The sequence below is a fragment of the Micromonospora sp. NPDC050187 genome (assembly GCF_044459745.1).
GTDB lineage: Bacteria > Actinomycetota > Actinomycetes > Mycobacteriales > Micromonosporaceae > Micromonospora.
Window position 1 is genome coordinate 112,889 of sequence record NZ_JBITJH010000015.1, and the last position, 56,039, is coordinate 168,927.

Consider the following 56,039-nt stretch of genomic DNA (forward strand, 5'->3'; position numbering starts at 1 on the left):
AGCAGGGCCCGCCGCCCCGCACCCCGGACCCGGCCCCGCCCCGGTACGACCCGGAGGAGCTGCTCGGCATCGTCAGTGCCGACCTGAAGGTGCCGTTCGACCCGCGTGACGTGCTCGCCCGGGTCCTGGACGACAGCGAGTTCGACGAGTTCAAGCCGGCGTACGGCACCGCGCTGGTCACCGGCTGGGGCGAACTGCACGGGTACCCGGTCGGCGTCCTCGCCAACGCCCGGGGGGTGTTGTTCAGCGAGGAGGCGCAGAAGGCGGCCCAGTTCATCCAGCTCGCCAACGCCACCGACACCCCGTTGGTCTTCCTCCAGAACACCACCGGCTACATGGTCGGCACCGAGTACGAGCAGCGCGGCATCATCAAGCACGGCGCGTTGATGATCAACGCGGTGTCGAACTCGTCCGTGCCGCACCTGACGGTCAACCTCGGCGCGTCGTACGGGGCGGGGAACTACGGCATGTGCGGGCGGGCGTACGAGCCGAGGTTCCTGTTCACCTGGCCGAACGCCAGGTCGGCGGTGATGGGGCCGGCGCAGTTGGCCGGGGTGCTGTCTATCGTGGCCCGGCAGGCCGCCGCCGCCCGGGGTCGGGAGTACGACGAGGACTCCGACGTGGCGATGCGGGCCATGGTCGAGCAGCAGATCGAGTCGGAGTCCGGGGCGCTCTTCCTCTCCGGGCGGCTCTACGACGACGGGGTGATCGACCCCCGGGACACCCGTACCGTCCTCGGTCTCTGCCTATCGGCCGTCCACAGTGGTCCGGTCGCCGGGGCGGCCGGCTTCGGCGTCTTCCGGATGTGAGCACAATGATCACCAGACTGCTGGTCGCCAACCGGGGGGAGATCGCCCGCCGGGTCTTCGCCACCTGCCGGACGCTCGGCGTGGAGACCGTCGCCGTGCACTCCGACGCGGACGCCGACGCGCCCTTCGTCGCCGAGGCCGACCGGGCGGTACGCCTGCCGGGGGACACCCCGGCCGAGACGTACCTGCGGACCGACCTGATCCTCGACGCGGCCCGGCGCACCGGCGCGGACGCCGTCCACCCGGGCTACGGCTTCCTCGCCGAGAACGCCGGGTTCGCGGCGGCGATGGCCGACGCCGGGCTGATCTGGGTCGGGCCACCGGCCACGGCGATCGCCGCGATGGGCGACAAGATGGCGGCCAAGACGCTGCTCGCCGGGGCGGGCGTGCCGATGCTGCCGACCTGGACCGACCCCGACCGGATCACCGACTTCCCGGTGCTGGTCAAGGCGTCCGCCGGCGGCGGTGGGCGGGGCATGCGCGTCGTCCGGGACGCCGCCGACCTGGCCGGGGCACTCGCCTCCGCGCGCCGCGAGTCGGCGGCGGCGTTCGGCGACGGCACGGTCTTCGTCGAGCGGTACGTCGAGCGCGGCCGGCACGTCGAGGTGCAGATCGTCGGCGACACGCACGGAACGGTGGTCGCGCTCGGCGAGCGGGAGTGCTCGATCCAGCGCCGGCACCAGAAGCTCGTCGAGGAGGCCCCGGCGGTCGTCCCGCCCGAGCTGCGGGAGCGGCTGCACGCGGCGGCGGTGGCAGCCGGCCGGGCGGTCGGTTACGTCGGCGCGGGCACGGTGGAGTTCCTGCTCGCCCCGACCGGCGAGTTCTTCTTCCTGGAGATGAACACCCGGCTCCAGGTCGAGCACCCGGTCACCGAACTCACCACCGGCCTGGACCTGGTCCGGCTGCAACTGCTCGTCGCCGAGGGCGAGCCGCTGCCGTTCGCGCAGGCCCCACCGGTCGACGGCCACGCGATCGAGGTACGCCTCTGCGCCGAGGACCCGGCGCACGGCTGGCGTCCGGCGACCGGCACCCTGCACCGGTTCGCGGTGCCCGGGGTGGCCGTCGAGTTCGGCGGCCTCGCCCGCCCCGGTCTGCGCTTGGACTCCGGCGTGACGGACGGCTCCACGGTCGGTGTGCACTACGACTCGATGCTGGCGAAGCTGGTCGCCCGGGGGCCGACCCGGACCGAGGCGGCCCGGCTGCTGGCCGGCGCGCTGGCCCGGGCCGAACTGCACGGGGTGACCACCAACCGCGACCTGCTGGTCCGGGTGCTGCGCAGCCCGGACTTCCTGGCCGCCGAGGTCGACACCGGCTTCCTGGACCGGCATCCGGAGGTGTTCGCGCCGCTGCTGCCGGCCGCCGAGGTGCCGGTGACCGCCCTGGCCGCCGCGCTCGCCACGGCCGCCGGGCGGCGGGCGTCCGCGCGGGTGCTCGGCTCGCTCCCGTCGGGCTGGCGGAACGTGCCGGCGTTCCCGCAGGTCACCCGCTTCGTCGGGCCGGATGGCAAGATCGAGGTCCGGTACCGGCTGGACCGGTCCGGGAGGCTCGCCGAGTGGTCCACCGACCCGTCCGACGAGCGGACCGTCACCCTGGTCGAGGCGGTCGGCGAGCGGGTGGTGCTCGACGTCGACGGGGTCCGGCGGACGTGGCGCGTACACCGGGTGGGGTCGGAGGTCTTCGTGGACGGCCCGGACGGGGCGACGAGCCTCACCGAGCTGCCGCGCCTGCCGCTGCCCGCCGCCGAGGTGGCCGCCGGCTCGCTGCTGGCGCCGCTGCCGGGCACGGTCACCCGGCGGCACGTCGAGGTGGGTCGACGGGTCACCGCCGGGGACCTGCTGCTGACCCTGGAGGCGATGAAGCTCGAACATCCCGTGCTCGCCCCGGTCGACGGCGTCGTCACCGACCTGCCGGTGCCGGCTGGCGGGCAGGTCGAGACGGGCGCCGTGCTGGCCGTGGTCGACCCGATCCAGGAGGACGCCTGATGAACTTCGACCTGACCGACGAGCAGGAGCAGCTCCGCGACGCCGTCCGGGCCCTGGGCCGGCGGTACGGCCACCGGTACTTCGTGACGAAGGCGAAGGCCGGCGAGCACACCACCGAGCTGTGGGACGAGGCCGGCCGGCTCGGCTACCTGGGGGTCAACATCCCCACCGAGTACGGCGGCGGGGGCGGCGGCATCACCGAGCTGGCGATCGTCTGCGAGGAGCTGGCCGCCGCCGGCTGCCCGCTGCTGCTGCTGGTGGTCTCCCCCGCCATCGCCGCCACGGTGATCGCCCGGCACGGCACTGACGGGCAGCGCGAACGTTTCCTGCCCGGACTGGCCGACGGTTCCCTGAAGGTGGTCTTCGCGATCACCGAGCCGGAGGCCGGGTCGAACTTCCACCGGCTCGGTACGGTGGCCCGCTCCGACGGCGACGACTGGCTGCTCTCCGGTCGCAAGTGCTACATCTCGGGGGTCGACGAGGCGGGTTACGTGCTGGTGGTGGCGCGCACCGAGGACGCCGCCTCCGGGAAGCTCAAGCCGGCGCTCTTCGTCGTGCCGACGGACGCGGCCGGGCTGACCTGGTCGAAGCTGGACATGGAGATCGTCTCCCCGGAGAACCAGTTCCTGCTCTATCTCGATGACGTGCGGCTGCCCGCCGACGCGCTGGTCGGCGGGTCGCTCGACGCCGGCCTGCCGGCGCTCTTCGCCGGCCTGAACCCGGAGCGGATCACCGTCGCCGCGATGGGGGCCGGCACCGCCCGGTACGCGGTCGAGCGCGCCTCGGAGTACACCGCCACCCGTGCGGTCTGGGGTGGACGGAGCATCGGCTCGCACCAGGGGGTGTCCCACCCGCTCGCGCACGCGGCGATCCAGGTGGAGCTGGCCCGACTGATGATCTACAAGGCCGCCGCCCTGTACGACGCCGGCCGGGATCTGGAGGCCGGGATCTCCGCCAACATGGCCAAGTACGCGGCCGGGGAGGCCGCCGCGCTCGCCGTGGACACCGCCGTGCAGGTGCACGGCGGCGCGGGCATGACCACCGAGTACGGCGTCGCCACCCTGCTCGGGGCGGTCCGCGCCGGCCGGATCGCCCCGGTCAGCCGGGAGATGATCCTCAACTTCGTGGCGCAGCACGTGCTCGGCCAGGACCGGTCGTACTGAGCGGTGCGCCCGGTCAGCCCGGGGTACGGCAGGCGGCGTCGACGCGGTGCACCGGCCGCACCCGCCGGCCAAGTCCCTCCAACAGCGAGTCCTCGACGTGGAAGTCGTGGATCCGCAGTCGGTGCCGGGGAAGTGCGTCCTCGTTCGGGCAGAGCACCTGCGCCTCGACCCGGTCCACCGGGACGAACCGCACCCCGCCCCGGGCCTCCAGGATCGTCATGTTCACGTCGTCAACGGCCACCACGTGCCCCCGCACGTCCTCGTTCCCCCCGCTCGTCGCGGTCACCGTGACCACGGTCAGCGGCAGCACCGGAGTGGTGATCACCGGCACCGCGGCCCAGGCCAGGATGACCAGCACGGCGGTCTGGGTGACCGGGGCGAGCGGGCGGAGCACCGCCCGGGGCAGGGGCCCGGCGGCGGCGCAGGCGAGCAGCGGCGGCCCGCCGAGCAGCAACAGCGCCACCACGTCCCGCTGATCCCAGGCGTCGGCCATGGTGGGCAGGACCAGCCAGCCGTACCCCGCCAGGAGGCCGAGCAGGAGCAGCAGACGGGGCATCAGCCGCTCGTGCAGCCGTTCCGGGGAGAACTGGAACGCGGCGGCCGTCGCGGGCAGCAGCAGTGGCAGGTAGAGCAGCTCCCAGGTGACCAGTGCGAACAGGAAGCTCGCCAGCACCAGCCAGGCCGGGGTGATGTCGACCCACCGGGCGAGAATCGGCCGACGGGCCGGGGCCGAGGGGCCGTCGGCGTCGGCAGCCGGCCCGTCGGCGCTGACGGCGAAGACCGCGCCGAGGGCGAAGATGGCGACCAGGACGGTGGAGACCAGTTGGGCCGCGGTGGTGAGGAAGCCGGCGATCAGGTTCACCGGTCCGACGTTCGCCACCAGCAGCAGCGTGGTCTGGAGTTCGCCCCCGGCCTCCACCGCGAGGCGGAGCACCGAGAAGACCGCCGGTACGCCGACGACGAGCGTCCAGAAGGACTGGCTCGCCCGGTCCCGCCGCTCGGCCCGGCCGGCGTCGACAGGGGCGCTCATCGCGTCGGTGCCTTGTCGTCGAAGTCCACCAGGTCCGGCACGTCCAACGGCTGCGGCTGGGGCAGGTCCGCCTTCAGCCACGGGCCGAGCGTCTTGTTGTACGCCGTCAACCAGGGGCTGCTGCCGTCCCGGCGCCCCTGCTGGTAGCTCTTGTCCAGGAAGTAGGCGACCAGGTCGCGCAGCGCCGGGTCACCGATCGGCACCCCCACGCCGATCCGCTCGCTGGTGCCGAAGGGCATGTCGACGATCTGGAACTCGGTGGGGAACTGGGAGCGGAACCCGGCCAGGATGGCCTCGTCGGAGCTGACCAGGTCGTACCGGCCCTCGCGGATGCCCCGGACGCAGTCGCTGACGTTCTTGACCACCTGGGGCCGGATGCCGTGCTCCTCCAGTTCCGCCTCACTGGTCGATCCGCCGCTGGCGCAGACCCGCAGCTTGGGGTCGCGCAGGTCCTCGATGGTCCGGACCCGGTCCTTGAGCTGGATCGGGATCAGGACCTCCTGGGTGGTGACGAAGTACGGACCGGCGAAGAGGACCTGGCTCTCCCGATCCTTGGTCATCGAGAAGCTGCTGACGACCAGGTCGACCTCGCCGCTCTGGAGGGCGGGGATGCGGTCCTCGGTGGCCAGCGGCACCAGGTCGATCCGCTGGTCGTCCCCGTAGCCGAGCGATGCGGCGATGTACCGGGCGATCGCGGCCTCGAAGTTGACGAAGGCGTTCTTCTCCTCGTCCAGCAGCGGGTCCAGGATCGCCACGCCGATCCGCAGCTTCGGCTGGCCGTGGACCTGCGTCTCGCGCAGTTTCTCCTGCACGGAGGGGAACTCGGGCTTCTGGGTGCTGTCGCAGCCGGCGACCGCCGCGAGGGAGAGGGTCAGGGTGACCGCCAGCGCGGTGGCGATCGACCGGAGCTGCTGTCGGGACGGCATGGTCATAAGCGGCCTCCCGGAGATCGAGCGGGCCACTCAGGGTATGTGACCGATCCCACTCGGTGCCTCACCCGGCCGGGCGCGGCACACACCACGTCATGAATCAGACACACGGATTCGCTGTCTGGCGACCGGCGCGGACCGGGAGGCGTCCGGATCGGCGGAGGACGGCCCGACGGTTGACAGCGCGGGTAACCGGGTGATGCTGGACGGGTGACGCGTCTAACCCGATCCCGTGCCCGGATCCTGGCGGCGACCGCCGTGCTCGCGGCGGTCTCCCTCCTGGTCACCCTGGTCGTCCTGCGCCGGGACGACTTCCTGGGCGTGGTGCTGGCCATCCTCGTCGTCCTGCTCGCGATGACCGCGGGGGTCGCCGTCGACGCGGCGCGCCACCAGCCACCGGCCGCACCGGCGGCCACACCCCCGCAGCAGTCCACGGGTGGCCAACGTGGGATCGACGCGCCCACCCTGGAGACCCTCGACAATCCGATGATGGTGGCGGCGCTGCGCGCCCGGCTCCGCGACCGCTGACCGCACCGCCCGGCCGTCCGGGCCGAGCCCGGCCGGGGAACCGGCGCGGGCCGGCCGGTCAGCGCAGGCTGAGGGTCGGCGTCGCCAGGCCGTCGACCCCACGGCCGGCCAGACAGCGGTACGTCTGGTCGGGGTCGGCGTCGTCCGGCGGCAGCACCTCCAGCTTCCACCCGTCCTCGTGGGTCAGGCCGCTGGTGAGCCGGAACGTCGTGGGGTTGCAGACCTGCCGGATCGACGGGGCCGTCTTCACCGTGTCGTGGTCGGCGCCGACCAGTTCCGCGGGGAGGTCGCCCTCGGCGTAGCTCTCCCAGGTGTGCCGCCGGTCGCAGCGGACCCGGACGGCCTGGGCCCGGGTGCCCCGCACCCGGACCGGTCCGAAGCACTGCAACTCGTCGGCGCAGCGAACCCCGGCGGGCAGCTCGGTCGCACCGTTCACGCAGCCCGGCAGCGTCCCCGCGACGGCGGTGGTGGACGGCAATGGGTCCGGCGTCCGGGTGCTGTCCGCCACCCACGCGCCGGCGCTCGCCGACGCGACCAGGGCGAGCACGCCCGCCCCACCGAGGAACCAGCGCCGCCGGCGGCGCACCGGGGCCGGCACGGTCGGGTGGTCCTGCTCCACCGGAGCACGCGGCGCGGGCTGACCGGTGTGCCCGCGTGCCGGGTCGCCGCCGGTGCGCTCGGCGGGGCCGGGGGGCCGCCAGGGCCCGACGAAGGACGTTCCCCCTTGGTGCGGGGAGTCTGTCGGGTCGAGCGGCAGTCCGGCCAGCAGGCCACGCAGTTCGACTGCCGAGGGCCGGGCGGCCGGGTCGTTCGACATGCCGAGCCGGAGCACCTCGACCAGTTCGTCCGGCACCCCGGGCAGTGAGGGGATCGGACGGTTGAACATGTCCAGTACGGTGACCAGGCTCGGGTTGCGCTCCGACTGCCAGCGCGGGGGCCGACCGTGCATCACCGCGTACAGCGTGGCGCAGAGGGCGTAGACGTCGACGGCCGGCGAGGGCGGGGCGTGGTTGAACATCTCCGGCGGCGCGTACGCCGGGGTGAGCACCTCCATGGTGACCGTCGGGTCCCGCACCTCGGCCAGCACCGCCAGCCCGAAGTCGGCCAGTACCGCCGAGTTGAAGTGCGAGTGGAGGATGTTGGCCGGCTTCACGTCGCGGTGCAGCACCCCGGCCGCGTGCGAGTGCGCCAGCGCGTCCGCGATCTTGACGCCGAGATCGCGCGCCTCGACCGGGCCGAGTGGGGAGGTCCGCATCCGCTCGGCGTACGACCCGTCGCAGAGTTCCATGATGAGGTACGGATGCTGGTCGATGGTGACGCCGACGTCGAAGAGGTCCACCACGTGCGGGTGGGACGACATCCGACCGGCGGCCCGCGCCTCACGCAGGAAGCGGGCCTGGTCCCGTTCGCTGTCCAGGGTGCGGTTCTCCACCTTGACCGCGACCTCACGCCCGACGGAGATCTGGACGGCCCGGTAGACGGTGGCGTAGCCACCCCGGGCAAATACCTGCAAATCCGTCAGACCGGGCACGATGGGCTTCGGCAGGGCGCCGGGCGGGGTGGCGGTCACAGCTCGAAAATACCCAACTCGTCCGGCGACTCAGAGCCCCGCACCGGCGACCAGCGCGGATGACGGTCCGGCACGGCCCTGGCCGCCCGCATGCCGGCGGGCGTCCACGCGGAGGCCCAGCGCGGTCGCCAACGCTCCCATGCCCTCCCACGCGGCCACCCCGAGGAACCCGGCCGGAGCGACGTCCGCCGCCACCACGAGGATGAACACACTGACGGTGACCAGCCGGAACACCACGGTGAAACGGAAGAACGGGCGCCACTCGCTGACTGCGGCGAGGAGGTAGTAGACCCCCATGTTGAACGCCGCCATGGAGGACGCGACCAGGAAGGTGCCGGTGTAATCGCCGGAGGCCCGGGTCGGCGGCACGGCGAGACCCATCAGGCCGAGCAGGGCCCCCGGCCAGAGCAGCCCGAGCACACCACTCAGCAGCGCCATCCCACCGAAGACCGCGACGGTCCAGCCGGCGGCGGAGCGCGGCAGTCTCATGACGGTCCTTTCGTGGGTACGGCCGTCACTGTGGACCACCGCTGTGGCCCCTTACGCTAATCGCCACGACGCGTCCCGGCATCAGCGGAACCGGCAGATCCCGCCGAACCGACCGAGCCCGACCTGCCCGGCGTCGCCGTCCCGCCCGGTGTCGCCGTCGCCGCGTCCGCCGTAGCCGGCGTGGCGGTGACCAGGCCGGCCGTACCCGGGACGAGCAGCCGGGCCTTCAACGCCTCCGCGCCGGCCCGCTCGCTGCGCTGCTCCGTCGCGTACGCCAGCCGGACCGCCTCCTCGGCGGCGGCCAGCGCCTCGACCGGACGGCCGCACGCGCTGGACGCCTCGGCCAGCACCGTCGCCGCGATTACCTGGCTGCGGACGTCCTCGGCCGGTGCGGCGACCGCCCGACGGGCCCAGTCCAGCGCCTGCTCGTGCTGCCCCAGGGCGAGCAGCGCCGAAGCGTACCGGGCCAGGGTCTGTCGTCGGGAGATGAGCAGCGCCGGGGTCTTGCCGGCGGTCGCCACCGGGGCGAGCAGCCCCACCGCGGTGGTCGGGTCACCCGCCGCCAGCCGGGCCATCGCCAGCAGCACCCGGGGAGCCACCTGGGCCGGGGCCTGCGGGTTGTGCGGCTCCACGGCGGCGAGCACCTCGCGGGCGTACCGCTCGGCCGCCGCCCCGTCGCCCAGGTCCAGGGCGACGAAGCCGCGCAGCGTGCCGGCCATGCCGGTGAGCAGCGGGTGGGTGGTCCGACCGGCGTGGTCGAGGGCGTCGGAGAGCAGGTCCGCCGCATGCTCCGGCTCGCCCAGCCCCCGGGCGACCGCACCCCGCACCACCAGGGCGAAGCCTCGGCCCCAGTCGTCCGAGGCGGCGACGAAGTCCCGGTACGCGCGCCGGGCCGACCGGTCCGCCTCGGCCAGCTCGCCCATCTCGGCGGCGGCGTACGCCTCGACGGCGCGCAGCGTGCCGACCACCCACGCCTCGCCGATCCGCTCGCCGAACGGCAGGAAGATCCGCGCCAGCCGGTACGCCTCGCGCAGCCGGCCGGCGAGCAGCCGGGCGAACGCGGTCGTCCCGCGCAGCCAGGCCCGCCCGTACGGGTCCTTGAGTTCGGCGAAGAGCCGGGCGGCCCGGCCGAGCACCGCGTCGGTGCCGGCGAAGTCGCCCCGGGTGGTGGTCACCCAGGCCAGGTTCTGCAACGACCACGCCTGCCCACGCGGATCCTGGGCGGCCAGGCTGACCTGGTACGCGGCGGCGAACCGGCTGCTGGCCTGACCCAGCCGCCCGGTGACGAAGTCGGCCATGCCGAGCCGGCGCATCGCCGAGGCACGCAGCGTGGGCAGCTCGGCGGCGGCGGCCACCTGCAACGCCTCCTGCCAGCTCGCCACCGCCCGCCCCAGGTCACCGAGGTTCTGGTACGCCTGCCCGGCCAGCAGCAGGGCGTTGGCCCGGGTCGCGCCGTCGTCGGCGGCGTTGGCCGCGATCTTCTCGGCGAAGGCGAGCGCGTCGGCGGCCCGCCCCACCTGGAGCAACGCCCGGGCGTGCACCACCCGGGCCGTGACCGGCAGCCCGTCCCGGGCCAGCTCGGCGGCGCGTTCGGCGTACTCGACGGCGAGGGCCGGCTCACCGGCGGCGAGCGAGCGGCGGGCGGCCCGGTCCAGTGCGGCCACGCCCAGCGGGGCGACCGTGCGGGCCGGCGCGTCCGGACGGAGCCCGACCGCGTCGGCCAACGCGGTGGCCCGCTCGGCGTGCTCGGCGACGAACTCGTCCCGGGCGGCGTCGGTGAACCCACCCGGCACGGGCGCGCCACCGGAGTCGGTCGGCGCGGCCCAGCGGGCCAGGGCGGCGTGCCGGTCGGCCAGGTCGGCCTTGCTGACCCCGGCGTAGGCGGCCTCCCGCATCAGCGGGGTGGCGAAGGAGTAACCCGTCCGGGTGCGGTGCAGCATCCGGCGTTGCAGCAGTTCCTCCACGGCCCGGTCCAGCTCCACCGCCACCACGGCCGCCGGTCGGCCGTCCCGTCCGGTACGCCGCTCGCGCAGCGCCTCCAGGGTGCCGGTGGGCACGGTGTCGCCGACCACGGCGGCGTCCCGGAGCACCGAACGGGCCTCGGCCGGGAGCGCGTCGATCCGGGCCGCCAGGACGGCGGCGAGGTCACGGGAGAGCAGCCGGCTGCCGAGGGAGCCCGGGGCCAGCCGCCAGGTCGCCGCGCCGCTGCCGTCCCGCTCGGCCCCGGCGGTCAACGCACCCCGCTCCATCAGCAGCGTCACCAGTTCGGCCAGGTAGAACGGGTTGCCCTGGGCGGTGGCGAGCAGCCGGTCGGCGTCGGCCGGGGGCAGCTTCCCGCCGCTGAGGTACGTCGTCAGCAGCCGGGAGGCGTCCGCGCCGCGCAGCGGCGGCAGCACGTGCACCTCGGCCTCGGAGAGCCGGGTCAGCGTGCCGGCGGTCCGGACCAGTTCGGGGCGGCCCAACAGCAGCACCAGCACCGGCCCGGCCAGCCGGGACAGGGTCACCCCGAGCGCCCGGATGGTCTCGGGCGTCGCGTCGTGCAGGTCGTCGACGACCACCACCAGCGGCGCCTCGGCGGCGAGCCCGCTGAGCAGGTCCGCCACCGCGGTCGGCACCGCCTCGGCGTCCGGCGGCGGGCTGTTCGCGTTCCACTCGGCGTCGTCGGCCGGGCCGCCGTGCGTGCCGGGCAGGTCGACGTAGCCGAGCAGGGCCAGCAACTGGTCGGTGGCGAGTGGCGGCGGCACCGGCTGCACCCGGGCGAGCCGCTGTTCGAGGCGGCGCAGCCGTTCCTCCACGGCCGCCCGGGTGACCGCGGTCGCGGCGTCGCCGGGCAGACCCACGGCGGCCCGGACCAGGTCGGCCAGGGGGGCGAGCCGGCGACGCTCACCGAAGGCCGCGCAGCGCACCGAGAGCACCCGCGCCCCGGTGTGCGCGGCGAACCGGCCGGCGCCGACGTCGTACCCGGCGGCGAGGCGTTCCACCTCGGCGGCGAACCGGGACTTGCCGATCCCCGCCTCGGCGGTCATCAGCAGCACCCTCGGCTCGGTGCGGTCGATCACCTCGGCGAGCCGGCCGGCGACCCGGCCGACCTCGGCCTCCCGGCCGACGAACGGGGCCTCGTCGCCGAGGCCGGACCGGGTGCCCGGCGCGTCCAGGAGCCCGAGCAGTTCGTACGCCTCGACCGGCTCCCGCTTGCCCTTGAGCCGCAGCGGGCGCAGCGCCCGCCAGGAGGCGACGTGCCGGGTGGCGGCGGCGGTCCGCGCGCCGGCGTACACCGCCCCGACGGCGGCGGCGTCGGCCAGCCGGGCGGCGGTGTTCACCGTGTCGCCGATGACCGTGTACTCGATGGCGGCCTGGATGCCGGCGATCACGTCCCCGGTGTTCAGCCCGACCCGCAGTCCGAGCGGGGCACCGCCGCCGCGTTCGTCGTCGAGCACCCGGCGGACCGCCCGTTGCATGGAGAGCGCGGCCCGCACGGCCCGCTCGGCGTCGTCCTCGTGGGCGACCGGCGCGCCGAAGACCGCCATGATGCCGTCGCCGGTCAGCTTGTCGACGTGCCCGCCGAACGTCTTCACCGCCCCGGCGAGCGCGGCGAGCACCCGGTCGGTGACCGCGCCGACCCGCTCCGGGTCGAGGTCCTCCGACCAGGAGGTGAAGTCGGACAGGTCACCGAAGAGCACGGTGACGACCCGGCGCTCGGCCGCCGGCAGGGTCGCAGCGGCCGGCAGCGCGGCCCCGCAGTTGTGGCAGAACCGGGCACCGGGTACGGCGACGGTTCCACACACCGGGCAGGTCACGGTTGGTCCAACCGCGCTTCTGCGCCACCGGATTCCCGGGGCGTCACCCCCAGGTACTCCAGTTGGGCGCGGACCGACCACTCGGCCGCCCACCACAGCGAGCGGTCCACGTCCGCGTACACCCGGGCGACCACCTCGGCGGCGGTGGTGTCACCGGCGGCGACCGCCGCCCGGACCTGGTCGAGCCGGGCCCGCCGGTGGGCGAGGTAGTAGTCGGCCGCCGCACCGCAGTCGGCCAGCGCCGGGCCGTGCCCCGGCAGGGCGACGACCCCCCGGTACGCCGACAGCCGTTCCAGGCTGGCGAGGTAGTCCCCGAGGTTGCCGTCGGGGTGGGCGACCACGGTGGTGCCCCGGCCGAGGATGGTGTCGCCGGTGAGGACCACCCGCTCGCCCTCATGGTCGACGAGGAAGCAGACCGAGTCGGCGGTGTGCCCGGGGGCGGGCACCAGGTCGATCAGGAAACCGGAGCCGCCGGAGGGCTCCCAGGGCTCGGTGAGGGGCTCGGCGTCGACGGTGTGCGCCGGGTCGACGGCGAGCACCGGGACCCCGCCGAGCAGCTCGGCCAGGCGACGGGAGCCGTCGGTGTGGTCCGGGTGCCCATGGGTGATCAGCACGAACGCGATCGGCGCGTGGGCGGCGATCCGGGCCAGGTGCTCCTCGTCGGCGGGGCCGGGGTCGACCACGACCGTCTCGTCCCGCCCCGGGGCGCGCAGCAGCCAGGTGTTGGTGCCGTCGAGGGTCATCGGACCGGGGTTCGGCGCGCGTAGCAGCGTCACCCAGTCCGGCAGCGCATCAGCCAGCGCGGCCGCCGGCGTCGTCATGTGCCCCGTCATGGCTGCGATCGTACGACCCGACCGGCCACTCTTCGCGATCTTGATAGCCGTACCGGCCACCGGCGGCCGGGAAACCGGTGGGACAGGCGACCCCACCCGGCCGGGCCGGGTGGGGTCGCCGCGAACGGAACCGGTCAGCCGACCTCGACGATCACCTCGACCTCGACCGGGGCGTCCAGCGGCAGCTCGGCCACGCCGACGGCGCTGCGGGCGTGCCGGCCGGCCTCACCGAAGACCGTGCCGAACAGGTCGGAGGCACCGTTGATCACGCCGGGCTGACCGGTGAAGCCGGGCGCCGAGGCGACGAAGCCGGTCAGCTTCACCACCTTGACCACGTTCTCCAGACCGACCAGCGCGTCGATCGCGGCGAGCGCGTTCAGCGCGCAACGCTGGGCGAGGTCCTTCGCCTGCTCGGCGGAGACGCCCGCGCCGACCTTGCCGGTGGCGAGGAGCTTCCCCTCGGCCATCGGCAGCTGCCCGGAGACGTAGACGGTCCGCCCGGACTGCACCGCCGGCACGTAACTGGCCACCGGGGGGACGACCTCGGGCAGCTCCAGCCCCAGCTCGGCGAGCTTGGCGTACGGGGTGGCGGTCATGCCTTGGGCCGCTTCAGGTAGGCGACGAGCTGCTCCGGGTTCGGTCCCGGGACCACCGAGACGAGTTCCCAACCGTCCTCGCCCCAGTTGTCGAGGATCTGCTTGGTCGCGTGGACCAGCAGCGGAACGGTGGCGTACTCCCACTTCTGCATCGTTGCCCGGCTCCCGTTGTCGTGGGGTGGATGTTCCGCCGACAGCCTACGGCCCGGTCGACGGCCGGGGCACGGGACGCGGCTCGGGGACCAGCGGCGCCTCCCCGCAGGGGCCCGCGTGCCCGTAGCGCTGGGGGCAGCGTGACCGGTCGGGCAGGAGCAGGTCGCAGAAGACCCGGGACCGGTTGTTCTGGTCGTCGGCGGTGGACACGGTGGTCTCCCCGGCGTCCAGCTCGGGCAGGAAGCCGAGGGAGTCGGCCACCTGGTTGGCCAACGCGGTGGCCGCCGCGAGGTCCACCACCCGGACCGGCAGGTGGATCACGTAGCCCGGCTCGTCGTCGTCTCGACCACGGTCCACCGGTCGGGCCCGCAGGCGCAGCGGTTCGACCTGGTCGGACGGCCGACGGTAGGGCCGTTCGTTGCACGGGGACGCCACCACCGGATCCCCGGGCTCCCCCCGACGTGCGGGCCTGGAGTCGCCGTCGGGAAACTGGGTGCGGGGAGTGTTCTCCGCATCGCGCATGCAACCGCCTCCGGGCGTCGTGCCTGTCCGATCTGCCGTCTGCGGGGCGGGCGTCACCGCCCGCCCGTTCCCCCGCGCCGGGGCCGAACGTAGGGTCGGCATTTGAAAACAGCAACTGGACGCGCTCAGATCATCACGGACAGTCATATATGCGACAGGCTGGTCGTCCGGTTGTGGATACCGCCGACCGCCCACCCAGCGGTAGCGACCACACCCGCCCCACCGTGGAGTGTGTCGACGGGCCGGTCGGCACCGGCGACATCCGCACCGGGACCCCGGTCGGCCCCGGCGACCGCTACCCTCACGGGCGGGTCGGCGCTCCCGACCCGCCCGCCAGAAGCGTCACCGCCGCCGGTGACCGCGTAGCGCACTCCCGGGGGAGACGATGACCCAACCGCCGCAGGGTGGCCAGTTCCCGCCGCCGAGCGGTCCGCCGTTCGGCGCCGGCCAGCCCCAGCCCCAGCCCGACGCCCCGTACGGCACACCCGGCCCGGCCCCGCAGTACGGTGGCGCGCCGGGATACCCGCCTGGCACGCCGGCCCCGCCGCCCGGGTACGGCGCACCCGTCCCCCCGCCGGTGTCCGGCGCCCCCGTTCCGCCGCCCGGGTCCGGCGCACCGGTCTCCCCGTCCATGCCCGGCGGGCCCTTCCCGCCCCCCGGATACCCGGCACCGGCCGGCGGCGCCTTCCCGCCCGGCGGGCCGTACCCGCCCGGCTACCCGGCCCCGGGGGCCGCGCCGCGGAAGAAGCGCGGGCTGCTGATCGCCTCGATCATCGTGGTGGTCGCGCTGCTGCTCTGCGCCGGTGGTGGCACCGCCGCCTTCTTCCTGCTGCGGGGGGCCGACTCCGGCGAGGGCGCGGACGAGCCGACGACCGCGGTCCAGGAGTTCCTCACCGCCGTCTACCAGGACCGCAACGCCGGTCGCGCGACCGACCTGGTCTGCTCCTCCTCCCGGGACCGGGAGAAGATCGCGGCCAAGGTGGCCGAGGTGGAGAAGTACGTCGCCGAGCACGACACGCCCCGGTTCCGGTGGACCGCGCCGGCCGTGTCCGACCGGACCGACGAGCGCGCCACCGTCACCACCAAGGTGACCGTGACCACCGCCGACGAGAAGATCGTCGACCAGGAACTGCGGTTCACCGTGATCCGGGAGACCGGCTGGTGGGTCTGCGAGGTCGGCTGATCCCGAGCGGTGGTTAGGCTCGACTGGTGCGAGCAGCTGAACAGCCGGTCGACCCGGCCGGCCACCCGTGGCCGGCCCGCCTCCACGTGGTGACCGGCAAGGGCGGCACCGGCAAGACCAGCGTGGCGGCGGCGCTGGCCCTGGGACTGGCCACCGGCGGGCGGCGCACGCTGCTGGTCGAGGTAGAGGGTCGGCAGGGCATCGCGCAGCTCTTCGGCACCGACCCGCTCCCGTACGAGGAGCGGCACCTGACCGACGCGCCGGGCGGCGGGGAGGTTCGGGCACTCGCGGTGGACGCCGAGGAGGCGCTGCTGGAGTACCTCGACATGTTCTACAAGCTCGGCGCCGCCGGTCGCGCCCTGCGCAAGCTCGGCGCGATCGACTTCGCCACCACGATCGCCCCCGGCCTGCGTGACGTCCTGCTCACCGGCAAGGTCAAGGAGGCGACCAGCCGGACCCGCGGGCAGCGCCGGGCGTACGACGCGGTGGTGCTGGACGCTCCGCCCACCGGCCGGATCGGCCGGTTCCTGAACGTCACCGCCGAGACCGCCCGGCTGGCCAAGGTCGGACCGATCAAGACCCAGAGCGAGGGGGTGGCCGCCCTGCTGCGCTCCCCGATGACCGCGGTGCACGTGGTCACGCTCCTGGAGGAGATGCCGGTCCAGGAGACGCTGGACGCGGTCGCCGAGCTGGCCTCGTTCGGTTTCCCGGTCGGGCGGATCATCGTCAACGCCGCCCGCCCTCCGCTGCCCACCGGCCGACGGGCCACCAGCCAGGCCGAACTCCGCCGGGGGCTGCTCGCCGCCGGGCTCCCGGCCGACCGGGCCACCGTGGCCGGGCTGCACACCGAGGCGGTCGACCAGGCCGTCCGGCGGGAGCTGGAGGAGACGCTCCGCACGGAGCTGTCCGAACTCGGCCGGCCGCTGGTCGAGCTTCCGCTGCTCCCGGCGGGGGTGGACCGGGACGGCCTGGAGACGCTCGCCGCCGCGCTCGTCCGGGCGGATTGACTCACACCTGAAGCCGGCACGGCGCGGGGAGCCGCACGAGCCCGATACGCTCGATTGGTGCCTTCCGAAGACGCGGCGCCGCTGCTGGACGTCGACCACATCCTCGCCGACCCCGGCGTGCGGATCGTCGTCTGCTGTGGTGCGGGCGGGGTGGGCAAGACGACCACCGCGGCGGCGCTCGCGCTGCGGGCGGCGGAACGGCACGGCCGGCGGACGGTGGTGCTCACCATCGACCCGGCCCGCCGGCTCGCGCAGTCCCTCGGCCTGACCGAGCTGGACAACACCCCCCGCCAGGTCAAGGGGCTCGACACCGACGGCGGCGGCGAGCTGCACGCCATGATGCTGGACATGAAGCGGACCTTCGACGACGTGGTGCTCCAGCACACCGACCCGGCGAAGGCGGCGGAGATCTTCGCCAACCCCTTCTACCAGGCGATGAGCTCGACGTTCGCCGGCACGCAGGAGTACATGGCGATGGAGAAGCTCGGGCAGCTCCACGCCCGGGGCGAGTGGGACCTGATCGTGGTGGACACCCCGCCGTCCCGCTCGGCGCTGGATTTCCTCGACGCGCCGGCCCGGCTCTCCCGCTTCCTCGACGGCCGGATGCTGCGGCTGCTGCTCGCCCCGGCGCGCAGCGGTGGGCGGAGCATGTTCAGCCTGGTCACCGCCTCGTTCGGGATGTTCTCGAAGGTGGTGCAGAAGGTGCTCGGGGCACAGCTGCTGACCGACCTCTCCGGTTTCGTCGCGGCCCTGGACTCGATGTTCGGGGGCTTCCGGCAGCGCGCGGAGCAGACGTACCGGATCCTCCAGGCCCGGGAGACGGCCTTCCTGCTGGTCGCGGCACCGGAGCCGGACGCGGTCCGGGAGGCCGCCTATTTCGCCGGCCGGCTGCGGGAGGAACGGATGCCCCTGGCCGGGCTGGTCCTCAACCGGGTGCACCGGCCGACGGTGACCACTCCGGACGCGGCGGAGAGCCTCGCCGCGGCGGAACGGCTGGCGGAGCTGGGGGGCCACGAGGCCACCGTGGACGTGCTGCGGGCCCACGCCGCCCTGCTCCAGCAGTCGGCCCGCGAGCAGCAGGTGGCGGCATCCTTCACCGAGGCCTTCCCGGCGGTGCCGACGGTGGCGGTGACGGCGCAGCCCGCCGACGTGCACGACGTCGACGGGCTGCGGACGATCGGGGCGGCGATCAGCCGGCCCTGACCGGTGACGGATGCCGCCAGGTGACGGCCGGTCAGCCGGCGTTGACCAGAATCTTGTCCTTGCCCGCCTTCTCCTTGGCGTTCTTCTGCATGGCGGCCTCGAACATCTTGCGCCAGCTCGCCACCTGGGGGTGCCGGCGCAGCAGCGCCCGGCGTTCCCGCTCGGTCATGCCGCCCCACACGCCGAACTCGATCCGGTTGTCGAGCGCGTCGGCCAGGCACTCGTACCGAACTGGGCAGCTCCGGCAGATCCGCTTCGCCACGTTCTGTTCAGCGCCCTGTACGAACAGTGCGTCCGGGTCTCCGTTCTGACACGCCGCCAACGACGGCCAGTCAGTGATCATGCCCATCTGTACTCGTCCCCCCTTGCAGTACCTACCGATCCCATGCGGGTCAGCCGGATTTCCCCCCGGTCATCCGCGCCCGGCCTTCCCCAAGGCGGCACGGACGACATCTGGCTCTGTCGCCGCCCTCATCATGCTCCGTAGTCACCTGATTACGCAACGTTGTCGGGCAAATCCATCATTTCGGACACATCGCGCGTCTCGGACTACGGCCCGCCGCATACCCCGGCCGACCGGGTGAAAACCCTGCGGCATGCCCACTTTCCGGGGACACTCGTCCGCCGGGCGCAACCCCGTACCGGGGGTCGTGCGTTTAGCACAACGAGGGCGGCGCACGCAGGAAATGGGGGAAACCTGCCCCGAGGCCGCCCAATCCCTACTCGCGTACGCTGTCGAGGTGACCTGGATGCGGAAACGTGACCACAATCTACTGACCAACGCCGCATCGCTACTGATATGCGGCCTGCTGGCCGGGGTGGTGGTGGCGGCCGCCGCGTTCCCGGCGGTGGCGATGTCCGGGCTGGCCGCCAAGGCGGGCGCCGAGACGCTCGGGAAGCTGCCGCCGGACCTGACCGTCAAGCGGGCCCCGCAGATCAGCTACCTGCTCGCCGCCGACGGCAAGACCCCGCTGGCGACCATGTACGACGAGAACCGCCGCGACGTCAAGCTCAAGGACATCGCCCCGGTCATGCGGCAGGCCATCGTCGCCGCCGAGGACCACGACTTCTACAAGCACAACGGTGTCGACTTCAAGGGTGTCGCCCGGGCGTTCGTCAACAACAGCTCCGGCGCGGCCTCCCAGCAGGGCGCCTCGACGCTGACCATGCAGTACGTCCGGCTGGCGATCGCGTACTCGGCGAGCCACCCGGCCGACGTGGTGGCCGCGACCGAGGACACCACCGCCCGCAAGGTCCGCGAGATGCAGTACGCCGTCCAGGTGGAGAAGCAGTTCTCCAAGGACGAGATCATGGAGCGGTACCTCAACATCGCGGCCTTCGGCAACGGCGCGTACGGCATCTTCGCCGCCAGCCAGGTCTACTTCAACAAGACGCCGGCCAAGCTCACCATCGACGAGGCCGCCATGCTGGCCGGCATGGTGAAGGCGCCGACCAGCTTCGACCCGACCACCAAGAGCGGCTACCCACTCGCCGTGGACCGCCGCAACTATGTGATCAACAACATGGTCGAGATCGGCGCCATCTCCAAGGAGGATGCCGAGAAGGCCAAGACGGTCAAGCTGACCGTCAAGGGCAAGCGGGCGCCGAACGGCTGCGTGCAGACCCGGGACGCGAAGTGGGGCTTCTTCTGCGACTACCTCTACCGCTGGTGGCTCCAGCAGGAGGAGTTCGGTTCCACCACGTACGACCGGGAGCGGCGGCTCAAGAGCGGCGGCTACAACATCGTCACCACCCTCGACGTGCAGGCGCAGAAGGGCGCGGACAAGGCGGTCCGCAAGGCCAAGTCGGTGAACAGCAAGGAAGCCGCGATGGTGGCCGTGGTCGAGCCGGGCAGCGGTCGGGTCCGGGCGCTGTCGGTCAACCGGAACTTCAAGCTGGACGACCCGAACAAGCCGCAGAACAAGCCGCACAGCGACCCGGTGCAGCGGAGCAAGAACAAGAAGCGGGGCAACTACCCGAACACGGTGAACCCGCTGCTCTCGGGTGGTGACGGCATCACCGGTTACCAGGCCGGCTCGACGTTCAAGATCTTCACCATCGTGGCCGCGCTGGAGAAGGGCATCCCGCTCCAGTACACGATCAACTCGCCGAAGCAGTTCAAGTCCGAGTACATCGTGGAACGGGGCTCGAAGGCCGCCTGCGCGGGGACCCACTTCTACTGCCCCACCAACGCCAGCGAGAGCATGGCCGGCCCGCACAACATGTGGAGCGCCTTCGGCAGCTCGGTGAACACCTTCTTCGTCCCGCTCCAGCAGCAGGTCGGCGCGAAGAACGTGGTCAAGGCGGCGCAGAAGCTCGGCATCACCTTCCGGGCCAGCAACGACGTCACGTTCGCCGCCACCGACCAGGCCGCCAACCAGTGGGGCGCGTTCACCCTGGGTGTCTCGCAGACCACCCCGCTGGACCTGGCGAACGCGTACGCCACCCTCGCCGCGGACGGCAAGTACTGCGAGCCGATCCCGGTGCAGAAGATCACCGGCCCGGACGGCAAGACCCTGGACGTCGCCAACCCGCGCTGTGAGCAGCGGATCAGCACCGAGGTGGCCCGCGCCGCCGTCGACGCCGCCCGCTGCCCGGTCGGCGACCGCTCCTCCACCTCGCGCTGCCAGGGTGCCACCGCCGCCGAGGTCAAGCGGGTGGTCGACGCCCCGGTGGCCGGCAAGTCCGGCACCACCGACTCCGAGAAGACCGCCTCGCTGGTCGCGATGACCAAGCAGTACGCGGTGGCCGGCATCATGGCCGACCCGGACTGGCCACAGACCAACGTCAAGATGAAGCACAAGGAGCGGGACGGCATCAACCCGCCGGTGCAGGAGACGCTGCGGGACGCGATGAAGGGCAAGGAGCGGATTAACTTCACCCCGCCGAGCGGCAAGATCGTCACGGGTGACCAGCGCTCCATCCCCCGGGTCCGGTGCGAGTCCGTGGACACCGCGCGCAACCGGTTGAAGGGTGCCGGCTTCGAGGTCGTGGTCAGCGACATCCGGATCTCGTCCAGCTGCCCGGCGGGCAGCGTCGCCGGCACCAGCCCCGATGGGCGCACCATCAAGGGCGGCGTGGTCACCATCCAGCTCAGCGACGGCAACGGCGGCGGCACGCCGGGTGACAACGGTGGCGGCACGCCGCCGGGCGGTCCGCCCCGAGGCGGCACGGACCGTCCCAACCGCTGACCCGGTCGGACACCACGAAAGGGCCCCTGCCGTCGCACACCAGCGACAGCAGGGGCCCTTCGTCAGTTTCCGGTCCGCCGGCTCCGGGAGCCGGTCACGGCCGACCGGCGTCGACCGACCGACCGCTCAGACGGCGAGCTGGCGACGTACCTCGGCAGCCACCCGGCCCCCCTCGGCCCGGCCGGCCACCGCCGCCTGGGCCGCCTTCATGGCCGGGCCCATCTGGGCCTTGCCGTCGAACCCGCCCGCCGCGAGCGCCCCCGCGACCAGCTCGGCCAGCTCCTCGTCGGAGAGCTGCTTCGGCAGGTAGCGCTCCAGCACCTCCCCCTCGGCGGTCTCCTTACCGGCCTGCTCGGTACGGCCGGCCTCGGCGAAGGCGGTGGCCGCCTCGCGGCGCTTCTTCGCCTCCTTGGTCAGCACGGCGAGCACCTCGTCGTCGGAGAGCTCCCGCTTGGCCTTACCCGCGACCTCGGCGTTGCCGACGGCCGCCAGGGCCATCCGCAGGGTGGAGGTGGTCAGCTCGTCCCGGGCCTTCAGGGCGGCCCGCATGTCGGCGGTCAGGCGGTCCTTAAGCGTGCTCATGGTCGGTCAAACTACCCTGAACGCCATGCGAAAGCGCACCTTATTCCGGCTCGCGACCGCCACCGCCGCCGTCGGCGCGGCCACCCTGGCGTACGCCTCGCTCGTCGAGCGCAACATGTTCACCCTCCGCCGGTACGACGTGCCGGTGCTGCCGGCCGACGCCGAACCGCTGCGCATCCTGCACGTCTCCGACCTGCACATGACTCCCGACCAGGAGCGCAAGCAGCGCTGGGTGGCGTCGCTGGCCGCCCTGGACCCGGACCTGGTGGTGGTGACCGGGGACAACATGGCCCACCCCGACGCGGTGCCCGGCGTGCTGCGTGCCCTCCAGCCGCTGCTCGACCACCCCGGCGCCTTCGTCTTCGGCTCCAACGACTACACCGGGCCGGTCTGGAAGAACCCGTTCACCTACTTCCTGCCCGACCGCGAGTACGTCGAGGGCGTCACGCTCCCCTACGAGGAGTTACGGTCGGTGTTCACCGGGGCCGGATGGGCCGACCTGAACAACGCCCGGACCACCCTCAAGGCCGGAGGCCGGGTCGTCGAACTGGTCGGGGTCGACGACCCGCACATCGAGCGGGACGACTACTCGCTGGTGGCCGGGGCGGTCTCCGAGGCCGCCGACATCTCCCTCGGCCTGACCCACTCCCCCGAGCCCCGGGTGCTGGACGAGATGGCCGCCGACGGCTTCGACCTGCTGTTGGCCGGGCACACCCACGGCGGTCAGGTCTGCGTACCGGGGGTGGGGGCGCTGGTGACCAACTGCGGGCTGCCCCGCACCATGGCGAAGGGTCTGCACCGCTGGCCCGGCTCCGACTCGTGGCTGCACGTCTCCGCCGGCCTGGGCACCCACCCGACCGCCCCGATCCGGTTCGCCTGCCGGCCGGAGGCGAGCATCCTCACCCTGATCCCGCGCTGATCCGGTCCCGCGCCGAAGCCCGGACGGCTGCGGGGTCGGACGCCGAGGCGGGCGCGGGGGTACCGAGTTTGATCCCCGGGGCGGGTGGGCTAGTATTTGTCCGCACGCCTCGGGGTGTGGCGCAGCTTGGTAGCGCGCTTCGTTCGGGACGAAGAGGTCGTCGGTTCGAATCCGGCCACCCCGACCAGGTAAGAGGGCACATCCGATCGATGGATGTGCCCTCTGTGCGTTGGTACAGCAATCGAGTACAGCAACGCGTCAGCGCAAGCTCTCCCCCAGGCGCTTGAGGGCGTCGCGGGTGGCGTCCGAGGACGCCTGCGAGTAGATCCCCATCGTCACCGACACCTCGGCGTGCCGGAGCACCTGCATGATGACGCGCGGGTGCACGTCCAGGTCGACGAGGAGCGTCGCGCAGGTACGCCGGGCGTCGTGCACGGTGATCTTCCGGACCCCGGCGCGGGCACAGCGGGCGTCCCAGGAACGGTTGAAGTTGCGCGGCTCCACGGGCGTTCCGTAGCGGGTGGTGAACAGCAGCCGTGAGCCCTGCCAGGCGATCCCCGCCTCATCGCGGTCGGCCTTCCTCGCCTGCTGGCGGAGGTCGAGCGCCGCCGCGCAGATGTCCGGCAACGGGAGCGTGGCGTCCGAGGTCTGCGTCTTGGTCTCCCGGTGCAGCAGTTCGCCGCCGACCCGCTGCAACTGCCAGCCGATCGACAACTCCCCCGCCGCCAGGTCCACGGCGTCCTCGGTGAGACCAAGCACCTCGCCCTTGCGCAGGCCGAGGACCAGGATCAGCACGTACGCGGCGTAGAGCGGATCGCGGTCGGCCCGCGCGGACTCCAGAAAGCGACGCGCCTCGTCACTGGTCCACGCCCTGCCCTTGCGGCGGCGGACCGGTGGGAGCTTGACCAGCGCGGCGGCGTTGCGGGTGACCAGTTCCTCGGTGGCGGCGTGGTTGAGCGCCGAGCGCAGTACGCCCCGGATGTCCTTGACGGTGCGGGCGGACGGCTTGTCACCGCAGCACCGGCCGAGCGCGCAGCAGCGCCGTCTCAGCTCAGGGCGGCGGGCGTCTTTGCCCTGTACGCAGCATTGGCAGGTGCGGGCCACCTCGTTGATCCAAGTCTGCACGTCGCGCACCTGGAGCCGGCCGAGCCGCTTCCCACCGAGGCCGGGGATCACGTACAACCGGAGGATCGTCTCGTACGTGGCGCAGGTCAGCGGCGCGAGATTGGGCCGCACCACCTCCCGATGCCAGTACGTCAGGTAGTCGCCGAGGGTGGGCACGCGGGTGGCGACCGGCCCGGCCTTGGCCTGCTGGTGCAGCTTGATCCACTTGTCGTGGACAGCTTCCCGGGTGGGGCCGTAGACGTACTTGCGGGTGCGTTTGCCATCCGGCTTGGTGACCCAGACGTACGCGGCGAAGCCGTTGCGGTACGGGAAGATCGAGCCTTCGGCGTTGGCACGGGTACGGCCGGGCATCAGGCGGCCTCCTGCCGTTCGACCTGCTCGCGGACGTACTCGTCGACCCATTCGGGGAGGATGCGGCGGTAATTGCCGTCCTTGATGGACCGCAGTTCGCCGGTGGCGATCTTCATCTTGACCTTGGACAGGCCGAAGCCGAGCAGGACGGCGACCTCGGCGGGCGAGTACCAGCGCGGGGTGAGGGGTCGGGTCACGCCGCCACCCCCGACCACGCTTCGTGGGCGAGTTCTTCCCGGCCGACGCGGCTGCGTGCCCGGTATTGGGCGGCGGCGGTGTTGGCGAGCAGGGCGTCCCCGTTGATCAGCCAGCCGGAGCCGGTGAAGGCCAGCGTGCCGACGGTGATCGTGCCGGCGGTGTCATCCTCGATGCGGCGGTAGGTGGCGCGGGTGTCGCGGAGCAGGCCGAAGGTGACCGAGTAGCGGCGGGCCTTGGTGAGGAAATGGCCGCCGTAGCCGAGCATGTGCGCCCAGCGGCGCAGCCCGGCGTAGGGGTTCGGTTTGCTGTCAAGGTCGCCTTGACGCTCGCCGGTGGGGGTGGCGGTGTTGCTGGTCCGGGTGTGGGTGGGGTGGCCGAGTCGCCAGCAGGCGTCGATGAGCCGGGCGAGGTGGTCGCCTTCCGGGTCGGCGTAGGCGTCGATGGTGTCGGGGGTGAGTCGGGTGGAGCAGTGGCCGGTGACCTCGGTGGACTTCGTGGCGTACTTCGCCAGGTAGGCGGCGACCTTCCCGTCGGTCACGTCCCCGTCGCCGGTGCCGACGCGGCGCACGTCGACCTGCTCACCCCACACGATCCGCCAGCCTTCTGGCCGGTCGGGGTGCGCGGGTGTGGTGACGGTGATCTGCCGGGCGGCGGCGTGGACGGCGGCGTCGAGGTCGTCGGCGGTGATGCCGGCTGGCGGCGGGACCAGGGCGTGCCGGTCGTGGGGGTCGACGCCGTCGAGGCGGAGCAGGACGTGGAAGTGCACCGCGCCCCGGCGCTGCATCTCGGCGACCTTCCCGTGTGACACCCGCACCGGTGGCACCCGGCGGACCTTGCCGGAGTCGGTGACGACCTGGACGTGACCGATGCCGCGTCGCCGACACAGGGCGGTGAGGTGGCGTTCGATGGCCTGCTTGGTCCGCCGCCACAGCTCGCCGGAGAAGGCGTTCCACACGACCTGGTGGTCGTGGTCGTAGCAGTCCAGGCACAGCGGCCGACCGAGCTGGGATCATCGGCGTCGTGACGGGCGAAGCAGGCCGCGGGCTGCCCATGCGGGCAGGTGCCGGCGGTACGGCGGGCGTGGCAGGGCGCCGGGCGGCAGTCGCAGCGCCGCCGGTTGGTGCAGGTGTGCCGCGGGATGTGCCGGTGATGGACGGCACCGAAGGACGGTGCGGTGAAGGTGGCGAAGACGACCGGATGCCGGGTGACGGTGGCCGGGACGGTCTTGCCGCCGGTCAGGCCGCAGCGGACGACCTGGAAGGCGTCAACGGCGTAGACCCAGGCGCAGTCGGGGCACTGGGCGGCACGCCGGTTGCCGCACGCCTTGTACAGCGTCCGGTCGGGAAACTCGTCGGTGTGCCGCTCCCCGAGCATCCGGCCGGTGCCGGGCTCGACGGCGGTGAGGGTGCCGGTCAGGCGGATCGGACGGGTGCAGCCGGCGGCGGCGCGGGTGTGCTCCAACCAGCCGAAGAAGTCCGGGGTGCTGGCGCGGTGCAGGGCTTGGGCGTCACGGCCGGCGGCGAGGCCGGGGCGGTGCAGGGTGAGCAGGGTGGACAAGGAATTTCTCCTCACGGGGTGGCAGGGGAGGGTACGAACTGCCACCGGTTGTCGGAGCGGTGTCCGTCGGTGGTGTTCGTGGTGTCTCCTGGCACCGCCGGAGAGGGCAGCTGAAGCCGGAGGGCGGAAGCGTGGCCGAGCCACTGACCGCCGATCGGGGAACGTCCTTCCGGTCCGGGGGATCGTGGGTGTGATGCCGGGACGGGTGGGGTGCCTGGTCATCGGCATCCGGTGGGTTGCCGCAGGCAGTCCCCACCCGTCGAGGTACGCGAATCCGGGCCACGTGGACGGCAGGAAAGCCCGTGCTGGGCCGCTCAGCGGACTTCGGGAACCGGCACAGTGGCCGGTGCGATCGAGAGCCGGCGGGACGTGACCCGCATCAGCGGCAGGAAGGCCGCTCGGCAACTCCAGAGTCGAGTCCAGCGATCCGGCGGGAAGGCCGCGCTGGGCGTGCTCGACGGGGACCACGGTAGCACCGGGTACTGACACGTCAACCGGCTGTGGCCTATCGACCGGCAGTGCCAATCCCGGTGGCGGTGCTGGGCCGCGACGCGAAGGATGGCGACGTGGTGACCGGAAAGCATCGACGAATCGTGCTGGTCGACGACCTGCGCTCGTTCACGGATGGCCGGGTGGCGCAGGTGGCGCGCACGAGCAAGGCGGGAATCGAGGCTATGGATCGGTATCGCGGCCAGCGGTTGGACGAACTGTGGCTCGACCACGACCTGGGCGAGGACGACACCATCTGGCCGGTCGTCGAGGTACTGGAACAAGCTGCGTTCGAGGACCAGCCGTTCGATATCGGCGTGGTGTACATCCACTCAGCGAATCCTGCTGGGGCGGCAAAGATGACGCAGGCCTTGCGACGCTGGGGTTACCACGTCCGCTCGGCGGCCGGGTCACCACACGTCGGCTATCAGGCCGAGGCCGAGTAGCAGCGGTCCCGCCAACCGCTCGTGACTCCGGCAGCCGGGAGTCCGGACAGCCTGCTGCCGGCCGGTGTGGGAGGACTTTCTGTACATCTATCAAGGCGGCCCTGAACGGGCCGCGCGCGCCGCCGCCAGGGCGCGTGCCCGTCGCTCCGCTGACGCTCCGACTCCGGTCACGCGACACGCCCGGCGGCTGGCGCGGAGAGCCGGAAGCCCGGAGGGGCCGCCGCAGACGGGTAGTCCAGAGGGGTGGTGGAGGCTCCTCGCCGGCAGCCGGCCGCGCCGCGCCCGAGCAGCGCGGCGCAGGACAGCCGCCCGCCGGGTCCGCGCGACAAGCCCCAAGCATGGGGGCGATGCCCGCGTGAGGCGTGCCGGTCGTCCAGGAGCCGGCTCAGTAGCCGCTCAAGGTCAGATCAACTGCTCACCTGGGAGGGGGAGGGGTGCCCGCCGGTGGCCAGCTCCGAGCCCGGGAGCCGGGTCCGTGCCGGGCGAGGTTGGGTCAACTGCGCCACTGTGGCGGTGTCCGCCGGGGGCGCGGTCCGCGACACGAAAACCGACTCCGTCTTTTCCGGCACCGTCCGTGCGTGCGTCAAGGCCCGCTTGACGTAGAGGCCGGGCGGCAACCCCGGAGGGAGCCAAGGGTGAACGACGTGGCAGGGGATTCCGAGCGGGTTTTTGCGACCCGCCCGGACAATGATCGGCATGGCCGAGATGAGCCCGCGCAAGGTTAGACGGCTGGGTCGACTACTCATGCTGGGACTCCCGCTGTTCGTGCTTGCACTCGACTTCGTCCTCCTCCTTGTCACGTATCTGGTGCTGGCCCCGATCGTTCCCAACGTGCTGGGTGAGGTTGCCGTGAGCCCTGCCAGGTTCGCTGGGTGGATCTCGCTGGTGAAGGTGCCAATGACCCTCGCCTACACGCTGGCCGTTGGGTGGCGCGGCTTGATGGCCTTGGTGACCACGGGCGAGGTTCCCGATCCTCCGGTACGGAAGGGTTGGCGTCGCACCCTGGTCAAGGTGCGCGACTGGGTGGCAGACGCCGTTTGGTCAGTGATGGCCGCGCTGATCGTCTTCGACCATGTAGCCGATCCGAGCAATGCGCACATCTGGCAGCTCGTCGCCGTGACTGCCGTCGGACCGTTCCTGCTGTCGAAGTCCGTGAAGGGATTGTTCTGGCCACTGCGCTGGTGGTGGCGACGGAGGCACACACACCACGCGCGGCACGCGAAGCCCGATGAGGAGCCCATCAATGTTTGACACTTGGGCTGAGTGACCAACTGGGTGACGACCGAGGCGGCCAACCCCGAACGCCTACGGACGATGGCGGACCGCTCCGGCAGCTCAGCTCAACTATGCGCCCAGGTCACCGACGGCTGATCGTTCCTTCACACCGAAGCAGTCCACCCCTGTTGGTGTCGACAGCAACGGTGACAGCAACGGGGCTGAACAGCGAGCGTCGAAGCCAGCCAGCGACGGACCAACGCCCGATGTCAGAGACGTACGCGGACAGAGCTAGACGGAGCGCCCAGAACTCACAAGCGAGGGGTCGTGAGCCCGAGGGAGCCCCAAGATCATGCCGTTTCCAGGCCGTCAGAGGTGGACCAGGAGCAACGAACGTTGACTACCGGCCACCATCGAACGGGCAGCTCAGGCGGCATCTTGTCCGTGTTGATCGACTACGCCCTCGCCCTCGATCAATACAACGCCAAGTGATTCCTTGGCGTGGGTGACGTGTGGCGTTACGTAGCGTAGGTCGCGGGTGTACCGTCCGATGTGGCGGCCCGTCGGGGTAGAGGCCGGCGGGACCGCCGCCCCAGCCCTCTACCTGGGAGTATGCCGTGTCGCCCATTGCTGACCCACGCTTCGGTGCGGAGCTTCGCCGGCTGCGTACCGAGGCCCGGATCTCGCTTCGCGCGCTCGCTCAAGTGGTGTACCAGAGCAAGAGCCAGCTTCACGACCTGGAGGCGGGGCGACGACAACCGAGCGAGGACGTGGCGAGACGCCTGGATGATGCTCTCGGCGCGGGCGGCCGGCTGGTGGCGTTGGCGCGTCCGCCGGAGTTGCCGGGGGACGGTGCCGACCGGATCGCCTTCGCCGCTCGTCATCCGACGCGGACTGATCCGGCTACGGTCGACGCCCTCGCGGAGCTTCTGGCCAGTCAACGCCGTCTTGACGATGTTCTTGGTGCTGCCGCTGTCATGCCGGCGGTCCGGGCGAACCTGGATCTCGTCAGCCACCTGGCTAGTGAGGCGCACGACGACCTACGGGGCCGGTTGATCGACCAGGCCGCACAGTGGGCGCAGTTTGCCGGTTGGCTGGGTATCGCCGCTGGTGATCACGGCTGGTCCCGGCGTTGGCTCAACCAGGCGCTGGAGTGGGCCGTCGAGAGCGGGAACGACGCGCTGCTCGGTACAGTGCTGTCCTTCCGTGCAGATCTGGCCGGGCAGACGGGCGACATCGGTGCCCTGCTCGGCGTGACCCGGGCGGCGCTGACCAGGCCGGGGATGTCGCCGGGGCAACTCGCGTACGACCATTACCAACTTGCCCGCGCGTACGTCCTCGCGGACGACCAGCAGGCCGCGATCAACACGGCGGTGGCGGCCGACGAGCGGGCGATAGCCGCGTTGGAGTACAAGGGCGAGATGCCGCCGTGGGACTACTACCGGGACAGGGCGTTCTTCGACCTGGAGGCCGGCACCACCCGGGCCGCGCTGGGTCAGCACGAGCAGGCGGTGGAGTTGTTGACCGCCGGACTCGACGGGTTGGACGCGGACTCGGCTTCAGCCGACTGGACCGGCACCTACGTGTACCACCTCGCCGGTGCGCAACTGGCTATCGGTGAGCGGGACGGAGCGGCTGAGTCGGTGGAGCGGGCGCGGTCGATTGCTACCCGGAACCGGTCCGGTCGGTTGTCCGCTCTTGTCCGCAACCTGTCCGCGTCCATGGACAAGTGACCGGACGCGTGCTACCTGGAACGTGACCGCCTGATCACCCGATGCTGTGACCAGCGCGGGTTCGCCATGGTCACCGGTACCGGTCAGGCATGACCCGCTTGGAGCCGGGTGCGGCGGTGTCGGTCCTTCCAGAGCACGCCGCCGCGCCCCTACCAGCGGAGGTAGGGATGAGCGAGGACGCTCCAGCCGTGGGCCGAGGCGAGCAGATCCAGGCAGCGGAACGCGAAGCCGCCCGGCAACGGATCCTCGCGCAGGCCGAAGCGGATCGAATACCAGCCGAGGAGGTTACTCGGGCCGTTCCGGATCGGCGGTGGCGTCGTGGACAGCACTGAGCTGTTGCCGGTCGGTCGGCGGGTGGCGTACTGGCGGGGGCGGCGGAAGCTCTCCCAGCAGGTATTGGCCGATCGGCTGGGTAAGTCGAAGAGTTGGGTGGACAAGGTTGAGCGGGGTGTCCGGTCGCTGGACAAGGTGTCGACGCTTCAGGACATCGCCGCCGTCCTGCGGATCGACACGGCGGTACTGCTCGGTCGGGACGCCCAGCCGGCGGGGTTGGTCGAACGCGTCGAGGGTGTGGAACGGATCCGCGTAGCTCTGTCGGCGTACGAGATCGCCTTGGAGCGCCCGGCCGCCCGCCGACCTGTACTGCCGGCCGAGAGGCTGACGCGGGAGGCCGCGCACGTGTGGACGACCTTCCAGCACGCCCGCTACCCGCAGGTGATCGACCTGGTGCCGGAGTTGGTGGCCGACGCGCAGCGCACCTACGCGCACGATCCCGGGGCGGGTCGGGTGCCGTTGGTGGAGGCGTACCGGGTGACGGCGTCGCTGCTGGTGAAGCTCGGTGCCCCTGACGTGGCGTGGTTGGCGGTCGACCGGGCGATGATCGCCGCTACGGGTGACCGGGTGCTGGTGGCTGCCGCTGCCGTGCAGCTCGGCCAGGTGCTGCGCGAGTCAGGGCGGGCCAGAATGGCGAAGTCGCTGATGCTGGCCGCTGCGTACCGGATCGCGCCACCCGTGATCGAGTACGGCATCCCACCCGAGCTGTCTCTCTGCGGAACGCTGCTGGTGCAGGCGGCCCTGGCCGCCGCCCGCATCGGAGACGACCGCACCGCCGCCGACCTGATCGACGAAGCCGCCGACATGGCCGCCCGGGTAGGTGACGGGCATGACCACCACCGCACCGCGTTCGGGCCAACGGCCGTGGAACTGGCCCGGGTCGCCACAGCGGTGGAGTTGGGCGAAGTCCGCGAGGCTGCGGCTCGGCACGAGAAGGCGACCACACGGGACGGCTGGCGGTGGCTACCCGCCGAACATCGGGCCGCCCACTTGATCGACGCCGCCCGCGCCTACCTGCACACCGACGACCCGGTCACCGCTGGCCGAGTCCTGATGGAGGCCGACCGGATCGCGCCGGCCGAGATCCGCCACCGACCAGCCGGCCGGGACATCCTCGCCCAGGTCGCCAGAGAGCCCACCGCCCCGACAACGCTCACCCACCTCGCCGCCACCCTTGGGGTGGGCTGAGGATGACCGCGCCGTTCCTGTCCCTGGCCCAGATCCGCAACCGGCTGATCCTCACCGCCCGAGCGATCCTCCGCCACCACCGACCCGGACCCGACGGACGCTGCCCGATCTGCCGGACCACAGGCTGCCCGGTGGCGACCGCCGCCCGCAACGTCCTCCGCACCGCCGAGGAAGTACAGCAGCGGAGTACAGCAACCGAGCCGACCACACCCGACCCGGACGAGCCTCAACAGGCCGGATGACCTCGGACGACACCCGAACCGACCGGCTCGCCGGCAGTTCGGGACGAAGAGGTCATCGGTTCGAATCCGGCCACCCGTCGGAGTTAGCACGGGCCTGGTGAGATGGCGTCCCACCAGGCCCGATACTGTAAGTGAAGCGTTCCGGCTAAGCGATCTACGCCGATCCTTGCTGGCCTTCCTCGCCCTCGCTCTGCTCGATCGTCAGCGGGAAGTCAGCGAAGGATTCTCGGACTCGGTTTGCACCCGCCTCGAACGCGTGCGTGTACCGATCCAGCGTGGTCGAGATCTGCTCGTGCCCCGTCACGCGGGCCACATCGTTGAGCGGTACGCCGACCGTGATCAGCCGAGTGACGTACGAGTGGCGCAGGTCGTGGAACCGGAACCCGCCCTGGGCCATGCGGGAGAGCGAGCACGTGCTACCCGGCGGTTGGGCAGTTCCTCGGTGACTTCGTTGCCGTCCCGGTCGCGCGCCAGGCGGCAGGGGCACCGTACGCCGACCGGCGCGCGACTTCGGGTAGGGCTTGAAGGTCACGGTGCCGGCCACCTCGACGCCGACCCGACTCACCTTCACTGTGGCCTTGTCCAGATCTACCGGCGTTCAGCCTGGCGTGGATATGAGGACGGTCACCGGACGGCTTCCCGCTCCTCGCGCACAACGACGGTGTCTCCGTCGCACCCGAGCGGCGGCCTTGGCCGAGGCGATCGGCGGTAGACGGCGAGCCAGGCGGGCCAATCGAAGGCTTGACTGGCCACTCAGTCAGTGGTGATGATCACATCACCGGTGCTCGCCTGATGCGCCGACCTTTGCGTCCCACTCGCTTCTCTCGATGGGCGGCCCGGCATGGATACCTACGCCGAACAAATCTCCCGCTGGACTCTCGATCATCTACCGGCGCGCATAACCGAAGCGTTCAACAGCCTCGCCGCGTTCGAGCGGCTCGCCGCCGACATGAGCCATCGTCTTGCTGCGCTGCCAGCCCGCCCGGACCACGTGCCCGCGCCGACATGTCGGCGACTACTCGTCGATCTCGGCTTCTGGGGCAGCGCCCTGGTGCGACTCGCACTAGTCCACAGCCGTACCGACGCTGTGCTCGATAGCACGACGGCTGGCGACCTTTCTTTCCGCCACTATTACGCCCGACTCGCCGTCCAATCTGCGTCTGGGCACCCACCGTGGCAGTCATTCACGTCGATCATAATTTGGAACGTTCCTACGGTCGAGGTCCGCCTCGATGGTGACGTGCACAGCCGGTCCGAGGGCATATTCGACGGCCCACGGGTGCGTACGTGGACCGGCACTGCCAGCGAAGTGATGCTGTGGGAACTATTCAAAGTCGGCGCGGCGCTCGGCTCCGCCGCCAACAGATCGCTGGACCCGATCGTTTCTGGCACGGTGTCAGCGCTTTCGGAAGAGTCACTGTCGCGTCTGCTCGCTAGTCACGCGTTCCTACGGAGCTTTCGTCAGCGGATGGTGAACTTTGCCCGCGGGAAAGATCCGCGGGGAGAATTCTCCATCGACGTTTTTATCAACCAGATCCGACAGTTCGGTGCGCCGTGGCAATCCAAGGCGGAGGCTCCAAGCGGCCCACATGAAGTGGAGTCGCTGGCACGGGACGCCATATTCGGTATGCCACAAATCCGACACGATCAATGGCGACGCGATCGGTCCGGGTCGATGATGTCCGCTGAAGGAAAGCGCTTGGAACAGGCGGCCGACGCGCCGACACTCGCCGAGGTGATTCAGCAGAGCGTGGCCAGGACGCGACCATTCGACGACCTGACCGTGTCCGTCCTGGTCGCGGCGCACGACGTTTACGAAGAACGGCGGAAGCTGTCCGCAGCTCACTACGGGATAGCTCGCAAGATGCTGTACCGCCCGCAACGTGCGCAATCGTCGGACCGCGCTGGCATGCCCACACTCGCGGTCGACAACTCTCAGGGCATCACAGGAATGTCGGAACATGACGTCCAGAGGTTCGACCACGCGCGCCGCGTGAATCCGCTGGAGAGCGTCTTGGCCGCGCTGCCCTCCGACGAGATCAGCCAGGCCCGCAGCCTTATTCAGGAGTCGTTGTCCACCCACTCTGTATCCGTTACCTTGCGACACCCCGGCACCGCGACATCCTGCGCCCAGGCTTAGTCTGGGCGCTCGCTCCCGGGCGACCGCCTACACCTGGTCGTGGCCGACTGGCGTGCCACTCGATGATCCTCGCCGGTCGCCACATGTGCGTGCGCCCGACCGTCATGTCAGGCGCGGGCATCTGCTCTCGCTTCCGGTACGGTGGCGACCTGGACGCCGATGTACGCGGCCACGTCGGAGGTCGTCCACCACTCGGCTTGCGGGTCCGGCGTCGTCGTCACTCCCCCATTACCGTCCTGACGGTCCGGACAGCTGGCAGCCCAGCCCGCGCGGCTATCGCCGGCTTTCGCCCAGCCGCTTAGGCGCGTCCAGTACCTCCTCCGGAGAAGCGTCCTTGTCAGCGGTTCGCCATGAAGCGCACATACCGCTTCTCCGGCCGGGCCACGAGTTGGCCCGCGAACGACATCAGGCAATCACCGCGGGCGGTGACGGCGGAAGCGCTGCGCTGAAGCGGGCCGCGACGGTGGCCACGGCGGCGCGTAGTTCGGGGCCTTCTTCCACAGTGAAGTCGAAGGGGACAACGGCCAGCCACTCCTGGGCGTACATCGCGGGGTTCTGGGTGCTGCCGACCAGGACGCACCGGTCACCTTCCGGCTCGAGGTGGCCCATCGGTGGCCGGATCCACGGTGCCACCTTCTCCCACGACGCGTGGAACACCACGCGGGTGCGGTACTTCCAGCCTGCGCCGAGATTCTCCTCCAGTGCGGCGACCGGATCCAGGTCGTCGGGCGGTGTGAAGCCGTGCGGCATCTGCCGCACGGCCCGAACCCGGTCGATACGGTACGTGCGGATCGCGTCCGCGCGGTGCGAGTGGCACAGCAGGTACCAGCGCCCGTACCGCACCACGACTGCCCACGGGTCGACCTCGACGTCCCGCTCCTCGCCGCTCTTGCCTCGGTAGGTGACCAGGACGCGGCGCCGGTCGGCGACGGCGGCGACCAGGGCGCTCGTGATGGCGGGGTCAGGACGGGCCGAATGTCGGTCAGGGGTGGCCGAGGCGTACGCCCGCAGCGCCGCTGCCTGCCGTCCGACGCTGTCGGGGAGAGCCCGGATGACCTTGCTGAGTGCCGAGCCGATCAGGTCGTCGGCGTCGATCGCGGCCGGCTGCCCGTCAAGCACGGCCATGACCAGGCCGAGCGCTTGCTCCTGGGTGAAGACGACCGGCGGCAGCCGGGTGCGGCGGCCCAGCCGGTAGCCCCCGTGCGGCCCACGGGCCGACTCGACCGGGATGCCAGCCTCGCGAAGGATGCCGATGTAGCGCCGGACGGCCCGTTCCGTCACGCCCAGGAGCGAGGCGAGCTGGTCGGCAGTCGTGCCGGGACGTGCCTGCAGGATCTCGAGCGCGCGCAGGGCCCGGGCGGTAGGGCTCGGACCGGTTCGCACAGCGGAAAGCGTAACGGAAGCAGAACGTCCGGAATTGCCTCTAGGTTGATTCCATGACTGCAGAACAGATCGTGCTCCTGGGTGGCCTGTGGCTCGACGGGTCGACATGGACCAGCGTCGCGTGCGAGCTGGAAGAGAGGGGCCGTCATGCGGTGCCGGTGACCCTGCCGGGGCAGGGCGACGGAAACACGTCGGCGACGCTGGCCGACCAGCTGACCGCGGTGCTTGCCGCCGTGGATGCGGGTCCCGGCAGGTCGGTGGTGGTGGGGCACTCCGCAGCCTGCTCCCTGGCCTGGATGGCGGCCGACGCGCGGCCCGGGCGCGTGGCCAAGGTCGTGCTGATCGGCGGGTTCCCCTCAGACGACGGGCGGCCGTACGCCGACTTCTTCGAGATCAGCGGCGGTGTCATGCCGTTCCCGGGCTGGGCACCGTTCGACGGGGCGGACGCGGCCGACCTGGACGAGCCGGCCCGGCAGGCCTTCGCGGCGGCGGCGATCCCGGTTCCCGAGGGCGTGGCCAGGGGCGTCGTACGGCTGACGGACGAGCGGCGATTCGACGTCCCGGTCGTGGTGGTATGCCCGGAGTTCACGCCTACCGAGGCGCAGGAGTGGGTCGACGCGGGAGACGTACCGGAACTGGCCCTTGCCAAGCACGTCGACCTGGTCGACATCGACTCCGGGCATTGGCCGATGATCACGCGGCCCACAGAGCTGGCGCGGATCCTCGCCGGGATCTAGCGGGACAGGGAGACCACACGTGCGGCGTCGTGGTCTGCCGCCGCCGGCTCCACGACATGGCCCTGCCGGAACGCGGCACCGGATCGGCCCCGATTCGCTCGTCACGGGGGTTACGAGCCTTCCCAGCTCGCGGTGCGGATCAACCGGCGATATCGACTGATTCCGGTCAGGCCGGGCTGCTGACCAGCGGATCGTGGACCCGGCCGAGGAACAGGGGTACGCCGGTGAGCCGGTCGTGGATGACGTACAGGAATGGCCGGTCGACGAAGAACTGCGGCCCTTGCGGGATCGACGGCGGCCGGACGATGACGGCCGACGCGGCTGCGGCCTCGGTGCCCTTCTCGTCCACCGCGATGAACGTCTCGTGCACCACGTCGTCGATGCACAGGGCCGGTTCGGTGCTCATGGCGGTGAAGTCGGCCTGTGTGGTGAATGCCGTGGGCATGCCGAGGCCGCCCAGCACGGCACCCAGCTCGGCCGGCAGGCGGAACGTCCACCGGGGCAGGCGCAGTTGGACGTCGGTGATCCGGAACCCGGTCAGTAACGCACCCAGCCACGTCGCGTCGAGGTTCGCCTCGACCGCCGCAAGATCGTCCCGGGTCGGCATGACGATGGCCATGGCAAGCCCGTCGCCCGCGTACGGCACGTCGACCGCACGCCACCCGTCCCCCTCGAGGTAGCCCATCCTGTCGAACGGCCCGCGCATGACCGGGACGTCGACAACGGTGCCGTCATCCCGGGTGAACGGCCCCACCGCCGTGGCCGTCACGGTGAACGGGTACTTCCAGGCCGCCCTGAGGTAGGTCGTGTTGGTCAGCATCAGGCTGGTGTCGGGGCTCACGACGCCGGATTTCAGCAGCTCCGGGATCTTCGCGTTGGTCCGGTCGGACACCCAGGTGTTGATCTCCTGGCGGGTCGCCTCCGGCGCGCCGCGGAAGTCGACCGGGTGCGGCGCGGCGCCGTAGTAGCCGGCCAGGGTGTCCCGGAACCCGGGTCGCAGGCCCAGGTCGAGGTGTGTCCACAGGGCGTTGGCCGTGGTCAGTCGAGGCTGCCTGATTCCGTCACCGTCCCGGTACCGGCCGGCGAGCGTCTGGTCGACGGTGTTGAACCCGCTGTCGAGCGCGCCGGGTCGCGGAAGCGGCGCGTGGAGCACCGCGTCCATCTCGTCCGCCGTGGTCGAGCCGGCACCCGCCCTGGTCATCGCGAGCGCGAGCCCGACCGAGTACGGCGCGCACACCACATTGCCGCCTGCGCGGGCCGACGCCAGCGTGCGGTAGAGGTCGGCCGTGAAGCCGCGTACGGCGGTCGCGGCGGCCGGCATCGTGGCCGGGTCGGGGGGTACGCGTACCGTATCCGTCGACGTGGACGAAGCGCCGGGCCAACGGGGATGACCTGGGGCGGCGGTAAGGGCAGCGGCCGCGAGTGGCACCGCCCGCAGGACCGATCGACGCGAGACCATGTAGCGACGGTAGGGCAGTCCTACGGGAGCCACCAGGCACAGGTCCACAATTCATCGATATCTGACAATGCTTGTCCCTCGCGCGTGCAAGAAGCTCGCGATGAGGCATCCGCTCATGACGCCGATGGTGCGCGATGCTCGTCGATCGGATGCCCTTCGGTTCAGGCGCGCTCGAAGGTGAGGTCGAAATCCTTCCGCCAGGACTTGCCCCCGTCCTCGGAGGCCTCCCAACGGCCGAGGACCCGGTCCTTCTCGACGTCGGCGACGAAGCGCTGGTGGAAGTCCGGGTCCGCACGGGTCATCGTCCAGTGCTCGCCGTCGAAGGTCATCGCGAACTCGCGGCAGACGCCGCGGTCGTCCTGGTAGAGCACGACGAACCGATCGTTCGCATCGCTGCGCCCGAGGACGAGACTCATCTCGGAATGCGCGTGCCCGCCCCCGCCGAACTTCGACCGCGCGACCAGTAACGACTCCCCGAGCCACTCGATGGTGGTGGTGCCCGGCACCTCGGTGCCCGGCGGTTCGAGGAACCAGGCGTCCGAGATCGTCGTCGTCCATTCGCCGACAAGCCCACTGAGCTTCGCCATCGCGGTGTTGCGCATCGTTTCCTCCGATCGATCCGACGCTACTCGATGCGGCGGCGACCAGGGCCAGCGTACGGCTCGCGGGCGCGAGGGGCCTCGCGTGCCCGTCCCGGTGCCGGTGATTCCCGCTGTCCGCAGGCTGAAGACGAAAGAGCCCCTCGCCTACGGTCTGGCACGATCGGAGCCATGCACCCCTTTCAGCACTTTCTCCTCCCCGGATTCAACCAGGTGGCTGCGGACACCTGGGCCAACGACGAGCGGATCGTGGTCCAGCCGGTCTTCTTCAACCTGGTCCCCGACCTGCCCACCTCGCTGACGGATCTGACCGCGCTGCAAAAGGGAATGGCGAAGATGGCCGTCGCCCAGGGCGGCGCGCTGATCGAGGCCGACGTCGTGCCGGTCGGCGGCCAGCCGGCACTGCGCCAGATCATCAAGGTCAAGCTGCCCAACCAGCCCCACGGCCAGGCCTTCCTGGGCAGCTACATCGTGCCGAAGGCCACGTGCAGCGCGGTGTTGCGGGTGCAGGCCGCCGAGAGCGGGATGACCGGCCAGCGGGAGGCGCTGGTGATGGCCAAGGTCGGCCCCGCGAACTACTTCAGGCCCCACCCGTACGGGCCCGAGGGCGACGGCGGCCTGCCGTCGCACGTCGCCGACGATGCGGCGTACGACGCCCAGTTCCCGCAGCACCCACTGACCCGGGTCCGTCAGGTGATGGCCCAGCTCGCGCAGCAGGTCCAGGTGCACCCCGGCTTCGCCGCGCTACCGCCGTTCGCCCCCTGAGGCCGCAGCCGGCCGGTCAGCCCGGGAGGCCGTAACTCCGTTGCCCGCCGCCGCCACCGGAGAGCAGGATTCCGGGAAGGCCGCCGGGCTGCACCGACGTGACGGCGTACCGCTACACCTTCGACGACGACGCCGAGCCGACCGAGGTGGCGGAGGGCACCCCCTGACCTCGAACGACCGGCCGGGGCCGGTCGCTGTCGTGGCGCCGCTCCCCGTCCGGTCCGGTGACGGCGAACGGGCCCCGGAGCTGCTGCTCCGGGGCCCGTTACGGTGCCGACGGTCAGGCGACCTCGGCCGTGGTACGGATCCGGTCGAGGGCGGGCGCGGCGATCGGCGAGCTGGCCTTCAGGTACGCGATCAGCGCGTCCAGGTCGATCATGCCGGTGACCGCGTTGGTGCCCTGCGGCAGGACGCTGAACCCGTCACCGCCGCCGGCCAGGAAGCTGTTCACCGTGATGCGGTAGGTGGCGGCGGTGTCGACCGCCGTCCCGCCGATGGTGAGGCTGCCCCGGACGACCCGGGTGCCGGCGCACGGGTCGGCGGCCGGCGCGGTGGCGCCGTTCACGTCGACGACGTAGCGGACGGACGCCGACGGGTAGAGCGTGCGGCCGACGGTGAACTGCTGCTCCAGCATGCAGTAGAGCTGCGCGCCGGTCAGGTCGAGGGTGGTCAGGTTGTTGGCGAACGGCTGGACCGTGAACGCCTCCTCGTACGTCACCTGGCCGGCGTCGATGTCGGCCCGGACGCCGCCCGGGTTCATGAACGCGGCGACCGCGTTCTGCTCGTCGTCGGTGGCGGCGAACTGCGCGTCGGCGATCACGTTGCCCATGCTGGACTCGCCCAGGGTCGTCCCGTACAGGGTCTCCTGGGCACGCGTCAGCGGACCGCTGGTGGTGCCGACGACCTGGCCGGCGATCGGGCCGAGGACCTCCTTGTAGCGGGTGATCAGCGCGGTCTGCGCCCGGTCCTTGGCGACGTCCCGGGTGACCACGACGTTCTCCGCCTTCATGGTGAGCACGTCGCCGCTCCGCCGGTCGATCTTGAGATCGATGTCGGTGACGAGCCGGCCGAACGAGCTGGCGCTGGTGACCAGCTTGCCGTTGACCTCGCAGTTGTACGCCTGGTGGGTGTGGCCGCTGACGATGACGTCGATCGACCGGTCCATCCGGTTGGCGATGTCGACGACCGGGCCGCTGAAGCCGACGCAGTCGTTGATGCCGCCGGACCCGGCCTGGTTGCCGCCCTCGTGCAGCAGGACGACGATGGTCTGCACGCCCCGGCGACGCAGCTCGGCGGCGTACCGGTTGGCGGTCAGCGCCTCGTCGGCGAAGGTCAGGCCGGCGGTGCCCTCCCGGCTGACGATGTCCGGGGTGCCCTCCAGCGTCATGCCGATGAAGCCGATCTTGACACCGTCCACCTTGTGGATGGCGTACGGAGGCAGCAGCGGCTTGCCGGTCGAGGTCTTGAACGCGTTGGCCGACAGGTACTGGAAGCCGGCTCCCCGGTACGGGGTGCCGTCGGCACAGCCGTCGACCGGGTGGCAGCCGCCGTTCTGGATCCGCAGCAGTTCCGCGGGACCCTCGTCGAACTCGTGGTTGCCGACGCTGGCGTAGTCGAGCCCGGCCAGCGACAGCGCCTCGATGGTCGGCTCGTCGTGGAACGCGGCGGAGAGCAGCGGCGACGCGCCGATCAGGTCACCGGCGGCGACGGTGATGGTGTTCTTGTGCTTCCTGCTCTCCTGGCGGAGCTGCTCGAGGTAGGTCGCCAGGTATTCGGCACCGCCCGCAGTCTGCCCGGCGATGGTGCCGCTGGAGCCGCTCGGCGGCTCCAGGTTGCCGTGGAAGTCGTTGAGGGCGAGCAGCTTGACGTCGACCGGTTTCGGGCCGACCGGGTGGGCCTGGGTGGGGGTCGCGGCGACCGCGCTCAGCGCTGCCGCGGTGAGCGCGGCCAGACCGAGCGCGGTCCGGCGGCGCATCCCGGAGACGGACATGGAACTCCTCGTGAGGGTCGGTGCGTGGGGCCGGTCGCGGTACCGTCCGGCTGCCCTGATCCGTACCGTTGCATTGATCGCTCGCAGGGTGCGGCGCTGGGCCACGGCCCTGCCGGGACAGCCTCTCATCCGCGCCGCGATCGGTCGACCGGTCGAGTACGACGGAGCTCCGGATACGTTCGGCCACCTCAGCCGGTCGGAAGGACGGTTCCGGCATGACGGCCGGGTGAACGGGCGTCTCTCCTCCGCCGGGCCGGGCTGCCGCGCGTCGTACAGCCTCTTCGCCCCCCGTGGGGATCACATCGCCGGATCGGTGAACGGCGGGTCGGGACCGGACGGCTGTCGTACCGTCGCGGTAGGAATGGCGGGTGACCCGGACAGACCCGCCGGTGCGGACGGTGCGTTCCGCCGACGGCACCACGATCGCCTACGAGACCTCCGGCGAGGGGCCACCGATCATCCTGGTCGGTGGTGCCTTCAACGACCGGACGACCGCGCGACCGCTGGCCGCCGCCCTGGCCCCGCACTTCACCGCGTACGCCTACGACCGCCGGGGGCGCGGCGACAGCGGCGACACCGCGCCGTACTCGGCCGACCGGGAGATCGACGACCTCGCGGCGCTGATCGGGGCGGCCGGCGGCTCGGCGTACGTCTACGGGCTCTCCTCGGGGGCGGTCCTCGCCGCCCGGGCCGCCGCCCGGGGACTGGCGGTCACCGGTCTGGCCCTCTTCGAGCCACCGTTCGCGGTGGACGGGTACGCCGGCTCCCGGCCGGCCATCGTCGCCGCGCTGGCCGAGCTGATCGCGGCGGACCGCCGCACGGAGGCCGTGGAACTCTTCATGACCTCGGCGGTGGGACTGCCCGGCGAGGCGGTGGCCGGCATGCGGCACGACCCGAGCTGGCCGTTCCTGGAGCGGATGGCGCACACCCTGGTGTACGACACCACCATCACCGGCGACGGCGCCCTTCCCCGCGACGAGCTGGCCTTGATCACGGCACCCACCCTGGTGGTCGACAGCACGGGGAGTCCGGACTTGCTGCGGCAGGCGACCCGGCGCACCGCCGAGGCGGTTCCCGGGGCCAGGCGGCTCAGCATGGCGGGCGGGTACCACGAGGTGCCCCCGGCCGACCTCGCCGTCGAGCTGCGCCGGTTCCTCCTCGGATGATCGACGGAACGGAGGCGACCCGACGGGCGGAGCGGGCCGCCGCGAGGTGCGACCACCCGGAGGCGACCCGACGGTCCGGCCGCACAGCCGGCAGTCCGGCCGTACGACGATGTGGTCCTGGTGAGGGCCGCCGCGCCGGCCTCCCGTCAGAGCCGGCGCGGCGGTGGCTTCTGCTCGGTCAGCGGCAGGCGTAGCTGCCACCCGGGCCGTGGTACGGCCGGGCCGGGTTCTCGATGACGGGATCGCCGCCATCGTCGAACGAGCCGAAGCGGCCGGCGTCCCGCTGGTCGCGGGCTGCCAGGTCGCGCAGCGCCCAACGCCCCGCGGAAGGCATGCGCCTGTTGATGGGAAGGTTCTCGTCGTTCAGGCTGCTGTTCACGATTCCCCCACATTCCGAAAGCCAGCGACGGTCCTGCCGGCACGGGATCCCACGTTTCCGTGAGAATGCCTGAGGCTATCGATGGTGATACCAGTCGTGGACGTCAAGAAAGCTGCGAGGGCAACTAACAACTGGGCGGTTGATCAACCACGACCGAACGGCCGACATGACTCAGGCGATCGGCGCATACCTATGCACTGAGGGTGATCGCGCAGGTCGGCACGGGTGAACACCCGCTAGATCGTCCACGGGTGGCCGGGAGAGAGCCGGCCGGCGGCAGATGTGACCACGCCGACATGCCGACAGCGGGATTCGGTAGGTGATTACCGGGAAAATGCGCAGGTAGGCGTACGCTGGCCGTTGTTCCACCCGGAACAACGGCCACCACCGGTGCCGATGCGTCGCGCCGTTACCGCCCGCCGACTGCGCGGCGGGCCGCCACCGCCCGGAGGGTGTCGACTGTGGACACGCGGCGTTGACGCTACACCGCGCCGACCGAACCGGTCCACGTTCCCGCCGTCGCGTGCCGGACCGTCTCCGTCAGGTCGGCCGGATCCCACCGATCGACCACGCCGGGACGCGTCGCGAGGTAGTCGACGATCCGGTCGGCGGCCCAGCCGTGCGACTCGGCGAGCCCGGCGGCGAGCAGGCCGAGGTAGGCCGCGGCGGGCGGGTTCCACGGGACGTCGCCGGCCCGCCAGGGCGCGGTGAACGTCAGCAGCGGGTACCCCTCCCGATGGCCGACGCAGACCAGGGTCTCGTACCGGCCCGGCCCGACCGCCACCGAGCCCCGCTTGACGGCGGCAGCGAGCGCCGCCAGATCCGCGCCCGGCGGGCGGTACATCTCCTGGGCGGCGACATCGGCGAACTGCCCGGCGGTGAGCAGGTACGCCCGGGCCGCGACCATGCCCGGCAGCGCCGGGTCGTAGAAGGCCATCCCGCCGGTCCAGGCCCGCGACTCGCCGGTGAAGTAGACCCCGCCCGGAAGGAACACCGGGACGCTGCGGCGAGGCGGCCGGCGGTCCCGGCAGCCCGGGTACGTCCGCAGCCCACCGGGTGGTCGTCCACCGCCGACGTAGCAGCCGAGCCGGGCGGCGTGCAGGTTCGAGCCGTAGGCGACGTACCACACCAGGTCCGACGACATCGGCACCTCCCCGGGTCGGCCCCAGGGTATCCACAGCCCGCGTCCACAGCCTGTGGATAGAACGTGTGTACGAGCACCGGGGCGGCCGGCATGACCTGGGTACCCTTGGTCGTGCGGCCTGGTGGCCGCTCACCCACCCCCGACCTGGAACGACGCCCACGTGGACCTGGATCGAGTCATCCGTGACGTCACGGTGCGCCTTCCGATGGCGTCCACCGCGGTCGAGGCGTGCCAGTGGACCGTCGACACCCTCTCCCGGTACGCCCCGGCGACCATCTCCCTCCTGCTCCAGGTCCACGACCGGCTGCGCTGCGTCGCGGCGACCGGCTCCTGGCAGGTCTACGCCACCGTGCCGCCGAAGGCGGGGATCGTCGGCCGGGTCTACGCCTCGGGCACCGGGGTCACCGTGGCGCGGGTCGCCGACGACCCGGACTACCTCCCCGTCCGGCCGGACGTGACCGCCGAGATCTGCGTACCGGTGGTCGACCCGGCGGGCCGGCCGCTCGGCGTGCTGGACCTCCAGTGGTGCGAGCCGGTGGAGCTGGGCCCGTGGCGGGAGACCGCCGAACGGATCGCCACCCGACTCGGCGCGCGGATCGTGGCACTGGGCGGCCCGCCGCCCGAGACCCGCGGCGAGAAGATGCTCCGGCACGCCGCCGCGCTGACCGCCGCACCGACCGAGTGGGACCTGATGACCACGGCGATCTGCGCGGCCCGGGACGTCTCCACGCTCTCTGCGGCCGTACTGGTCCTGCCCGGCCCGGACGGCCCCCGGCTCGGGGCCCCGCCCCGAACACCCGGCGACCTGGAGGGCCGGGTGCGGGCCGAGCTGGTCGAGGCGGGTCCGGGCCCGCTGGGGCGGATGATGAGCCGGACGCACCGGTACGGTGCCGGCTACACCCTGGGCGAGGCGGGGCACCCACCGATCGAGGACCACCAGCCGCTGACCCGGGCCGGCGTCCGCACGCTGATCACCGTGCCGTTCGGGCCGCCCGACGCCGGTGGCGTCCTGCTCGTGGCCGACGAGCGACTGCTCCGGCCGGACCCGACCACGGTCAACCTGATCGAGTTGCTGGCCGGCCAGGCGTGGACCTCCCTGGACCGGCTACGCACCCTGGCCCGGCTGCGCGAGCGGGCCAGCTCCGACCCGCTCACCGGACTGCGGCACACCGGGCCGTTCGGCGAGCGGATCGCCACCGTCACGCCGGGGCGTACCGCTCTGCTGGCGATCGACGTGGACGGCTTCAAGAGCGTCAACGACACGTACGGCCACCAGGCGGGCGACCGGCTGCTGGTCGGGCTGGCTCGGGCGCTGGAGGCGGCACTGCGCCAGGGGGACGAGCTGTACCGGGTCGGCGGGGACGAGTTCATGGCGGTGCTCGAGGTGAGCCGCCCGGACGAGGCGGTCCGGATCGCCGAGCGGCTCACGCAGGCGGCCCGGGGCACCGGCCAGACGATCAGCGTCGGGGTGGCCCTCCCCCGGCCCGGCGAGTCCCCCGAGTCGACGCTGCGCCGCGCCGACCAGGCCCTCTACGCGGTCAAGCGCCGGGGACGCGACGGCGTACAGCTCGCCGCCGCCTGACCTTCCACCGGAGTGCCCGGGAAGGTGCGCGTGCAGGTGTGGTTGCTGGTGTGGTTGCTGGTGTGGTTGCAGGGGACCCCTGCTCATCAAGAAGCGGTAACAGGGGTCCCCTGCTACCACCTGACAGGCTCCCTGCTACCGGCCGGCCGGGTGCTCGCTACCGGCTGGCGAAGCCGGTGGCCGCCGCTCAGCGGGTGCGGAACTCGGCGGCGAGCAGTTCGGCGACCTGCGCGGTGTTCAGGGCGGCCCCCTTGCGGAGGTTGTCGCCGGTGACGAAGAGGTCCAGGGCGCGCGGGTCGTCGAGGGCGCGACGGATCCGGCCGACCCAGGACGGGTCGGTGCCGACCGCGTCGATCGGCATCGGGAACTCGCCCGAGGCCGGGTCGTCGACCAGGATCACCCCGGGCGCGTTGCGCAGCGCCTCGCGGGCACCCTCGGCGTCCACCTCGGCGGCGAAGACGGCGTGTACGGCCACCGAGTGCCCGGTCACCACCGGCACCCGTACGCAGGTGGCGGAGACCTTGAGATCGGGAAGTCCGAGGATCTTGCGCGACTCGTTGCGCATCTTCATCTCCTCGGAGGACCAGCCGCCGTCGGCGAGCGAGCCGGCCCAGGGGACCACGTTCAGCGCCAGCGGCGCGGGGAACGGGCCCAGCTCGTCTCCCACGGCCTGCCGGACGTTGCCCGGGCGGGAGCCGAGGGCGCGGTCCCCGGCGATCTTGCCGAGCTGGGTGTGCAGGGTGTCCACCCCGGCCTGCCCCGCTCCGGACACCGCCTGGTACGAGGAGAGCACCAGCTCGCGCAGGCCGTACTCGCGGTGCAGCGGCGCGACGGCGACGATCATCGCGAGGGTGGTGCAGTTCGCGTTGGCGATGATCCCCTTGGGCCGGTTGCGCACCTGCTCCGCGTTGATCTCGGGAACCACCAGCGGAACGTCGCGGTCCATCCGGAACGCCCCGGAGTTGTCGACGGCGACCGCGCCATGGCTGACCGCGATCGGCGCCCACTCGGCGGAGACCTCGTCGGGCACGTCGAACATGGCCACGTCCACGCCGTCGAACGCCTCCGCCGTCAGCGCCTGGACAACCAGTTCCTCGCCCCGGCAGCGCACCCGCCGTCCGGCCGAGCGCGGCGAGGCGATCAGCCGGATCTCGCCCCAGACGTTCTTCCGGGCGGAGAGCAGCTCACACATCACGGTGCCCACCGCACCGGTCGCCCCGACCACGGCGAGGGTGGGCAGCGGCGCCATCGGCGTTACCGCCCGGTTCCCGCGTAGACCACGGCTTCTTCGTCACCACCGAGTTCGAACGTGTCGTGGATGGCCCGCACGGCCACGTCGAGGTCGGTGTCCCGGCAGACCACGGAGACCCGGATCTCCGAGGTGGAGATCATCTCGATGTTGACCCCGGCCGCGCCGAGCGCGGCGAAGAACCCGGCGGCCACGCCGGGGTGGGAGCGCATGCCGGCGCCGATCAGCGACACCTTGCCCACGTGGTCGTCGTAGAGCAGGCCCTTGAACTTGACCGACTCCTGGATCTTGTTGAGCGCGGCCATCGCGGTCGGGCCGTCCGTCTTGGGCAGGGTGAACGAGATGTCCGTCCGCCCGGTGCCCTCGGTGGAGACGTTCTGCACGATCATGTCGATGTTGATCTCGGCGCCGGCCACGGTGTCGAAGATCCGGCCGGCCGCTCCCGGCTCGTCCGGCACCCCGACGATGGTGATCTTCGCCTCGCTCCGGTCGTGGGCGACCCCGGTGATCAGTGCTTGCTCCACAGAGAGGTCCTCCATCGATCCGGTGACCATGGTGCCGGTGTTGGTCGAGTATGACGAACGGACGTGGATCGGCAACCCCGCGCGACGGGCGTACTCCACGCTGCGCAGGTGGAGCACCTTCGCCCCACAGGCGGCCAGTTCCAGCATCTCCTCGTAGGTGATCTGCTTGATGTGCCGGGCGTTGGGCACGATCCGCGGGTCGGCGGTGAAGACCCCGTCGACGTCGGTGTAGATCTCGCAGACGTCGGCGTCGAGCGCCGCGGCGAGCGCCACGGCGGTGGTGTCCGAGCCGCCCCGGCCCAGCGTGGTGACGTCCTTGGTGTCCTGGGAGACGCCCTGGAAACCGGCCACGATCACCACCGCGCCCTCGTCGAGCGCGCCCTTGAGCCGGCCCGGGGTGACGTCGATGATCCGCGCCCTGCCGTGCACCGAGGTGGTGATCACGCCGGCCTGCGAACCGGTGAACGAGCGGGCTTCGTACCCGAGGTTGTGGATGGCCATGGCGAGCAGCGCCATGGAGATCCGCTCCCCGGCGGTGAGCAGCATGTCCAGCTCCCGCCCCGGCGGCAGCGGGCTGACCTGGTTGGCCAGGTCGAGCAGTTCGTCGGTGGTGTCCCCCATAGCGGAGACCACGACGACCACGTCGTCGCCGGCCTTACGGGCGGCGACGATCCGTTCGGCCACCCGCTTGATCCGCTCCGCGTTGGCGACGGAGGATCCGCCGTACTTCTGCACCACGAGTGCCACGACGGCGCACTCCCTCCCAGCAGCCCTGAGCGTGCCGACGCCGCCGGGTGAGTGGCCGGCGGCGCGGGTCAGACCCTCCCAGGGTATCGGGCGACCCTGTCCGGCAGGTCAGGTGATCCCACCATCCGGCCGGAAGCGGTCCGCGCCACATCGGCCGCCGGTGCGACACGCCGCCCCCGTCACGGCCTTCCGGGCTCCCGTAGGACGGTGCCGGACCGGAGAATGGGCGGGTGCCTACCGGTGTCCACCTCCACGCCGCGCGCCGCCGACCGACCGTCCTGCTCGCGCTCGCCGTCCATCTCCTGCTCGCCGGCGTCTCCCTGGCCGGCTGCGCCTCCGAGGAGTCCCCGACCGAACCGCCCGAGCCCGCCGGCGGCAGCCCGACACCTGCCCGCGCCGACGGCGCACGCGACGACCTGGCCGCCCTCGCGGCAGCCGCCCAGGACCGTCACCTGACCGCCCAGTACACCCTCACCACCGACGACGGGTCCACCCGGACGATCACCATGACCAACGCCAACGACGGCAGCTGGCGGGTGGACGTCCCGGGCTGGGCGCTCGGCGGGACGGTGGACGTGTCGCTGGTCAGCACCGCCGAGGGGCTCTTCCAGTGCACGCTGCCCTCGGCTGCCCGTCCCGAGCCGTCCGGCTGCGTCCGCCTCGGCGACCCGGACGACACGATCCCCCGCCGGCTGGACCCCCGGGTGCAGCACCCGTTCACCGACTGGCTGGACGTCCTCACCGACCGCCAGGCCCCGCTCGCGGTGTCGGTCAGCCGGCCGCTGCCCGATTCCACCGGCACCTGCTACTCGGTCGAGTCCACCTCGGCGTCCCTCAACCCCCCGCTCGACGTGGGGATCTACTGCTACGACGCGGACGGCACGCCGACCGCCGTCCGGACGGCCTTCGGCACGCTCCGGCTGGCCGGCCCGCCCGTTGCCGCCCCGGCGACGGTGCAGCTGACCGGGCCGGTGACCGAGGGCGAACCGGTCGACGTCGCCACCCCCACCCCGGGAGAGTCGAGCGCGGATCCCACCCCCACCCCCTGAACCACCGTCACGCCACGGGTGCGGTTGATCACACCAGGTCACTCTTCCGTTCCAATGGGTGACGCGGTAAGGAAAGCTCGGAGCCATGGCCGAACTCTCCCCGCTGCTCGCCGCACGCTGGAGCCCGCACGCGTTCGACCCGTCGGCGGAACTCACCGACGGTGAGGCCGCCTCCCTGCTGGAGGCGGCCCGCTGGGCACCCTCGGCGGGGAACCGTCAGCCATGGCGGTTCCTCCTGGGCCGGCGCGCCGACGAGGCGTACAAGCGGCTCTTCGTGCACCTGGCCGTCGAGAACCAGCGCTGGGCGGGACAGGCCTCGGCCCTGCTCCTCGGCGCGTACCGGCTGCCGACGGGACCGGCCGTGGCCACCCCCGCCCCGGCCGCACCGGCGCGGGCCGCCGACGTTCCCGGGCCCGCCGCGTACGACCGGGCACAGGCGGCGTACGACCAGGCCCAGGCGGCGTACGACCTGGGGCAGGCGGTGGCGCACCTGACCGTGCAGGCCGGCACCCTCGGCCTGCACGTGCACCAGATGACCGGCTTCGACCGGGCCGGCCTCGCCGTCGATCTGGCGCTGCCCGACGACGTCCGCCCGCACGTCGTGGTGGCGATCGGCCGACTCGGCGACCCGCTCTCCCTTCCCGAGGACCTGCGCCGACGGGAGACCGAACTGCGCCACCGGTGTCCCGCCACCGATCTGCTGCTCGGGCCGTCGCCGGGCTGAGCTGGAGGTTGTCGGCTTCGTCTCATAGTCCGGAAGGTCATTTCCGTGAGCCAACCTGATCACGTAGGGTCACCAATATCATGTGGCAGGCGAGCCTCCTCCTTCCTTGCCGCGACGAGGCCCATCCGGCCGGCACCTCGTCGCGGGTCTGACGCGCGCCGTCCAGCACACCGAATTCGTCCGGACCGATCCGGGTCCGATCTCCGATCGTCGGCACTGACGCCGACCTCTCGACGCTGACGCCACATGATCAACGGGAGCACTCCGCCATGGCCCAGTCCGCCGGCACCAACGATGTCGAACCCGATTCCCGGGTAACCGTCGACCCCGCCACCCACGACACCCGTTCCGCCGCCGCCGACCCGATCGCCCGGCAGCAGCCCAGCCGCATGCCGTACCACCGGTACCAGCCGTACCAGCAGCAGTTCCGGATCGACCTGCCCGACCGGCAGTGGCCGGGCCGGCACATCGAGGCCGCCCCCCGCTGGTGCGCGGTCGACCTGCGCGACGGCAACCAGGCGCTCATCGACCCGATGTCCCCGGAGCGCAAGCGCCGGATGTTCCAGCTGCTGGTGCAGATGGGCTACAAGGAGATCGAGGTCGGCTTCCCGTCGGCCAGCCAGACCGACTACGACTTCGTCCGACAGCTCATCGAGCAGGACCTGATCCCGGACGACGTCACCATCCAGGTGCTCACCCAGTGCCGGGAACACCTGATCGACCGGACCTTCGAGTCGCTGCGCGGCGCGAAGCGGGCGATCGTCCACTTCTACAACTCCACCTCGACGCTCCAGCGCCGGGTGGTGTTCGGGCTGGACCGCGCGGGCATCACCGACATCGCCACGCAGGGTGCCCGGCTGTGCCGGAAGTACGCCGAGATCCACACCCCGGACACCGACATCTTCTACGAGTACTCCCCCGAGTCGTACACCGGCACGGAGCTGGACTACGCGCTGGAGGTCTGTGCGGCGGTGATCGACGCGATCGACCCGACGCCGGCCCGACCGCTGATCATCAACCTGCCGGCCACCGTCGAGATGGCCACCCCGAACCTGTACGCCGACTCGATCGAGTGGATGCACCGGCGACTGCCCCGCCGGGACAGCCTGGTGCTCAGCCTGCACCCGCACAACGACCGGGGCACCGGTGTGGCCGCCGCCGAGCTGGGCCTGCTGGCCGGGGCGGACCGGGTCGAGGGCTGCCTCTTCGGCAACGGCGAGCGCACCGGCAACGTCGACCTGGTGACGCTGGGGCTGAACCTCTTCTCGCAGGGCGTCGACCCGCAGATCGACTTCTCCCGGATCGACGAGATCAAGCGGGCTGTCGAGTACTGCAACCAGCTGCCGGTGCACGAGCGCCACCCGTACGCCGGTGACCTGGTCTACACCGCGTTCTCCGGCTCCCACCAGGATGCGATCAAGAAGGGCTTCGACGCGCTGCACGCCGACGCGGCGGCGGCCGGGGTGCCGGTCGACGAGTTCGCCTGGGCGGTGCCATACCTGCCGATCGACCCGAAGGACCTGGGCCGCACCTACGAGGCGGTCATCCGGGTCAACTCGCAGTCCGGCAAAGGCGGTGTGGCATACGTCATGAAGACCGAGCACCAGCTCGACCTGCCCCGTCGGCTCCAGATCGAGTTCTCCGGGGTGGTCCAGCAGGTCACCGATCACGGCGGCGGCGAGGTCGACCCCGCCACGATGTGGAAGATCTTCGCCAGCCAGTACCTGGTCGACCACCAGACCACGCCGGTGGTGTCGCTGGCCGACTACACGATCGGCACCACCGAGGGCAAGGTCGAAATCTCCGCCCAGGTCGACTTCGGCGGGGAGCGCCGGGCCCTGGCGGCGGTCGGCAACGGCCCGATCGACGCGTACGTCAACGCGTTGCAGTCGCTGGGCGTGGCGGTCCGGGTGCTCGACTACCACGAGCACGCACTCTCCTCCGGCGGTGACGCCCAGGCCGCCGCGTACGTCGAGTGCGAGGTCGACGGACGTACGGTCTGGGGCGTCGGCATGGACGCGAACATCGTCACCGCCTCCGTGAAGGCGGTGACCAGCGCGGTCAACCGCGCCCGTCGCTGAGCATCCCGCCTGCTTGAGGGCCGGCGCGGCATCTCGAGACGCCGCCTAGGAAGGGTCCCCGCCGTCGCGCGGGGACCCTTCCTCGTATCCGGGTCCGATCCGCGCGCCCCGGCACGACCGGGCGACGCGGTTTGCCCGGACTCACCCGCGTGTCCGGCCCACCTGGCACGACCGGGGCGACGCGGTTTGCCCGGACTCTTCCGCGTGTCCGGCCCACCTGGCACGACCGGGGCGACGCGGTCTGCCTGCTCGACGGCTAGCCCCGCCTCGCGTCCCGCTCCTGCCCGGCGGCGGTCGACTCGGCGGCCGGGGCACCGGTCAGCAGGAGCCCGGCCAGCAGGGCGGCGGCCAGCAGGAGCCCCGCGCACCAGAGCAGCGCGCCCCGGTAGGCGTGGGTCAGCTCGGCGGCCTGCTCGTAGCCGGTGCCGGAGAGGCCCACCAACAGGGGCAGCGCGGCCACCGCCAGCAGGCCGCCGACGCGGGAGGCGGCGTTGTTGAAGCCGCTGGCCACCCCGGCGAACCGGTCGGCGACCGCGGCCAGCACCGAGGCGGTCAACGGCGCCACCACCAGGGTGAGACCGAGGCCGAACAGGGCCACCCCGGGCAGCACGTCCGTCCAGTACGAGGCGCCAGGTCCGACCCCACGCAGGAGCAGCAGACCGGCGGCGGCGAGCACCGGCCCGACGGCCAGCGGCAGTCGGGGGCCGATCCGCCCGGCGAGCGCTCCGGCGCGGGCCGAACCGACCAGGAGCAGCAGGGTCATCGGCAGGGTGGCCAGCCCGGTCCGCAGCGCCGACCAGCCGACCACGTTCTGGAGGTGGACGGCGAGAAAGAAGGTGAAGCCGCCGAGCGCCGCGTACACCGCCACGGTGAACGCGTTCAGCACGGTGAAGCGCCGGCTGCGGAACAGGGTGGGCGGCAGCATCGCCCCCTCCCCTCGTCGCCGCTCGACCAGCACGAAGGCCGCTGCCGCGATCACCCCGACCAGCGCCGCGCCCAGTACCGGCAGAGCGGTCGGTCCGCGGCCGGGGGCGTCGATCAGTGCGTACGTGACCCCGGCCAGGCCGAGCGCGCCGAGCAACGCCCCGAGCACGTCGAACCGACGGCGGTGCCCGGGCACGCCGCGACGGGAGACGTCCTCGTCGCGACTCTCCGGCATCCATCGCAGCGCTACCAGCACCAGCGGCACGGCGAGAACCACGTTGACGAAGAAGATCCACCGCCAGGAGAAGGTGTCGATCAACCAGCCGCCGACGAACGGACCGAGCGCGGTGGAGACGCCGGAGAGGCCGGCCCAGGTGCCGATCGCCCGACCTCGGTCGTCGGGGTGGAAACTGGCCTGGAGCACCGACAGCGAGCCGGGGGTGAGCAACGCACCGCCCGCACCCTGGAGGATCCGGGCCGCGATCAGCCAGCCGGTGCCCTGTGCCAGGCCGCAGAGCACCGAGGCGAGGGCGAACCAGAGTACGCCGTACAGGAAGACCCGGCGTCGGCCGAAGCGGTCACCGAGGGCCCCGCCGAGCAGGACGAACGCGGCGAGCATCAGCGCGTAGCCGTTGATCGTCCACTGGAGATCGGCGACGGTCGCCCCGAGGTCGGCGCCGAGCCGGGGCAGGGCCACGTTCACCACCGTCGAGTCCAGGAAGACCATGCCGGAGGCGAGAATCGCGGCGAGCAGCGTTCCCCGCCCGGCGGCGGTGCCGGTCCGCAGGGTGGCCGAGTCGGCGTTCATGGTCTCCAATCTGCCTCTTCGGATATGAGAGTTGCCACGAAACGCCGAAACCGCACCCCCGTTGCCGTGCGGATCCCCCGGGACCCCGCAAGCTGGAAGGGTGTCGTCTCCACATACCAGAACAGGCCATCGTGCCCTCGTGGCGACCGCGTTCGTCGCGGTACTCGCCGTCGGCGCCGCCGGTTGCGTCACCGTGACGGAACCGGACGCCCCGCCCCCGGGCAGCGGCGGCAATGCCAGCGAGAAGCTGGGGACACTGACCGTGGCGAAGGCCGGTTCGATGCGGGGCTACAGTCGGGAACGGTTCCCGCACTGGCGGGACACCGGCAAGAACTGCGACGTCCGGGACAGCGTCCTGGAGCGGGACGGCAGCGACATCAAGCGCTCCGGCTGCAACGTGGTCGCCGGCCGCTGGGAGAGCGTGTACGACAACCGCGCCTTCACCGACCCGTCCGACGTGGACATCGACCACATGGTGCCGTTGGCGAACGCGTGGCGTTCGGGCGCGCACGAGTGGGACGACACGCGGCGGGGCGAGTTCGCCAACGACCTGACCCGGCCGCAGCTCATCGCGGTTTCGGCCTCCTCCAACCGGGCAAAGGGCGACCAGGACCCGTCGCAGTGGAAGCCGGCGAACCGTTCGTACTGGTGCGAGTACGCCGAGAGCTGGGTGACGGTCAAGCACCACTGGCAGCTCTCGGTGACCAGTGCCGAGAAGACCGCCCTGGCGGACATGTTGGAGGAGTGCTCGTGAGTGAGCGGGTCGGTACCGAGGCGGCCACGCCGGGGAACGGAACCTCACCGGCTCCGGCGGCGGACGGAACGCCGTCAGCTCCGGCAGGGGACACGGCCATGGCAGCTCCGGCCGGCGAGCCGCAGAGCCGGACCGCCGACATCGTGCCCGGTCCCGGCGGGGTGATGACCGACGAGGTGGGCGTGGTGACCGGGGAGCTGACCCTGCGCACCGAGTTCGCCGCCGGTCAGGTCACCCTCCGGGTGCAGTACCGGGAGGCCGACGAGTGGTACACGGTGACCGGCGGCCGGGTTGCGCTGCCGGACGTGTCGGGGCTGGACGCCGTGCACGGCGTCGCCGTCGGACTGCTCCACCGCCCCGAAGGCTGACCGGCCACGCCGGCCCCGCCCGCTGAGGTGGTTGCAGGGGACCCTTCCTCCGCAAAAAGCGGTAACAAGGGTCCCCTGCTACCACCTCACACGTATCAGTACCACCTCACACGTACGGCTACCAGCTCACACGTACGAGCCGGGCTCGGTCGGCGCGGAGACCACGCCGGGTGCCTCGCCCTCGCCGGCCGGGCGGACGATTTCGGCGTCCACCCGGTGCGGGCGCAGTTCGCCGCTGGAGATCTGCTCCGCCCAGTGGCAGGCGACCCGGCTGCGGCCGATCTGCCGCAGCACCGGCCGCTCGTCGGCGCAGCGGGTCGGCTGGGCCCACGGGCAGCGGGTGTGGAACCGGCAGCCGGACGGCGGGTTGGCCGGTGAGGGCAGGTCGCCGGCGAGCAGGATCCGCTCCCGCCGGTCCTCCACGTCCGGGTCCGGCACCGGCACCGCCGACATCAGCGCCCGGGTGTACGGGTGCAGCGGCTCGGTGTAGAGCCGGTCGCTCGGCGCCTCCTCGACCAGCGCACCCAGGTACATCACGCCCACCACGTCGGAGATGTGCCGCACCACCGCGAGGTCGTGCGCGATCACCAGGTAGGTGAGACCGAGGTTCTCCTGGAGTTCGTCGAGGAGGTTCACCACCTGCGCCTGGATCGAGACGTCCAGGGCGGAGACCGGCTCGTCGGCGACGATCAGCTCGGGACCGAGCACCAGCGCCCGCGCGATGCCGATGCGCTGCCGCTGGCCGCCCGAGAACTCGTGCGGGTAGCGGGAGAGCGCCCAGCGGGGCAGCCCCACCGCGTCCAGCGTCTCGCTGATGATCCGGCGACGCTCGTCCCGACCGTCGCCGATGCCGTGCGCGTGGAGCCCCTCGGTGAGGATCGACTCGACGTTCTGCCGGGGGTCCAGGCTCGACATCGGGTCTTGGAAGATCATCTGCATCCGGCGACGCATGCCGCGCAGCTTGGTCGGCGGCATCCGGGTCAGATCGATGCCGTCGAAGGTCACCTTGCCGCCAGTGGGCGGCGTGAGCTGGAGCAGTGCCCGGCCGAGCGTGGACTTGCCGCAGCCGGACTCGCCGACCAGCCCGTACGTCCGGCCCCGGGGAATGTCCAGGTCGACCCCGTCGACCGCCTTGACGTGGCCCACCACCCGGTCGAAGAGCAAACCCCGGGTGATCGGGAAGTGCACCTTCAGGTCGCGTACCTCGACGAGGATCTCGTTCTCGGTCACGCCTTGTCCTCCTCACGGCGGGTGCCGACGGGCGGTTCGCTGCCCGGGACCGGGGCCGGGTTGACGCAGCGGTAGCTGCGGCCGTCGTGGGTCAGCACCAGCTCGGGCGGTCCCTCCACACAGGCGTCGACCCGGCGGGCGCAGCGTGGGGCGAACGCGCACCCCTCCGGCCAGGGCAGCAGGTCGCGCACCGAGCCCGGGATGGGGGTCAGGCGCTCGCCGCGCCCGGCGTCCAGGCGCGGTACCGAACCGAGCAGACCCACCGTGTACGGGTGCCTGGGCTGGGCGAACAGCGGCCGGCGTCGGGCGGTCTCCACCACCCGACCGCCGTAGAGCACGTTGATCGTGTCGCACATGCCGGCGACCACCCCGAGATCGTGGGTGATCATCACCAGCGCGGTGTCCGAGTCACGGACCAGCTCCTTGAGCAGCTCCAGGATCTGCGCCTGGATGGTCACGTCGAGGGCGGTGGTGGGCTCGTCGGCGATCAGCAGCCGGGGCTTGCAGGCCACCGCCATGGCGATCAGGGCGCGCTGGCGCATCCCGCCGGAGAGCTGGTGCGGGTACTCCTTGAGCCGCCGCTTCGGGTCGGGGATACCGACCCGGTCGAGCAGCTCGGCGGCCTCCTTCGTCGCCGCGTCCCCCTTCATGCCCCGGTGCCGGGTGAGCACCTCGGTCACCTGGAGTCCGATCGGGATGACCGGGTTCAGCGAGGAGAGCGGGTCCTGGAAGATCATCGCGACGTCCCGGCCCCGGATGTCGCGCCGGGACCGGTCGTCGAGCTGGAGCAGGTCGGTGCCGTCGAAGACGGCCTTGCCGCCGATCCGGGTGCCACGGTGCTTCGGCAGCAGCCCCATGATCGCCAGCGAGGTGA

49 protein-coding genes, 1 tRNA gene and 2 pseudogenes (2 of these 52 running past the window's edge) are annotated in these 56,039 nt (G+C 71.8%); 25 read left to right on the top strand and 27 right to left on the bottom strand.

The window, feature by feature from the left end; genetic code table 11:
• The 3 genes in view from ACIBJE_RS22255 to ACIBJE_RS22265 are tightly spaced (at most 5 nt apart) and all read left to right on the top strand, a layout consistent with a single transcriptional unit that may run on beyond the window.
• A protein-coding gene (locus tag ACIBJE_RS22255; RefSeq protein ID WP_396751184.1) for an acyl-CoA carboxylase subunit beta crosses the window boundary here: on the top strand, positions 1-809 show its 3' portion. It extends 793 nt beyond the left edge of the window; only the last 809 of its 1,602 coding nucleotides appear in the window; its start codon lies beyond the left edge, outside the window; its stop codon occupies positions 807-809.
• 5 nt (positions 810-814) lie between these two features.
• Complete coding sequence (locus tag ACIBJE_RS22260) at positions 815-2,791, top strand: acetyl/propionyl/methylcrotonyl-CoA carboxylase subunit alpha (RefSeq protein WP_396751186.1); 1,977 nt, start codon at positions 815-817, stop codon at positions 2,789-2,791.
• The gene (locus ACIBJE_RS22265; RefSeq protein WP_396751188.1) at positions 2,791-3,954 is read left to right on the top strand and encodes an acyl-CoA dehydrogenase family protein; all 1,164 of its coding nucleotides are present in this window, start codon (positions 2,791-2,793) and stop codon (positions 3,952-3,954) included. Before ACIBJE_RS22260 ends, ACIBJE_RS22265 begins: the two co-directional genes overlap by 1 nt.
• A 13-nt stretch (positions 3,955-3,967) precedes the next feature.
• Here the strand turns inward: ACIBJE_RS22265 and ACIBJE_RS22270 are convergent, their stop codons facing one another.
• A complete protein-coding gene (locus tag ACIBJE_RS22270) occupies positions 3,968-4,984 on the bottom strand; it encodes a hypothetical protein (RefSeq protein ID WP_396751190.1) in 1,017 nt (338 codons plus the stop codon).
• Positions 4,981-5,916 carry a transporter substrate-binding domain-containing protein gene (locus tag ACIBJE_RS22275; protein ID WP_396751192.1) on the bottom strand — a complete coding sequence of 312 codons (936 nt, stop codon included), beginning with the start codon at positions 5,914-5,916 and terminating at the stop codon, positions 4,981-4,983. Before ACIBJE_RS22275 ends, ACIBJE_RS22270 begins: the two co-directional genes overlap by 4 nt.
• Before the next feature lie 207 nt (positions 5,917-6,123).
• Here ACIBJE_RS22275 and ACIBJE_RS22280 point away from each other — a divergent pair, with 207 nt between their 5' ends.
• Complete coding sequence (locus ACIBJE_RS22280; RefSeq protein WP_396751194.1) at positions 6,124-6,441, top strand: hypothetical protein; 318 nt, start codon at positions 6,124-6,126, stop codon at positions 6,439-6,441.
• 58 nt (positions 6,442-6,499) lie between these two features.
• Here ACIBJE_RS22280 and ACIBJE_RS22285 read toward each other — a convergent pair whose 3' ends face one another.
• The 7 genes and pseudogenes from ACIBJE_RS22285 to ACIBJE_RS22315 form a co-directional block, all read right to left on the bottom strand.
• The gene (locus ACIBJE_RS22285) at positions 6,500-8,011 is read right to left on the bottom strand and encodes a protein kinase (RefSeq protein WP_396751196.1); all 1,512 of its coding nucleotides are present in this window, start codon (positions 8,009-8,011) and stop codon (positions 6,500-6,502) included.
• Between the two features lie 30 nt (positions 8,012-8,041).
• A complete protein-coding gene (locus tag ACIBJE_RS22290; RefSeq protein ID WP_396751198.1) occupies positions 8,042-8,500 on the bottom strand; it encodes a hypothetical protein in 459 nt (152 codons plus the stop codon).
• 215 nt (positions 8,501-8,715) lie between these two features.
• Positions 8,716-12,297, bottom strand: a pseudogene (locus ACIBJE_RS22295) (adenylate/guanylate cyclase domain-containing protein); the annotation flags it as partial.
• Positions 12,294-13,130: an MBL fold metallo-hydrolase gene (locus tag ACIBJE_RS22300; protein ID WP_396751200.1), complete on the bottom strand. Its 837-nt coding sequence runs from the start codon at positions 13,128-13,130 to the stop codon at positions 12,294-12,296. The gene ACIBJE_RS22300 and the pseudogene ACIBJE_RS22295, both read right to left, overlap by 4 nt.
• A gap of 134 nt (positions 13,131-13,264) precedes the next feature.
• Complete coding sequence (locus ACIBJE_RS22305; protein WP_396751202.1) at positions 13,265-13,726, bottom strand: RidA family protein; 462 nt, start codon at positions 13,724-13,726, stop codon at positions 13,265-13,267.
• Positions 13,723-13,878, bottom strand: a complete 156-nt coding sequence (locus tag ACIBJE_RS22310; protein ID WP_013736319.1) for a DUF4177 domain-containing protein — start codon at positions 13,876-13,878, stop codon at positions 13,723-13,725. Before ACIBJE_RS22310 ends, ACIBJE_RS22305 begins: the two co-directional genes overlap by 4 nt.
• 46 nt (positions 13,879-13,924) lie before the next feature.
• Positions 13,925-14,401: a hypothetical protein gene (locus ACIBJE_RS22315; RefSeq protein WP_396751205.1), complete on the bottom strand. Its 477-nt coding sequence runs from the start codon at positions 14,399-14,401 to the stop codon at positions 13,925-13,927.
• A 631-nt stretch (positions 14,402-15,032) separates the two neighbouring features.
• On the opposite strand from ACIBJE_RS22315, the gene ACIBJE_RS22320 reads away from it, so the two are divergent.
• The 3 genes from ACIBJE_RS22320 to ACIBJE_RS22330 are packed head-to-tail and all read left to right on the top strand — an operon-like array spanning position 15,033 to position 17,794.
• A complete protein-coding gene (locus tag ACIBJE_RS22320; protein WP_396751302.1) occupies positions 15,033-15,584 on the top strand; it encodes a hypothetical protein in 552 nt (183 codons plus the stop codon).
• 26 nt (positions 15,585-15,610) lie between these two features.
• Positions 15,611-16,591 carry an ArsA-related P-loop ATPase gene (locus tag ACIBJE_RS22325; RefSeq protein WP_396751207.1) on the top strand — a complete coding sequence of 327 codons (981 nt, stop codon included), beginning with the start codon at positions 15,611-15,613 and terminating at the stop codon, positions 16,589-16,591.
• Positions 16,592-16,645: 54 nt separating this feature from the next.
• Positions 16,646-17,794 (top strand): ArsA family ATPase, encoded by a 1,149-nt coding sequence (locus tag ACIBJE_RS22330; RefSeq protein WP_396751208.1) that lies wholly within the window; start codon positions 16,646-16,648, stop codon positions 17,792-17,794.
• 31 nt (positions 17,795-17,825) lie between these two features.
• Here ACIBJE_RS22330 and ACIBJE_RS22335 read toward each other — a convergent pair whose 3' ends face one another.
• Positions 17,826-18,143 carry a WhiB family transcriptional regulator gene (locus ACIBJE_RS22335; protein ID WP_396751210.1) on the bottom strand — a complete coding sequence of 106 codons (318 nt, stop codon included), beginning with the start codon at positions 18,141-18,143 and terminating at the stop codon, positions 17,826-17,828.
• 400 nt (positions 18,144-18,543) lie between these two features.
• Here ACIBJE_RS22335 and ACIBJE_RS22340 point away from each other — a divergent pair, with 400 nt between their 5' ends.
• A complete protein-coding gene (locus tag ACIBJE_RS22340; RefSeq protein WP_396751212.1) occupies positions 18,544-20,985 on the top strand; it encodes a penicillin-binding protein in 2,442 nt (813 codons plus the stop codon).
• Between the two features lie 126 nt (positions 20,986-21,111).
• Here ACIBJE_RS22340 and ACIBJE_RS22345 read toward each other — a convergent pair whose 3' ends face one another.
• The gene (locus tag ACIBJE_RS22345) at positions 21,112-21,567 is read right to left on the bottom strand and encodes a GatB/YqeY domain-containing protein (protein WP_145815163.1); all 456 of its coding nucleotides are present in this window, start codon (positions 21,565-21,567) and stop codon (positions 21,112-21,114) included.
• 25 nt (positions 21,568-21,592) lie between these two features.
• On the opposite strand from ACIBJE_RS22345, the gene ACIBJE_RS22350 reads away from it, so the two are divergent.
• Both ACIBJE_RS22350 and ACIBJE_RS22355 read left to right on the top strand, forming a co-directional pair.
• Positions 21,593-22,486 (top strand): metallophosphoesterase, encoded by an 894-nt coding sequence (locus tag ACIBJE_RS22350; protein ID WP_396751215.1) that lies wholly within the window; start codon positions 21,593-21,595, stop codon positions 22,484-22,486.
• 110 nt (positions 22,487-22,596) lie between these two features.
• Positions 22,597-22,673: transfer RNA gene (locus ACIBJE_RS22355), tRNA-Pro, on the top strand.
• 71 nt (positions 22,674-22,744) lie between these two features.
• Here ACIBJE_RS22355 and ACIBJE_RS22360 read toward each other — a convergent pair.
• From ACIBJE_RS22360 to ACIBJE_RS22370, 3 genes and pseudogenes are all read right to left on the bottom strand, one after another.
• Positions 22,745-23,962, bottom strand: coding sequence for a tyrosine-type recombinase/integrase (locus ACIBJE_RS22360; RefSeq protein WP_396751217.1), 1,218 nt, complete (start codon positions 23,960-23,962; stop codon positions 22,745-22,747).
• Positions 23,962-24,159 (bottom strand): excisionase family DNA-binding protein, encoded by a 198-nt coding sequence (locus tag ACIBJE_RS22365; protein ID WP_396751219.1) that lies wholly within the window; start codon positions 24,157-24,159, stop codon positions 23,962-23,964. Before ACIBJE_RS22365 ends, ACIBJE_RS22360 begins: the two co-directional genes overlap by 1 nt.
• A pseudogene (locus ACIBJE_RS22370) lies at positions 24,156-25,945 on the bottom strand (replication initiator). Before ACIBJE_RS22370 ends, ACIBJE_RS22365 begins: the two are co-directional and overlap by 4 nt.
• 341 nt (positions 25,946-26,286) lie before the next feature.
• On the opposite strand from ACIBJE_RS22370, the gene ACIBJE_RS22375 reads away from it, so the two are divergent.
• From ACIBJE_RS22375 to ACIBJE_RS22385, 3 genes are all read left to right on the top strand, one after another.
• Positions 26,287-26,652: a cyclic-phosphate processing receiver domain-containing protein gene (locus ACIBJE_RS22375; protein WP_396751304.1), complete on the top strand. Its 366-nt coding sequence runs from the start codon at positions 26,287-26,289 to the stop codon at positions 26,650-26,652.
• A gap of 696 nt (positions 26,653-27,348) precedes the next feature.
• A complete protein-coding gene (locus ACIBJE_RS22380; protein WP_396751221.1) occupies positions 27,349-27,903 on the top strand; it encodes a hypothetical protein in 555 nt (184 codons plus the stop codon).
• A gap of 581 nt (positions 27,904-28,484) precedes the next feature.
• Entirely contained in the window at positions 28,485-29,600 is a 1,116-nt protein-coding gene (locus ACIBJE_RS22385; protein WP_396751223.1) for a helix-turn-helix domain-containing protein, read from the top strand.
• 149 nt (positions 29,601-29,749) lie between these two features.
• Here ACIBJE_RS22385 and ACIBJE_RS22390 read toward each other — a convergent pair whose 3' ends face one another.
• Positions 29,750-29,929, bottom strand: a complete 180-nt coding sequence (locus ACIBJE_RS22390) for a hypothetical protein (protein WP_396751225.1) — start codon at positions 29,927-29,929, stop codon at positions 29,750-29,752.
• Here ACIBJE_RS22390 and ACIBJE_RS22395 point away from each other — a divergent pair.
• Both ACIBJE_RS22395 and ACIBJE_RS22400 read left to right on the top strand, forming a co-directional pair.
• The gene (locus tag ACIBJE_RS22395) at positions 29,919-31,121 is read left to right on the top strand and encodes a helix-turn-helix domain-containing protein (RefSeq protein WP_396751227.1); all 1,203 of its coding nucleotides are present in this window, start codon (positions 29,919-29,921) and stop codon (positions 31,119-31,121) included. The genes ACIBJE_RS22390 and ACIBJE_RS22395 overlap by 11 nt on opposite strands.
• Positions 31,122-31,123: 2 nt before the next feature.
• Complete coding sequence (locus tag ACIBJE_RS22400) at positions 31,124-31,363, top strand: hypothetical protein (protein WP_396751229.1); 240 nt, start codon at positions 31,124-31,126, stop codon at positions 31,361-31,363.
• Between the two features lie 154 nt (positions 31,364-31,517).
• Here ACIBJE_RS22400 and ACIBJE_RS22405 read toward each other — a convergent pair whose 3' ends face one another.
• Positions 31,518-31,760 (bottom strand): tyrosine-type recombinase/integrase, encoded by a 243-nt coding sequence (locus ACIBJE_RS22405; protein ID WP_396751231.1) that lies wholly within the window; start codon positions 31,758-31,760, stop codon positions 31,518-31,520.
• Between the two features lie 444 nt (positions 31,761-32,204).
• Between ACIBJE_RS22405 and ACIBJE_RS22410 the strand changes: the two genes are divergently transcribed.
• Positions 32,205-33,503, top strand: a complete 1,299-nt coding sequence (locus tag ACIBJE_RS22410; protein WP_396751233.1) for a hypothetical protein — start codon at positions 32,205-32,207, stop codon at positions 33,501-33,503.
• Between the two features lie 405 nt (positions 33,504-33,908).
• Here the strand turns inward: ACIBJE_RS22410 and ACIBJE_RS22415 are convergent, their stop codons facing one another.
• Positions 33,909-34,886, bottom strand: coding sequence for a helix-turn-helix transcriptional regulator (locus ACIBJE_RS22415; RefSeq protein WP_396751235.1), 978 nt, complete (start codon positions 34,884-34,886; stop codon positions 33,909-33,911).
• Positions 34,887-34,939: 53 nt separating this feature from the next.
• Here ACIBJE_RS22415 and ACIBJE_RS22420 point away from each other — a divergent pair, with 53 nt between their 5' ends.
• On the top strand, positions 34,940-35,623 hold the full coding sequence (locus tag ACIBJE_RS22420) for an alpha/beta fold hydrolase (protein ID WP_396751237.1): 684 nt from the start codon (positions 34,940-34,942) through the stop codon (positions 35,621-35,623).
• Positions 35,624-35,789: 166 nt separating this feature from the next.
• Here ACIBJE_RS22420 and ACIBJE_RS22425 read toward each other — a convergent pair whose 3' ends face one another.
• Both ACIBJE_RS22425 and ACIBJE_RS22430 read right to left on the bottom strand, forming a co-directional pair.
• Positions 35,790-36,944, bottom strand: a complete 1,155-nt coding sequence (locus ACIBJE_RS22425) for a serpin family protein (RefSeq protein WP_396751239.1) — start codon at positions 36,942-36,944, stop codon at positions 35,790-35,792.
• Positions 36,945-37,243: 299 nt separating this feature from the next.
• Positions 37,244-37,684 (bottom strand): hypothetical protein, encoded by a 441-nt coding sequence (locus ACIBJE_RS22430; RefSeq protein ID WP_396751241.1) that lies wholly within the window; start codon positions 37,682-37,684, stop codon positions 37,244-37,246.
• A 168-nt stretch (positions 37,685-37,852) separates the two neighbouring features.
• On the opposite strand from ACIBJE_RS22430, the gene ACIBJE_RS22435 reads away from it, so the two are divergent.
• Complete coding sequence (locus ACIBJE_RS22435) at positions 37,853-38,446, top strand: hypothetical protein (protein ID WP_396751243.1); 594 nt, start codon at positions 37,853-37,855, stop codon at positions 38,444-38,446.
• Positions 38,447-38,726: 280 nt separating this feature from the next.
• Here ACIBJE_RS22435 and ACIBJE_RS22440 read toward each other — a convergent pair whose 3' ends face one another.
• Positions 38,727-40,436 (bottom strand): bifunctional metallophosphatase/5'-nucleotidase, encoded by a 1,710-nt coding sequence (locus tag ACIBJE_RS22440; RefSeq protein ID WP_396751245.1) that lies wholly within the window; start codon positions 40,434-40,436, stop codon positions 38,727-38,729.
• Positions 40,437-40,804: 368 nt separating this feature from the next.
• Here ACIBJE_RS22440 and ACIBJE_RS22445 point away from each other — a divergent pair, with 368 nt between their 5' ends.
• Complete coding sequence (locus tag ACIBJE_RS22445) at positions 40,805-41,602, top strand: alpha/beta fold hydrolase (protein ID WP_396751247.1); 798 nt, start codon at positions 40,805-40,807, stop codon at positions 41,600-41,602.
• A gap of 178 nt (positions 41,603-41,780) precedes the next feature.
• Here ACIBJE_RS22445 and ACIBJE_RS22450 read toward each other — a convergent pair whose 3' ends face one another.
• Positions 41,781-41,981 carry a hypothetical protein gene (locus ACIBJE_RS22450; RefSeq protein ID WP_396751249.1) on the bottom strand — a complete coding sequence of 67 codons (201 nt, stop codon included), beginning with the start codon at positions 41,979-41,981 and terminating at the stop codon, positions 41,781-41,783.
• Between the two features lie 481 nt (positions 41,982-42,462).
• Entirely contained in the window at positions 42,463-43,125 is a 663-nt protein-coding gene (locus ACIBJE_RS22455) for a histone deacetylase (protein ID WP_396751251.1), read from the bottom strand.
• Positions 43,126-43,285: 160 nt separating this feature from the next.
• Between ACIBJE_RS22455 and ACIBJE_RS22460 the strand changes: the two genes are divergently transcribed.
• Positions 43,286-44,707, top strand: coding sequence for a diguanylate cyclase (locus ACIBJE_RS22460; RefSeq protein ID WP_396751253.1), 1,422 nt, complete (start codon positions 43,286-43,288; stop codon positions 44,705-44,707).
• A 187-nt stretch (positions 44,708-44,894) separates the two neighbouring features.
• Here ACIBJE_RS22460 and ACIBJE_RS22465 read toward each other — a convergent pair whose 3' ends face one another.
• Together ACIBJE_RS22465 and ACIBJE_RS22470 are read right to left on the bottom strand one after the other, a co-directional pair.
• Positions 44,895-45,956: an aspartate-semialdehyde dehydrogenase gene (locus ACIBJE_RS22465; protein ID WP_396751255.1), complete on the bottom strand. Its 1,062-nt coding sequence runs from the start codon at positions 45,954-45,956 to the stop codon at positions 44,895-44,897.
• Positions 45,957-45,961: 5 nt separating this feature from the next.
• A complete protein-coding gene (locus tag ACIBJE_RS22470) occupies positions 45,962-47,227 on the bottom strand; it encodes an aspartate kinase (RefSeq protein ID WP_396751257.1) in 1,266 nt (421 codons plus the stop codon).
• A 230-nt stretch (positions 47,228-47,457) separates the two neighbouring features.
• Between ACIBJE_RS22470 and ACIBJE_RS22475 the strand changes: the two genes are divergently transcribed.
• The 3 genes from ACIBJE_RS22475 (at position 47,458) to leuA (ending at position 51,081) form a co-directional block, all read left to right on the top strand.
• The gene (locus tag ACIBJE_RS22475; RefSeq protein ID WP_396751259.1) at positions 47,458-48,276 is read left to right on the top strand and encodes a hypothetical protein; all 819 of its coding nucleotides are present in this window, start codon (positions 47,458-47,460) and stop codon (positions 48,274-48,276) included.
• Positions 48,277-48,361: 85 nt separating this feature from the next.
• Positions 48,362-49,000, top strand: a complete 639-nt coding sequence (locus tag ACIBJE_RS22480) for a nitroreductase family protein (RefSeq protein ID WP_396751261.1) — start codon at positions 48,362-48,364, stop codon at positions 48,998-49,000.
• A gap of 389 nt (positions 49,001-49,389) precedes the next feature.
• Entirely contained in the window at positions 49,390-51,081 is a 1,692-nt protein-coding gene (gene leuA, locus ACIBJE_RS22485) for a 2-isopropylmalate synthase (RefSeq protein WP_396751306.1), read from the top strand.
• 256 nt (positions 51,082-51,337) lie between these two features.
• Here the strand turns inward: leuA and ACIBJE_RS22490 are convergent, their stop codons facing one another.
• Positions 51,338-52,813, bottom strand: a complete 1,476-nt coding sequence (locus ACIBJE_RS22490) for an MFS transporter (RefSeq protein WP_396751263.1) — start codon at positions 52,811-52,813, stop codon at positions 51,338-51,340.
• A gap of 139 nt (positions 52,814-52,952) precedes the next feature.
• Between ACIBJE_RS22490 and ACIBJE_RS22495 the strand changes: the two genes are divergently transcribed.
• Entirely contained in the window at positions 52,953-53,567 is a 615-nt protein-coding gene (locus ACIBJE_RS22495) for an HNH endonuclease family protein (RefSeq protein ID WP_396751265.1), read from the top strand.
• Positions 53,558-53,935, top strand: a complete 378-nt coding sequence (locus ACIBJE_RS22500) for a hypothetical protein (protein ID WP_396751267.1) — start codon at positions 53,558-53,560, stop codon at positions 53,933-53,935. Before ACIBJE_RS22495 ends, ACIBJE_RS22500 begins: the two co-directional genes overlap by 10 nt.
• Before the next feature lie 126 nt (positions 53,936-54,061).
• Here the strand turns inward: ACIBJE_RS22500 and ACIBJE_RS22505 are convergent, their stop codons facing one another.
• Together ACIBJE_RS22505 and ACIBJE_RS22510 are read right to left on the bottom strand one after the other, a co-directional pair.
• Entirely contained in the window at positions 54,062-55,165 is a 1,104-nt protein-coding gene (locus ACIBJE_RS22505; RefSeq protein WP_396751269.1) for an ABC transporter ATP-binding protein, read from the bottom strand.
• Positions 55,162-56,039, bottom strand: the 3' portion of a protein-coding gene (locus tag ACIBJE_RS22510; protein WP_396751271.1) for an ABC transporter ATP-binding protein. 145 nt of this gene lie beyond the right edge of the window; the window shows 878 of its 1,023 coding nt (coding positions 146-1,023); its start codon lies beyond the right edge, outside the window; the stop codon is at positions 55,162-55,164. Before ACIBJE_RS22510 ends, ACIBJE_RS22505 begins: the two co-directional genes overlap by 4 nt.

What these genes read in the sequence shown, in the direction of transcription:
- ACIBJE_RS22260 (WP_396751186.1), top strand. Translation starts at nt 815, where the DNA reads ATGATCACCAGACTGCTGGTCGCCAACCGGGGGGAGATCGCCCGCCGG.
- ACIBJE_RS22265 (WP_396751188.1), top strand. Translation starts at nt 2,791, where the DNA reads ATGAACTTCGACCTGACCGACGAGCAGGAGCAGCTCCGCGACGCCGTC.
- ACIBJE_RS22270 (WP_396751190.1), bottom strand. Translation starts at nt 4,984, where the DNA reads ATGAGCGCCCCTGTCGACGCCGGCCGGGCCGAGCGGCGGGACCGGGCG.
- ACIBJE_RS22275 (WP_396751192.1), bottom strand. Translation starts at nt 5,916, where the DNA reads ATGACCATGCCGTCCCGACAGCAGCTCCGGTCGATCGCCACCGCGCTG.
- ACIBJE_RS22290 (WP_396751198.1), bottom strand. Translation starts at nt 8,500, where the DNA reads ATGAGACTGCCGCGCTCCGCCGCCGGCTGGACCGTCGCGGTCTTCGGT.
- ACIBJE_RS22300 (WP_396751200.1), bottom strand. Translation starts at nt 13,130, where the DNA reads ATGACGGGGCACATGACGACGCCGGCGGCCGCGCTGGCTGATGCGCTG.
- ACIBJE_RS22305 (WP_396751202.1), bottom strand. Translation starts at nt 13,726, where the DNA reads ATGACCGCCACCCCGTACGCCAAGCTCGCCGAGCTGGGGCTGGAGCTG.
- ACIBJE_RS22310 (WP_013736319.1), bottom strand. Translation starts at nt 13,878, where the DNA reads ATGCAGAAGTGGGAGTACGCCACCGTTCCGCTGCTGGTCCACGCGACC.
- ACIBJE_RS22315 (WP_396751205.1), bottom strand. Translation starts at nt 14,401, where the DNA reads ATGCGCGATGCGGAGAACACTCCCCGCACCCAGTTTCCCGACGGCGAC.
- ACIBJE_RS22320 (WP_396751302.1), top strand. Translation starts at nt 15,033, where the DNA reads ATGCCCGGCGGGCCCTTCCCGCCCCCCGGATACCCGGCACCGGCCGGC.
- ACIBJE_RS22335 (WP_396751210.1), bottom strand. Translation starts at nt 18,143, where the DNA reads ATGGGCATGATCACTGACTGGCCGTCGTTGGCGGCGTGTCAGAACGGA.
- ACIBJE_RS22340 (WP_396751212.1), top strand. Translation starts at nt 18,544, where the DNA reads ATGCGGAAACGTGACCACAATCTACTGACCAACGCCGCATCGCTACTG.
- ACIBJE_RS22345 (WP_145815163.1), bottom strand. Translation starts at nt 21,567, where the DNA reads ATGAGCACGCTTAAGGACCGCCTGACCGCCGACATGCGGGCCGCCCTG.
- ACIBJE_RS22350 (WP_396751215.1), top strand. Translation starts at nt 21,593, where the DNA reads ATGCGAAAGCGCACCTTATTCCGGCTCGCGACCGCCACCGCCGCCGTC.
- ACIBJE_RS22360 (WP_396751217.1), bottom strand. Translation starts at nt 23,962, where the DNA reads ATGCCCGGCCGTACCCGTGCCAACGCCGAAGGCTCGATCTTCCCGTAC.
- ACIBJE_RS22380 (WP_396751221.1), top strand. Translation starts at nt 27,349, where the DNA reads ATGGCCGAGATGAGCCCGCGCAAGGTTAGACGGCTGGGTCGACTACTC.
- ACIBJE_RS22400 (WP_396751229.1), top strand. Translation starts at nt 31,124, where the DNA reads ATGACCGCGCCGTTCCTGTCCCTGGCCCAGATCCGCAACCGGCTGATC.
- ACIBJE_RS22405 (WP_396751231.1), bottom strand. Translation starts at nt 31,760, where the DNA reads ATGGCCCAGGGCGGGTTCCGGTTCCACGACCTGCGCCACTCGTACGTC.
- ACIBJE_RS22410 (WP_396751233.1), top strand. Translation starts at nt 32,205, where the DNA reads ATGGATACCTACGCCGAACAAATCTCCCGCTGGACTCTCGATCATCTA.
- ACIBJE_RS22420 (WP_396751237.1), top strand. Translation starts at nt 34,940, where the DNA reads ATGACTGCAGAACAGATCGTGCTCCTGGGTGGCCTGTGGCTCGACGGG.
- ACIBJE_RS22425 (WP_396751239.1), bottom strand. Translation starts at nt 36,944, where the DNA reads ATGCCGGCCGCCGCGACCGCCGTACGCGGCTTCACGGCCGACCTCTAC.
- ACIBJE_RS22430 (WP_396751241.1), bottom strand. Translation starts at nt 37,684, where the DNA reads ATGCGCAACACCGCGATGGCGAAGCTCAGTGGGCTTGTCGGCGAATGG.
- ACIBJE_RS22435 (WP_396751243.1), top strand. Translation starts at nt 37,853, where the DNA reads ATGCACCCCTTTCAGCACTTTCTCCTCCCCGGATTCAACCAGGTGGCT.
- ACIBJE_RS22440 (WP_396751245.1), bottom strand. Translation starts at nt 40,436, where the DNA reads ATGTCCGTCTCCGGGATGCGCCGCCGGACCGCGCTCGGTCTGGCCGCG.
- ACIBJE_RS22455 (WP_396751251.1), bottom strand. Translation starts at nt 43,125, where the DNA reads ATGTCGTCGGACCTGGTGTGGTACGTCGCCTACGGCTCGAACCTGCAC.
- ACIBJE_RS22465 (WP_396751255.1), bottom strand. Translation starts at nt 45,956, where the DNA reads ATGGCGCCGCTGCCCACCCTCGCCGTGGTCGGGGCGACCGGTGCGGTG.
- ACIBJE_RS22480 (WP_396751261.1), top strand. Translation starts at nt 48,362, where the DNA reads ATGGCCGAACTCTCCCCGCTGCTCGCCGCACGCTGGAGCCCGCACGCG.
- leuA (WP_396751306.1), top strand. Translation starts at nt 49,390, where the DNA reads ATGCCGTACCACCGGTACCAGCCGTACCAGCAGCAGTTCCGGATCGAC.
- ACIBJE_RS22490 (WP_396751263.1), bottom strand. Translation starts at nt 52,813, where the DNA reads ATGAACGCCGACTCGGCCACCCTGCGGACCGGCACCGCCGCCGGGCGG.